We start from the raw sequence: 56,586 nt of genomic DNA, 5'->3' as shown, positions 1-56,586 counted from the left end.
AAAGCAAAAGTTCATTTAAAAGCAACTGCAGACAAGTTAAATCAAAAACTGGAGTCTATTCACGGACAAGCGATGGTTTCTGTTGATAAGGCAGTGGTTACTCAAGCCAGTGCCGCGATACCTGTTGTGCCGCTTTATATTTCAATCTTGTTTAAAATCATGAAAGAGCAGGGTACGCATGAAGGGTGCATTGAGCAAATGTATCGTTTATTTAATCAGCATTTATACTCGGCCAATCCACTTACGCGTGATGATGAAGGATATATACGCATCGATGATCTCGAGATGCAGGACGATACCCAGGAAAAAATTAGCAGGCTCTGGGAAAATATCACCACTGATAATTTAATGCAGGAGACTGACATCAGCGGTTATCGTGAAGATTTTTACCGATTATTTGGATTTAACATGCCTGGAATTAATTATGATGCAGATGTTGACCCGGTGAGAACGATAGAATCGATATAAACTCGCTGGGGACTGGACGATAAATTCAGTGGCAAATAAAGTGGGTTCATTTGCAACTAATGTGGGCCAAGAATGAATTTCATTCGCAATTAATTCGGGCCAACTTTATGCGCTGATTGCGAGCCGATGTGTTTATGAAAGCGAGCCGTTACAATTAACTATTGGTTTTGTAGGCTCATATTTGACACTACCAAGGATAATTGCTAACGGGTTTTACATAGGCGCGGTGTTAATTGGTGGATATTATTTCGCACGGGAAGCTATAGAAGAATTTTTCAAAGAACATGAAATCGGTATTGAGTTTTTGATGTCTACCGCTGCTATTGTTGCTGGTGTGATGGGACAATGGGCAGAATCGGCAACACTGGTTTTTTTATATTCTATTTCTGAAGCAGCAGAGGGTTATGCTGGTGAAAGGGCGCGACATGCTATCAGAGTATTGATGGAACTTGCCCCAAAATCCGCATTAGTCCGACGTAATAATAGCGAGTTCCTAATACCTTTAGAAGACATTCAAATTGGAGATGAGTTTATTGTTCGTCCTGGTGAAAGCATCGCTACAGATGGAGAGGTCATATCTGGACATTCTAGTGTAAACCAAGCGCCTATCACGGGTGAATCAATTCCTGTTGAGAAATTTGTGGGAAATAAAGTATTTTCTGCAACTATTAACGGCGAGGGGACTCTTACTATTCGCGCTACCAAAAAATTTGCTGAGAACACGTTATCTCGTATTATTTTTCTTGTTGAAAAAGCACAGGATAAAAAAGGTCGCAGTCAACGATTTATAGAGCGTTTTGGCAATCTCTACAGTCCATTCGTTCTTTTAGCAGGGGTACTAATAGCTACCCTACCTGTTAGGACTTGAAAACAGATGGCGCTGTGCTTGAATTATTTTGCAAATGAACCAACAATAAAATGCAAATGGATTTTGATGAAACCGAATTAAATTGCAAATGAAATTAGTTTTGAACCCGAATTATTTTGCAAACGGAACTCTCTTTGATCGTTCAAAAATTTAACATGCACAAGTAAATTCAATAAAAACCCATTTTAATACTTTCATTAGTAGAATAATGGAGTAATTTATACGTCCTCTTCCTGATCAGAAAGATCCTTCGATAATTCCATCTCCAACTCCTCTATAGTTGGTAATAATGTTTTAATTTCCTTGGGTAAGGCTTCTGTCAGTTTATATTCAGCAAGGCCAATAGGCTTTGTCATATCTCTTAATGTATATTCAGCGAGAACACCAACTTTTGATCGGCATAAAATCAAACCAATGGAGAGGTTGTCTCCAGGTTGGCGCAGGAGATCATCAACAGCGGATAAATAAAAATTCATTTTACCAGCATATTCTGGTTTAAATTTACCTGATTTGAGCTCGACCACTAAAAATGATCGAAGTTTTATGTGGTAAAAAAGCAGATCAATATAAAAATCTTGATCTTCTACTTGAAGATGATATTGACGACCCAGGAAGGCAAACCCTTCTCCGAGCTCAAGCAAAAACTTCTCAATATGAGCAATAAGGCCTTTTTCTACCTCTCGCTCATGGGCATCATTGCCAAGACTTAAAAAATCAAAAAGATAGGGGTTTCGAAGTGTAGCTTTTGCAAGCTCAGAGTGAGGCGCTGGTAACTTGGTATCAAAATTGGTGACAGCCTTTCCTTCCCTTTGATATAAGTTAGTTTCAATTTGCATTGATAACACATTGCGTGACCAGCCATGCTCCTTGGCTTTCTTTATATAAAATTCCCGTTCCCTTTTATCAGATACTTCATACATTAATGTTATATTATGTCCCCAAGGTAATTGGTCAATAGCCTGTTGACCAATTGCTTCAAAACTGTATTCCTGCGCAAAACGCTTCATGTATTTTAGATTTTGTGGACTAAACCCCTTCATCTCTGGGAATTCAGATTGCAGATCGCGACTGAGTTGCTCAATGATTTTTGAACCCCAACCATGAATTTTTTGCGACCTTAAAATTTCACTACCAATATGGTGATAAAGAAAAATCATTTCCCGATTGACAGTGAGAACAGCGTTATAGCGCGAGTTTGTGACGCGTGATTTTAAATCATCTAAAAATTTCTTGTAATTGTCACCTGTAATTTTTTTGTCCATAACTTTATTCTTTAATTGATTTAAACAATGACATTAGCATGTACCAATGCCTCTTGAATTTCAGCAACCCTTAATTCAGGAAGCTTGCCAAGAAACCATTGATTTATTTCTCTTTCAGAAGTGTGTAGAATTTTAGCCAATGTACCAATTCGATAACCGGAGCGGGCATATCGTGATTCAAGAATACTGCCAAGCGGTTTTAAAACCTGATCAATCACTTCTTTATTAATGGGTTTAACCCCTGCTGAAAAACCAATTTCCAATGCTCGATTAAAATGGGAAATAATCTGTAGCGGGGTGATAAGGTGCTCGGTCAGATGAGTTAATGCTTCCTGAGTAATCACATCCCCCCATTTTTTATCCTTGGCAAGACATTGGGTAATTGCCCATTGTAAGTACTTGTCTTTTTTACCAATGATTTGTTCATCCAGATCGATAACATAGGCTCGAGAACCAATCTCCTCCATTTTAGCTGAGCGAATGGTATTCTTCAGTTTTGGCTGTCCTGCCAGGATAATGGTTAATGTTTGTCTGCTTAATTTGGCCATCTCAGACAGTTTTTTTAATGCAGATAGAGTGTTTCCGTGTAAGTCTTGTGCCTCATCTATGAACAAAACAACGGGCTTGTTATTGTCTTCCATTAATTTTACAAGGTGCCGATCACGCGTTTCATAACCAGTAGGTGAAGGTTTATCCGATTTATTGACATCGATTAATAGTGCAGTCAACAAGGTTTTAACGTTAACTCCTTCTCGATCAGAGCTGTAGGAATAACTAACAATACACTTCCCCTCTTTTTTCAAATCATGCATCAATTCATTTATAAAAGTTGTTTTTCCTGATCCCACGGTTCCACTGACGGCAATAAGACTTCCATAACTCAAAGCAAGATTTTTTATTTTTTCATGCAATCGCTTGATTTTGTCAGTCGCATAAAAACCTGCTTCGGATAATGGTTTGATAAGACTATATTCTTCCAGTGCATCTAAAATCATAATTATTCCTCTTTGGCGACAAGTTTTAATGCCATGTATTCGTTTAATTGAGTAATTAACACATCGTGTTCCATAGATTGTTGCGTCAAAGTATCAATGAATTGTTTTTGTTGGGTAGTCAGTAAACTTAGTGGCTTGCCAAGATGTTGTGCCAAAGCCAATTTAGCTTCCAGTGATGAATTATATTTTTTGACATGGCCAGGCAATAAATTAATATTAATATTTAGTGGGGCTTGACCTGTCTGATTTTCAAAAGCAGGCAACCGAAGTGAAATATGTTTGGATAACTCCACAATATTGTCTGCTGCTTGTTCCTTTTCGGACTTTTTATGGTGATTATATTCTCCAAATGGAGTTGCTACCTCAACTGGCAAAAATGGGCCATATTCTTCATCGCGGTATTCAATATGAATACTCCCATGATCTCCCGATATTAATAAAAGCACCTCCTCCCCTGCAAATTGTGACGACAGCTGATAGTGAATATTATTAAACTGAACCGTTGCATCACTTTTTACTTGTCTTTCAACAGGTTCACGGAGTAACAAACTGTACTGCTCATAAGAACAAATACTTAAATCAGCATGTACTGGTAGATTTGTTTTCCAAACCTGGTATCGGGTTAAATTTTGTGAGCGATGTTTTTTGTTGGCAATCTCCGTCGCAAATTGCCTTAGATAACTGTTTCCATGTTCCAAATCTCTTGGTAGTTCAAATTGGTAACAGGGTTCGACCATTGATTTGATCGAACGATGCAACCGCTCTGCTTTACCTTTAGCACGAGCCGTTGTTTTTCTGCCACCTTTACCACGGGGCAAGTGTGTTAGTATCTGTATGCCAAGCTTAGTCATGACACGCATGAATAACCTGCTTTTTACAAAACTGGCATTATCGGTATAAATGAAATCAGGAATTCCGTAGAGTTCGGGTTGATCCCCTCTCATTTTTGAAAATGCATGGTAGAGAAAATCTAGCGCTGTAAGCGTATCTTCTCCTTCAGCAAGGTAATATCGTGAATAAACCAATCCACTTTTATCATCTATTACTGAGTACGCCATCACCCGTCTGGGATCATTCGGATTTTGAGAGGGTAATCGATGCAATTCTGATGGGGTAATATCTAATTGCCAGCATTGATTGCTGTAGGATGCCTCAAAGTGGTTTACTACAGGTTCTGAAAGGATATCCTCTGGAGAAATAAAATAATGATTAAGATAATTATTAATTGTTGATACTTTAAGTAAATTTTTAGGTGCTTTGATAATTCTGTTTTTTAGCAAAACCCCATCGTTTTCAATAAATTGAATACAACGTTGGGTGGAAATTACATGTTTATTACCATTTATGGAGCGAATTTTCATTGCAGCAATAAGTTGGCAATAATAATGCAGTTCATCATCTTTTATAATTCTTGGACACCCTTTGTCTTTGCGCGTTAGCCGATCTTTTGGATGTAACATCAATTTTTTCAGTTGCCTGTAAACTGTAGTTTCAGACAATTGATAACGCAGAGCTACTTCATTAACGAGTTCTCTACGAAGCTTCCCATTATGTGGTAAATTGGTTATTTTTTCATCAAGACGGTACAAAATTTCTAAAGGGATTTTACTCACTATGGGTTATCCTTCACTTCGATTCCATTTTTCTTTAACCAGTGATGTAGATTTCCTACAGAAGTTTTATATCGTTTGGCAATGAATACTCTGGATGAACCATTGTTAAGTAAAGCTACAATCTCATCTTTATATTCATCAAGCTTGCTTTTACCTGTTCCTTTAGGGCGCCCCATAGGCAGCCCTTTTAGTTTTCGTGCCCTTAAGGCTTCTGAAGTTCTTTTAGAAATAAGATCGCGCTCTATTTCACTGGCTATTGAAAAAATCATTCCAATAATTTTACTTTGTATGCTGTTGTCTAATCGCCATTGACCTTTGATGGCATATAAATTGATTTTCTTCTCAAGGCAATGACTCATGATTTCCATGCATTCAAGCATACTACGACCAAGTCTTGAGAATTCACTAACAATTAAATGATCCCCCTCCGACATCGAATCAATGATTGAGCCAAGCTCGCGTTTTTTCCAATGAATGGCACCAGAGATTTTTTCTTCAACAAAATGCACTTTGCCAAGATTATTTTCATTGGCAAAAAATAAAACATCCGATTTGTTTTTACCTAGATCCTGGTCGACAGTAGATACGCGAAGATAGGCAATGGTTTGTTTATTCAAAATTTGTCAGAAATAAGTGATTTCAATATAAACCCATATTATACTATTTATTTTGATATAAAAAGCACCTTTTTACCTTTGATATTTGAATAATTTTATAAGCTAATTTAAAGGATCGTTTATTTTGTATGGTATCTCCCGTTTGCAAAATAATTCGAGTTCAAAAGCAATTCTATTGGCAATTTAATTCGGTTTCATCAAAATCCATTTGCATTTTATTGTTGGTTCATTTGCAAAATAATTCAAGCACAGCGCCATCTGTTTTCAAGTCCTAACAAATAGGGCAGGGAATCGTATTAATACTCGGAATATATTTCGAATATGCCAGCGAGTTTTAAAACAAGTGCTTGCACTTTTACCAGAGAATGAGCGATTTGAATTTACACCTCATAAACTTCGGCATACTTTTTTGAAAAAAGTAACAGATAAGCATGGAGTGCATTTTGCTCAGGAACTTAGTGGCAATGTTTCTATTAAAGAAATTTTTCGTTATGCGAAACCCAGCCAGGATGAGATGCAAACTACTATTGAAGAATTATTTCAATAAAATATAAAAAGGAAAGCCATGACTCAAAGTAGATTAAATAAGAGCGATTTTTTTGGTTATACAAAATCATATTGGTCTTAATACTTATGTAAAAAAACGAGAGTTAAGCAAGCCAACAAGTTTAATCAGCACCACCGCATAACCTATATGCTGATTAGGACATATGATGATTTGCTTTATAAAACCAGTGTCGTCGTAACCACAATGCCACCCTCACGAGTGAAATTAGCACAGGAACCTCAACAAGGGGGCCTATAACTGTTGTGAATCCGATGGCTGAATTAAGTCCAAAGGCAGAAATGGCGACAGCAATAGCCAATTCAAAATTATTACTGGCCGCCGTAAATGAGGTTGCCGTTGTTTTTTCATAGCTTGCACCGATGATTTTTCCCATTGTAAAACTGACAAGAAACATCACAATAAAGTAGAGACTCAACGGAATGGCAATACGAATCACATCAAATGGAAGTTGTAACACCATCCCGCCTTTCAAAGAAAACATTGCTAGAATCGTAAACAACAGGGCAATCAGAGTAATGGGAGAAATTTTGGGTAAAAAAGTGGTTTCATACCAAACAGGCCCTTTTTGCTTTATCAATACAAAACGAGTCAGAAATCCCGCAAAAAAAGGGATACCAAGATAAATAAAAACACTTCCCGCAATTGTCATAAAATTGATGTGAACTATTTGCCCAGTCATCCCGACCAGGGGCGGTAAGACTGTTAGAAAAAACCAGGCATAGACACTAAAGAAAAGCAATTGAAAAATACTGTTAAATGCCACTAATGCCGCGGCATATTGATTATCTCCTTCGGCCAGTTGATTCCAGACAATCACCATGGCAATACACCGCGCCAAGCCAATGAGAATAAGTCCGGCCATGTATTCGGGATAACCATGTAAGAACAAGATGGCAAGGCCAAACATGAGAAATGGTCCAATAATCCAGTTTTGAATCAATGACAACAGAAGAATGCGCCAATCTTTAAACACCAACGGCAATTCTTCATATTTAACCCGGGCCAAAGGAGGGTACATCATTAAAATCAACCCGAGTGCAATGGGAATATTGGTGGAGCCAATAGATAAGGAATTGATAAATTGCGGTGTTCCAGTAAAGAGCGAGCCGATCCCCACACCTGCAGTCATGGTCAGGAAAATCCAAAAGGTTAAATACCTATCTAAAAAAGAAAGGCGCCCTGTCCTGCAAGTGGTCATAACAATTCCTGGTCTATTCGTGATTTAAGTTGATTAAATACCGCCTCAAATGCAGCTTTGATTTCAATCTCGGTTCCTTTTGATTTAGCAGGATCCGGGATGCTCCAATGAAATTTCTTGGGTTGACCTGGAAAAATAGGACAGTTCTCACTATTCGCCTGATCACACACTGTAACGACCAAATCAATAGCTTGTGATTTAAATTCATTCCAGGATTTACTGCGTGCTGCGTTACATTTGATTCCATGATGAGCAAGAGTTTCAATTGCTTTGGGATGCACGCTTCCAGTAGGAACGCTACCTGCGCTAAAAGCCAGATAGCGACCATTAGAGTATTGGTTAGTTATCGCCTCCGCCATAATGGAACGACACGAGTTACCGGTGCACAAAAACAGTAACTTAAGGGGTTTAGGGTTCATTATCCGCAACACCCAGATGTTTTTGATTTTGTATCGCAGCAAGCGGTTGGGGTATTTTTATCAGGCATTGAACAAGAACCCTCTGCTACTTTTTCTCCAGAAAAAAACTGAGCATCCTCCATAGTATGATAGGCTTCCCATGCGATTCCTGAAGGGTCACTTACCCATGATTTCTCCGATTTAGCATAACAACAAGTCGTCTCGCCATCACTATGGGTAGAAATATTGGCTTGAGAAAACTGGTTTCTCAGTGCCTCTAATTCGGTGGCATCATCCACCTGAATACCTAAGTGTTCTACACCCTGTTTTCCACGAGTTGAAATTGCAAAATTAATGCGTGGGTCATCCAGCATCCATTTGGCATAATCGGATTTTACTTTTACTGGATCGGCTCCAAATAGGGCATTATAGAAACGAATGCTTTCAGCAAGATTGTCAACGCCAATATGAATATGAAAACGTTTCATGACTTACTCCTTTTTAGAATTACAGCAATCATTTATTTCAATAACCAGACAATTGTTTGTCCCGGGTTGTTGAATTAGAACTTGTTGTTTACTGCAACAGTCTTGAACCATGAATGAGATAAAATCGCGCATTAATTCAAAATTTGCAGAATAAAATACAAATCGTCCCTTACGATAAGAGGACACAATTCCGGCGTTAGATAAATGGCTTAAGTGAAACGATAAAGTATTGTGTAAAATACCCAACTCATCGCCAATGGCGCCTGCTGATAACCCTTCTGGCCCTGCTTGAACAAGCAATCGAAACACTTGTAAACGGGTTTCTTGTGAAAGGGTATCAAATATTTTTAGTGAGTTTTTTATGTCCATACTTCTAGAATAGTAGAATAATTGGAATGAGTCAAATGATAATGCCAAGCTGTTTAAAATTAATTTTGCTTTCTGATAAGTACGCCACTTAATTCTGTTCCAGCCGAAACAGTATTAAAAACAGTTCCATATTTCTTAACGTTATCATGTAGTAAATCGAGTCGCTGATCAGACTCCGTGGTATCAACGATGATTTCATACGTTATAGATTCCATCTTTGGTGGTATGTCCTGCCTGACTCCGTGAATTTTAACTTCAACTCCATGCAGTTCAAATTTTAAAAGAGGAGTGACTCGCTCAATCCCTTTAATCATACAAGCAGAAACTGCAGCTAATAGGAGTTCTGCTGGATTAAATGCATCTGGGTTTCCGTTTAAGTTGGTATCGAGACTAATCGATGCATTTTTGCAGTACGCAATACTGCCTTCAGAATTTACGCGCTTGGATACTACATCAAAGGTCATTTTTTTGGTTGTTTCTGACATGATTTTTCCTATATGTAAGTCACTTTCAGATGAATTTTAATGCATGGTTCGCAACAATATAAGGATTAATAACTCTAAAATAAATTAATGGCGTGGTAATCAAAACCAATAGGACAACATCTACAATAGCTTCAATGGCTGTTGGCAATACAGGTAGGATATAAGCGAACAACAACATAATAAAATACTCTGCCACGGCAATGATTACCGCAATACGTAAAATAATATGTTTTTTAGTCATTGTATCAATTGTCTTCTCATGAAATGTATTATCAGTATATGAGTTCATTATTCTTAATGAATTTGTAATTTTTCACCCGGATTTTAATATTGTGGTGAATAGATACATGTATTTTTACATATACTGCCAGCCATTAACATCAAAATTAGCGCCTGTAATAAATCCTGCATCAGGTGATGCCAAAAAGGAAACCACGTTGGCTACTTCTTCAGGTTTGCCTAAGCGACCTATGGGGATCTGGGCAATGATTTTTTTAGGATTATTGAGCTAGGATGTATTCTTTTTTTGATTGTGATCAAGAACTACTTGAAAAAGTTACAACATCAAACTTTGTTGATGCTCGAGCCTACCTTGATGAAGAGGGGGTTTACATTATTTCTGAGCTTTGGAATAGCCATTACGGATGGTGAGTTTATCTGAAATATTCAGCATTTCCTTTATTTCTATAGGGTTAATATTCTGGATTTTCATCTATCAGGATTTAATTATTTAGAATTTATCTGTTAAGAATTGGGTCAGCATACCTTGAAATATAGAACTTAGTGCTATATAATTACACCATATAATAAAAAGAAATATGGAATGTTATTTTGCGGATTTTTAAAAACAAATGGTTTATTAAATTTGCAAAGAAAGAGCGTATTTCAGATTCTCAATTATGTAAGTTAATAAAAGAAATTGAGAAAGGGCTAATCGATGTTGATTATGGTGGTGGAGTTATAAAGCAAAGGCTTGGCAGAGCTAACCAAGGAAAGTCGGGTGGGTATCGGTGTATTATTTTATATCGATATAAAGATCTGGCCTTTTTAGTGTATGGATTTCCAAAAAATGAACGTGACAACATAAGCCAGGAAGAAGAGCAAATATTTAAAGATTTATCTTCGCAGATGCTTAATTTTTCTGGTGATGACATTGAGCGATTGCTCCAATCAGGTGCACTTGTGGAGGTACAATATAATGAGCACAAATAAAACATATAAAAGTGAGGTTTTTGAGGCTGTACATGAAACTGTTGTTGATATGTTTGATGCGGGTGTTATTGATAAAAAAACAATGCGACAATTTGATCGCGCCTGTTTAACTCCGATACATGAATTTTTACCTGTGGAAATAAAAGCATTGCGTGAACGAGAAAATGTGAGCCAACCCATATTTGCGTATTGTCTTAATGTATCTAAAGATCTTATTAGTCAGTGGGAGAGGGGGCTTAAAAAACCCGCGGGTACTTCTTTGAAATTACTTTCTTTAATAGAAAAAAAAGGACTAAACGCTATATTATAAGTAATTGATTAAACCAAAGGCGTTTTGGGTCAGCGGATTTTCATAGGTGAGTTTGGTTTGTGGTAGTCTCATTTGTTATAAGTTAGATTTCCCTAGCTGTTTTAACAGATATTCCAATCCTAACTCAAAATCCCCTTTACCAAGTATGCTGTCAATAGTCTTACCTTTAAATGAATTAGCTAAAGTTAAAATTTTAATATTCACCTCTTCAAGCTGATTAGTATTTTTTTCAACCTGAGCAATGAGTTTTAATTCTTCATTTGTGGGATTTTCATTGCGCCATTTTTTACATTGTTCGAAGAATACCCAATTATCAGCATTTTGAGCGCTGTGTAGTTTAATGATTCGCTCAATGGTCTCGCTATCAAGCACATGGGGTTTTGATTGGACTTGGTTTAGATTATTGAGTTGTTCAAGTGATGCTTCAAGTTGGCCTTCACTCATCTCAACATACAAGGGCAGCATATTCAGACCATACCAATTTGCGTCTTTATTCATGGTTCTTTTCTTTGGAACAAGGAAGTGGTGATTAGACCCTAATTAAACAGCAAAAACAACATGAGGCCTTATGTTCATTAACGTGATTTAGCATCAGGTGTTGTTTGCGCCAGATCATCCAGTCGTAAATTGGTTATTCCAATTGCAGCGGCGCATTGCAAAAAGAAGGCAAATTGAAAAGCACCACGGCTCATTTTATTTAATATACTGGCGTGAGTTTCGTGTACATCAATTGTGTTGAGTAGGGTAACAAGTTGCTCATAACTGATGTTGCGTCGCTTTAATTCGGCTTTAAGCATTCCAGAAGCTAATTTATTCCAGTCTATAGTACCCAATAGAAATCCTCTGAAAATATCTTTAATAAAATTATTATCTCAAATACGATATAAAAATGTCAAATATGGCTTGCATTGAATACCGTAAGTGATATAATTATACTGTATTCGATATATCATATTTTACAAAGGACATTAAAAATGATTAGAGAGATTGTGCGAAAAACTTCTTTACCAATTTATTTTGTTTTGGACACCATCCGGCACAAGCGTGGCCAACGCAAGATGATGGCATACTCCTTGAAGAATAGCCGATGCACTTAATTTTAATTAATACTTTTGGTAGGTATGTTGCGCCAAAATATAGGTTTTTTGAGAAACTCTTTATCGTCTAGCACACCACAATATAAAGATGGAGAACACAATGAAAATAAGATTCATGTTAATGAACGCAGTTGCAGTATCAGCCATTGTTTTAACAGGATGCAATACGAGTGATATCAAAGCGACTATGGGGAATGGAGATGCAGTATCAACAACTAATAACCGTCATATAAAGCCAATCAGCTCTGAGCAAGTAAAGATATATCATTCAAAATCTTCAATGCCAAAACACCATACTGTTGTTGGTAGAGTCTCTGCTTCAAATTATAATATGATTGGAATGACCATTTCTCAAGAATCGATAATGGCCGAATTAAAAAAACAAGCGGCCTCAATGGGTGCGAATGGAATTACTCATATTACAACAGGACTTGCTCAAACTACTGCCGAAGCAATTCTTTCAAAATAATTTAAAAACCATTTTCATTTTGAGGCCTTCTTTGAGGCCTTCTTTGAGGCCTCGACCCATTTCATCGTAAGAGGCCAAGTATAATCATACCAGCGGCCACGAGTGTAAGCGCTGATGCGGCAAGGTTAATCATGGCGATCCGTTCTGTGCGTCGCAATGCCCCACCTGCATGAGACAGCAATTTTTCTATATCATTTTGTATGGTTAAAGCGGTGGATCTTGCACTTTCCTCTAGTACGTTTGCCATAGTTTCTTTAGCAGCAGCAAGAGACGCATTCAAAATTCGTTCAGATTTTTCTTTTGCCTCATTTCCCCAGCGTAAAGCGATCCCCTCTAAATCCTCTTTGTACTGATGGAGCATGAGTTGTTGTGTTTTAGCGTTGTCTTCCATCAGTTTGGCATTCATGGTCTGCAATATAAGAATTGGATCGTTTCGTCCAAGGACAACCCCATGTTTTATGGCAACCTCGTTAATGAGTGATTCGAATTGATCGGCCATTACATTACTACCGCATTGGTTAGTTGATTAAAAAGTTCGTCTCGCACTATTTTGAGGCGTTGCCTTGTCATGATAGTTCGAGCGGGTGAAGCGATGGCTTCGCTAAAAGTAAGACGTTCTTGAAGCATTTCGGTTACATCACGGCCAAAAGTCTCTTCTTTAAGTGCCGGTATATGAATTATTGCGGAAATCTTTTCTTTGTTTTCTTTGTAGGTTTTCATTTGTTCGAAGTCTTTACCTTCGTGTTGCACTGGTCCCCAGTAAGAGTTTAGCCAAACTACAAATAAAGCATTTTCTGGGAACTGGCTGGCAAGTTGTGAAAAACCATTCACAGTGTCTTGCATGGCTTGCCCACCCGTAATGACGGTATGAACTACCAGCTCATGCCCCATTTCAGCCAACAGTGAAGGGATGTTGCTGCTGATTAAGTAATGTGACAGTGGTACGAAGGAGCTTGCTCCATTGTCAATAATGACGTCATGGGTTGTTGGCGCAATCAGTTCAATGAGGTCATCAAAGTGACGAGAGTTAATTTCATCGCCATCCATTATGTGCAGTCGGGTAACATTCAGTGCTTTATAGCCCGAAAAAGTGGTGTTAACCGGATCGGTATCGATACAAAGAGGCTCTTCCCCCTCGTTTTTCATATACTGCGCCAGTGTTGATGCTACGAAGGATTTTCCTACCCCTCCTTTTCCTTGCAAGACCATATTAATTTTAGCCATTAAAATAATTCCTCTGCATTGGGTACTGGATTAAAGGTAAAGCCTGACAGTGTTCCTGGTTTCGTTGTTTTTTTTGTGTGGTCGTCTGGTAATTTGGATTTATTGTCCTTTGATGTTTGGGCTGCATCGGGTTCAACTTGAGGGGTTGGTTGATTTGCTTGTGGCCGGCGAATTTGGCGATTCACATAATTCAAAAAGGTGTCATAACCAAATTCAATTCGCTTTAACTCATGCATGTTTTCCCACACGGTTTTAACTGGATATCCCACATCAAGCGCTTCTTTTATATCAGCTCGAACAGCTAAGAAGGCCACCAAATTCTTATTGCGAGGTGTTGATTTTTTTTCCTTGACCCACTTGGCCAGCTGGTCTGTATAGGATGTTCCCATATCAATTAGTTACCTGTTATAAAATCAATTAAATGTCAATTTCATGTCAACTAACATCGGTTCAAATTCGATTATAAACCTATAAACCTCTTTTTTAATATGACTTACGCTAAAATAATTTTTTCCTATAAAAAACAAGGATAAATCGAATGCACCGTGGTATTATTTCTTGGCGTAATGGATTTAAAAAACAGGGCAAGATAGGTGAAGATGGCCACCCAGCGAGCTGGGTATCCATTTCACATTCTTCCTTATTCGCACCTTCGGTGCTCAACGTAATTCTTGCTCTAGCGAGGCTAACGGCTGCCGCCGTTTTAAGGTCAGGACAAAGTTTAAAAAAGGTATTGCGATGAACAACAGCGACACAAAACCCAGCAGAAAACACGCCCGACGGCTTCGAATTCCCGTACTTCCAGAGGAAGAGCAAATAATCAAAGAAAACGCGGCACATGCGGGATTGGCCACCGCTGTATATCTTCGTCGTTTGGCTCTAGGTTATGAACTAAAGAGCGCCATCGACCAACAGCACATCATCGAACTTTCTAAAATAAATGCTGATTTAGGTCGCTTGGGTGGTCTGCTCAAGTTGTGGCTTACCAATGATGAGCGGCTAGCTCATATTGAGCCCAAAACAATAACCGTCGTATTAGAGCGTATCAAAGCAACCCAGGCAGCCATGCTTGAAGTAGTGAACAAGCTATGAACTTCTTTATAGCCCAAAGTGCGGTAGGGAGTTAAGACATGATTGTCAGACACATTCCAATGAAAGTTATTAGGAAAAGTAACTTTGCAGGACTCATCCATTATATGACTAATGAGCATGGCAAACAGGAACGTGTTGGCGAAATTCGCATTACAAATTGCCAGAGCAATGAGATTGAATGGGCAATCCATGAAGTACAGGCAACGCAAGAACTTAATCAGCGTGCAAAAGGTGATAAAACCTATCATCTTTTAATTTCCTTTCCTGCAGGAGAAATTCCATCAGCTGACGTATTAAAGGATATTGAGCAGAGGGTTTGTTCTTCCGTGGGTTTAGGGGAGCATCAACGAATTAGTGTGGTGCATTATGATACCGATAATTTTCATATTCATGTGGGCATCAATAAAATCCATCCCACGGGTTATACCCTGCATGAGCCATATCTTGCCTATAAAAAATTGGGTGAGATTGCCACACTGCTTGAAATCGAACATGGTCTGCAACGGGTGAATCATATTCCTCATAAGGTGGGTTCTGAGAATCGAGCGGATGATATGGAGCATCATGCGGGTATCGGGAGTCTTTTAAACTGGATTAAATCTGAGTGCATGGAGCAACTTAAGGCTGCTAATAATTGGTCCCAGTTTCATCATGTATTGGCGCAACACGGTCTTGAACTACGAGTGCGTGGTAGTGGTTTAGTGATCGTGGATGGTTTAGGAATTGGTGTTAAGGCAAGCTCAGTATCACGTGATTTTTCTAAAGCGAAGCTCGAAAAAGTATTTGGGTCTTTTGAAAACAATACATCGACTCATCCAGACTTCATACCTCCCGTAGCAAAAAAAGCAAGGGTTGTAAAAGTGGGGCATAATCCACCACCGCGTAGTCAAAATCGTTTGTATAAGCTTGAACAGCTTGAAACACTTTCTATTGAGCAAGGCATTCATTATTCACTCAAACCGGTTCACATGAAAATAAATACCTCGATTCTTTACGCCAGGTATCAAGAGGAACAGAACCACGCCAAATTTAATTGTGCCTCTGAGCTTTCTCATGCCCGCGCACGGAAAAACCAACTAATCGAATCAGCGAAACGAGGCGGTCGGTTAAAGCGTGCAGCAATTAAGTTGTTGCGTGGAACTCCTGTTACCAAGAAAGCTCTTTATGCTCTGACCAGCCAAGCAGTTCAATCCAATATTGAGGAAGCAAGAACGAAGTATGCGAAAGAACGCGAATCCATTTACCTTAAATATCAGCGCAGCACCTGGGCTGATTGGTTGAAATTAAAAGCCCTAGAAGGCGATGCCGATGCGCTTAATGCACTGCGTTCTCGTGAAGTGCGCCAAAACCTTAAAGGGAATGTTGTTACGGGGCAAGGAATGCAAAGTGGTGAGCCTAACCTTAAGATAAAAAACGATAATATTACTAAAACAGGAACCGTCATTTATCGCGTGGGAACTTCTGCGATTAGGGATGACGGAGAGCTGATTAATATGTCACGTGGTTCTTCCGAAGAAGGAATTGCGACCGCCTTGCACATGGCCATGAATCGTTATGGTGAATGCATTACTGTCAAAGGAAGTGATGTGTTTAAAGAGCAGGTCGTTACTGTTGCAGCACATTTAAAATTAAACCTTAGGTTTGATAACGAACAACTTGAGTTACAACGTCAACAGTTAATAAAAAACCCAAAACCAAAGGAAAAAAACCATGAATCAAGAAGACAATCTGACCTTAACGGCAGAGGAGCAAATCGAGGCAGTAATGAGAACTTTGGATCAATCAGAGTCATCAACCCTGACAGCAGAAGAACCAGAAGAAAATCAAGTTCTGGCGGGACACCCAAGCCCTACCTTGGGCGCATTGGACAGCAACCGCCGCCCGAAAGTAAAAACCGTTTGCGAGACTTGTCCCAACTCGGTATGGTTCAGTTCTCCAACCGAAGTGAAGTGTTATTGCCGAGTCATGTACCTGGTCACCTGGAGCACCAAAGAACCCAATCAGATGACGGGCTGCGACGGAATGTATCTAGGCCAGGAGCAGTAAATTTTATTTCGGATGCTGCAGACAAATACATTGCTGAGCGTGAATTAAAGCGTCAAAAAATAGCCGACATTCCTAAGCATAGACGGTACAATAAAAATGATGAGGGGCTTATGCAGTTTGCAGGGATTCGTCAAATCGATGGTGAACTGCTGGCTCTTTTAAAGCGAGATAATGTTATTGTGGTATTGCCCATTGATTCGGACAAGGCTCATCGAATGAAGAGGTTGTCTGTTGGTGAGGTGGTCAAATTAACTGCAAAAGGTACTATTGTATCAAGAGGACGGAGTAGGTAATGCTAAATTTCGCTCAAAGGAGAATTGCTGCTTTAATACGGCATTTAACATTTTAAATTTTATTGATTTCGATTAAACCCAGGATTATTATCTGTCTGATTTTTATGAGTATTAGTAAATAATAAGGGATTTCATAGTGATTAAAAAAATATGTTTTATTTTGTTACTTATTTTTGTTCGTTCAGCTTTTTCTATTCCTGATGGTACACTTTATCATTGCCCATCCTTATCCGATATACATTATAACAAAGGATATTTTAAATCAGAAACAAATTACAATGGTTTGCATATCACTTGGCAGTCTTTTCAATCTTTTCCTCAAAAATATCTAGAAGTGAGTGAGTTTCGTTTAGTACGGCGAGATTATTGCATTGGTGGTGTTTGTGAGATTACATGTGTTTACCGAACGAACAAAGATTCCGAACTTAGTTTTAATATTGGAGATGGTTATAAATCAGAAGATGTAGGTTTAGGCGATTGGCTTTATGACGATGCTTTATGTAGAGCTGAAAATTCAGAACACTGCAGTTTCTTCTTAACTAACTAGATAATTCAGCAGTTGTCTGTTGAATCCCCCGTTGCATTAACCTCTAATGGAATTGTTCTATCAAAAGGGCTAAGCAGATGACTTTGAATTTATGTTAACGGTGTGGTTACTGCTTTAACCCTCTAAATACGAGTTCTTTATAAGCCAATTTATTTCTATAACAATATATATCAATGTATACCTAATTTTTGTTATACTTTGGTATACATTGTTATATCATTAGTAATGAGGTCTTCTGTGGATCCGATTAAAAACCCATTCTCTCCCGGTGCCGGCTCTCCTCCGCCAGAACTTGTTGGTCGAGAAGAGATCATTGATCAAGGTAAAATTTTGTTTGCCCGTGTCCGCCAACGGCGATCTGAAAAGAGTTTTTTGCTCACTGGATTGCGTGGTGTTGGTAAGACTGTATTACTAAATGAGATGGAACGACTCGCAGAAGAATCAGGCTATAAGACCATTTTAATTGAAGCTCATGAGGATAAATCTTTAGGTGCACTGCTGGTTCCTCCCTTGAGACGTTTGCTATTTAATCTCGATAGATTAGCAGGTGTAGGAGATAAGGCAAAAAAGGGATTGGGTGTATTAAAAAGTTTTATTAGTACCATAAAAATGAAAGTAGGGGAAATTGAATTTGGTCTTGATATTGACGCAGAGCGGGGGGCTGCAGATAGTGGTGATATTGAAGTTGATTTGCCAAATTTATTTGTCGCAGTTGCAGAGGCAGCAGAAGAAAGACAGGTCGCTGTGGCAATACTAATAGACGAATTGCAATATTTTAAAATAAGTGAAATTAGTGCGCTGATTATGGCCATGCATAAGATGCAACAACGACAACTTCCTTTGGTTCTCATTGGTGCCGGATTGCCAATTTTGCCCGCGCTTGCTGGAGAATCAAAGTCCTATGCTGAACGTCTTTTTCAATTCCCACACATTGGACCTTTGTCTAAATCTGACGCGCTTAAAGCATTACAGGATCCAGTAAAACAGGAGGGTGTTGAGTTTTCTGAAGATGCTTTAGATGAAATTTTTCGGTTTACAAAAGGATATCCTTATTTTGTTCAAGAGTGGGGTTATCAAGCCTGGAATTATGCGGAAACCTCACCAATTACGTTACAGGTAATTAGAGCCGCTACCCCAATTGTTATTCGCCGACTTGATGAAAATTTTTTCCGTGTTCGATTCGATAGATTAACTCCAAGTGAACAAAATTACTTACGGGCAATGGCTGAATTGGGTCCTGATGCTCATCGAACGGGTGACATTGCTGGTATTCTTGGCACTAAAATTTCTAGTTTAGGCCCTGTGCGAGCCAAGTTAATAAAAAAAGGAATGATTTATAGCCCTAGCCATGGCGATATGGCTTTTACAGTACCTTTGTTTGATGAATTTATGAAACGCGCGATACCTGGTTTTCAAATAAATCATTAACTGGGGAGTGCTGATCAAGGGATGAATGATAGTCTACTGGCATCCTCATTTTATTAATTTCGAATAGTGAGATAGAACAGCCAGTAAAGATGATTTTACGTTAAACAGTCGGGTATATATTTGATGTATTAAATGTTATATTTTATATCAACAGCATGGAATGTGCTTGTGTTTTCTATTATGGATATTTTGGTTGATATGAGGGTTATTATATGAGCTGTTCTTGGTATAAATTAATTGTTTTAGGACTTTTATACAGTTTTACTATAGATGCTTATGCTGTGGATGTACTTGCTGGACTTCAGTCAAGTATTTTTGAAGTTATCTGGGAGAAAAAATTGTATATCCCTTTGGGTCTAATTGCAGTGATTGCCTATTTAAGATCTCGGGCATAAGGGAGTTTTAGATAGGTTCCCCCTTATATGCTATGTTTTCTGTGTCATCTTTGAAACCCTTGTTTAGGCAGCACCTTGGATATCAACCAATAAATCTAAGCCTTCTCGATTAAGCATGTCTTGCAAGCACAAACGCACAAACTGTTTGCTTGAATATCCTAGTTTATCAGCAAATTCAGCAGCAGCCTTAGGACTTACATAGCGGCGATTATGCTCGATGTCACATAAATAATGACGAGAAACCCCTAGTTGTTTGGCAAAAGCGGCTTGCGTCATTTCTTCACCCTGACGAATTGCCAATAAATGATCTCCAAGAGTCGGTTTTTTGCCTATTAGGGACTCCAGATAAGCAAGTGCTTCTTTGCTTTCGTTAGTAATCATGTTTATTTACCTCCATCACTTCAACAAGCTCCATTTGCCCATTAGTCTTTAATTCATAAATAGCCCGATAAGCCTTATTTAATCGAATAGAACGCTGTCCCTTTCTTTTACCCTGTAATGGCTCATCGTGGTAGCCAGAAATTTTTCTAACTTCTAATAACCCATCATGAGATACTGATTCAACCCATTGATACAACTTAATGGCAATATACTGAGGTACTTTTTTTAAGTCCTTTTTTGCCTGTTCACTAATGGTGACTTTACAAGTATTCATTGCAATCATCTTATTTTTCTATAATTGTACCCTAATTTAGGTAACAAATCAAATTTGAGTTAACTGATTTGTCCACAAGGACTGTCTTTACCCACAAATACCCTAAAAATGAACTAATCCTAAGCTTAGGTGCACACCAAGTAGTGATTCGACAACTACATAAAAAGAGTCGTGATTAGCAAAAATAGACAAAAGTATGGCATTGTCCAAAAACTCAATAGTGGAAGACGCACGAGGATGAAGATTGAATTTTCATGTGACTCGATAATCCTCCAAAGGATTCTTTGCAAGGAACCCTTTGGATAATATGATTTTATAAGGTCAACGTGCCGTGTTGATTCCTGGTCATTTTGATTTCTTTCTGCTCTATAATAGACGGTTCATTTTTTTGAATTATTTTATCGACAATAGGTTTAATCTGGCGTTTTACTCCCTCAGAGCCCAATACACTTTTGGATGCCAAATCGTTAAAGTCGCTAAATGACTTTGGATCTCCTGCCTGTTCACCAGGAGCAAAAATTGGAAACAAGGCAATGCCATTAACGGCCTTTGCAGCGTCAAGCGCTTTGCTTCTCCCTGGATTAATTCCTTGATTTATTTCAAGATGCTTATCATCATCCCCCATAATAATAATGGGTTTATCAGGAAATTGTTCTTGCAAAGCCCGCGCTACTGCTTCTAAGTTTCCTGCATCAAAGGCCGAAATTGTAGCAAACCCAAGTTCTTGAGAGATGCTTGCAGCAGTAGCGAACCCTTCTGCGATTACAAGGGCAGGAGCTTCGGCTAATGCGTTAAGCCCGCCCAAAGCATGAAAGCATCCTTCCTTGCGAGAGTTTTTAGCAAATCGTTTGGTCCCATCTTCTTTAATGTATTGTATAGTCCATAGTTTGCCACTTGCATCGGTTGCAGGAATATAAGTCGTTTGTCCGTTAACATCTGTGAATATTTCAGAATGGGGTTCGATTTTTTTGGTCTGTAAATAAGGCGTTGGGGTTGTTATGAGTACTAAATCGGATAATTGTTTGCTTACTCGTTTAGCCGCTTCTTCCTGGTCTTGCCTTTGTTCCTCAGCCCGTTTTTTAATTTTTGTGGCTGCAAGTGCATGCAATGTGGCCCGCTCTTCATCAGTTAAGGAGTAGCCCTTACTTTTCCATTTTGTCTCAATACCCGTGCGGTTATTTTTAACATAACCCGCAGGATGACCATCAAGATGCCCCACATAAAACCCTGACTTTTCACCTTTTTTATCCCCTTCAACGCTGATTCGATGTTTTTTTCCATCCATAATAGGATGTTCGCCTGTAACAATACTGCCGATACTTTTCAATATATCGGAAAATTCCTGCTCAGGTGTTAAGGCAGGCTGTTGCCGTTCTAGGTTCGTGTTTAAAATCCAGGGTTTTAAAGGTTCTAAATTGGTGCCAATGTGTGCAAACCAGCATTTTGCGGCCTTATCCCACTCTACTGCCTTTTTACCGTCCTCAAGCCTTCCTGCAATATGTTTGACCGCTTCTCTTTGCTCGTATGGTACAGCAAGCCATGTTTTTTCAGTGGCGATTTGTGATGGCTTGATATCTTGAGCTTTAGAGCTAGTATCAAGCTGTGGGCTAATAATCCAAGGTTTTAAGAGTTCTAAATTAGCACCAGGGTGAGCAAACCAGCGAGAGTGTTCTTTATCCCATGCAATGGCTTTTTTGCCATCGGGAAGAACACCCGCTAGTTCTTTAGCTACTTCTTTTTGTTTAAAGGGAATATCGAGCCATAGTTTTTCAATCTCTGCAGACTTATTGGTGACTGGAGTTTGGTTGGTTGGGGCTTGGGTTTGGAGTTGACTTTGAGCTTTATTGAGCGTGGCAATCTCATCGTCTAAGGTGGGTGGATTTTCATTTAAATGATTATCATGATTTACAGGTTCTACTTCATTTGCCAATGTCATTTTGTTTTCCAGCTCGTTTGGCAAAGGGTGATTGGTATTTTGTACTTGTTCTTGTTTTAGTTCGAAAGATAGAATGAATTGTTGCATTTTTTCAGCCTCTGCAGCAGCACGAAACAGCTCCAATGGATCGTCATGTAATACTTTAATCCAGGAACCAACATAGCTTGCATGCTGTCCTGGATCGTGTCCGATGCCCAATTCATCTCCTAAAATCATACTGGTTATTTCAGCCCTCAGTTCTTCTTTGGCATAGCCATCACTTCCAAAGGGATGAATCAAATCTCGGTCCATCCGTGACGAATGGCCTGTCCAATGACTGAGCTCATGTAACGCTGTGGCATAGTAATTATCTGCACTTAAAAATTGGCTTTTGTCAGGCAGATGAATGCTATCAGTAGAAGGCCTATAAAAGGCTCGATTATTCTCTCCATGTAAAATACTAGCTCCTGATGCACTGAGGATGTTTTCAGCTCGCTCAATAGAATTCCAGATGCGTTCTTTTTGAGTGAGAGGAGGCAAGCCATCAATTTGTTCCGCATTAAACACAGTTGCATAGAATACTCGTGGACGTTCAAGACGAATTTCAATTTTAACGGTCTTACCATGAGCATCCAGTATTGGTTTACCTTGCTCATCCTTTTTGATCTGTTCTTCGGTAAATTTCCAATATTGAATAGCAGAACCTTTTTCGCCTTTTCGCACTTGCGCTTGAGCCTCTTCTGCTTGTTTGTAGGTCATCCAACGCGGATCGCGATAATCTTGGGCCATTAGTGCAATGGCATTTATTCCTTTATAACGTGTTCCGGTGATTGGGTTCATCGGTATAAACGCATTGGGAGCACCTGGTTCCCATGGTCTTTGCCATGGAGCTGTTCCTTGCTTTAACTGCTGAATTAATCGTTCAGCGATCACTTCATGAAACGGTTTTTTATTCATTATTGATCCTTCCCAATCATGTTTATGTCTTTAGTACCTGCATTGATGATATCCATTTCATCAAAACAGCTGTCTTTGGCATCCGCTTCAGTTAATGCGTCCTCAATGAAGGCGCCAGCTTTCATCGCTTCATCAGGATCAAATTCCACTTGCAGCCCTGGGGTGAGTGCATCAAGCAGTTTTTCAGACAACACTTGAGTTTCATTGGCTTTCACGTTTAAATGACGGTCATTTGGTGTTTGGGTTTTCGGGTTCATGAGTTAACTCCTTTGATTAGTGATTTGCCGTTAGTTTTGAAACGCTCTAATTCATTTTTACGGATTAAATAAGGATTGAAAGTCCAAGTAATACTGTTTGCTGAGTAGGAATATTAGTGATACGCGCCGTTTCGGTTAAAGAATCCACCTGATAGTCGGGATTGCCTCCAAATACCTGTTGATACTCTATATGTATGGCTAAATTGTCGTTTAATTTATAGCCTATTCCTGCTTGAATCTCTGGACTGATTTGAGGTAAATCATTGACTTCATTTCTATCGACTTGAGCTTGTCGATAGGCCACTCCTCCTTTGAGAAAACCAAATATTCGTTCGTCTTCAAAAGGAGTAATTTGTGCTGTTACCAGAATATCTATCATCGGTTTAACAAGGATGCTGACTGGTTCGCCTCCTAATTCATCCAGGGTTGATTTAGGAATATCCAAACGCATGGTATTGCCATTTTGTATTCCTGCGTCTATCCCAAGAGCAAAAAAACTAGATAGATTGTATTGGGTATTCAAGCTCAATCTTCCCATGACGCTTTGCCCATCATTGTTATATACAGAATCATAATGAGTGAGGCCCAAGCTACCAGAAAACCCCCAACTTAAGGGCATGTCACAATCTGAACACGCATAGGATGGATGCAGATAAACACACAGCAAGGCAAACAACAGATGTATTTTTTTCATTTTTTTTTATCCTTTTTAGTTTCATTTATTAAAAATGGGATATAGCGCGAACCCGAGCATTCGTGTTGGATTTGTCACTTGCAACCAATTCTCCGGTCGAAAAATTAATGAGCCAGGCTTTGGATGCGTTTGCTTCTGTTGAACTCCAATATAGGTCTGGCGCAAAGGAGGACCGATTGGCTTCTTGTAAATGGGTGTGCATGAGTTGTAATTCAAAAGCACCTGGCAAATACCATCCGCCATAGCACATGCTGTCATTAGCAATTGGGGTCTGGCAGGGCGTTATTCCATCACTTAGAACTTGAAAGGATACGGCTTTTAGGGCTGCAAACGTTCCTTTTTGATTATCAATCGTTTGCTCTGCAATAATGACTCGTGTATTGGTTTCTCCAGCGCCTATTCCATCTGCTCGTGCATTAGTTACTTTGTTTCCTGAGGGCCCATTTCGCCATTGCACTCCATCGCTTAGAACATCTCTTTTGCTGGCAATCAATCCGTGTTGGCCTGTTTCATCGACATAAAAAACTATACCGCCGCGATATTCTTCGCCAATATGGTGCTGATTGGATAATTTGGCAGTGATTACAGCTCCTTGAATTTCAATTCCTGGACCTGCCTGATAATGAATGGGTTGTGGTAGCTGGTTGACTTGAGCTTGAAGGGCCGATATTTGTCCGCCTAATGCACCTATTGCTCGCCAAAGGCCGGTGTGACTGGCATGGGCATTTAGACTGGTTAATAACATTATGGTAAGAATTGATTTGTTCATGATTTCCTCATTAAAATTAAAAAGAATGAATGGGGCGAACCTTAGGCTCAGTACTTGATTTATCAAGAGAACTGGATTCACCAGTGATCCAATCTAAAGCGAACGATTGGTTGACGCTTGCTTCCGTTGAGGACCAATAAAGATTGGGTGAAAAATTTCCAAGCCCTTTGTCATAAAGATTGGCTCTTAGAAGATGTAATTCGTTTAACGAGGGCAAATACCAGTTGCCATAACATAATTCATTCTCAGTGCACGCAGAAACCCCATCGGATAGGACAGAAAAACTTTGAGCGCTCAATGCTGCAAAACGTCCTTCCTGATCGTCAATGGTTTGTTGACTCACGATTAAGTGGGTGTTGGATAGACCTGCATATACTCCGTTGCCAAGAGCATTCGTTGTTTTGTCGCCACTTTCTCCATTTTGCCATGACATACCGACACCTTGATTTGCATCGATTTTGGCAACGATTAGCCCGTGTTGTCGGGTTTCATCAACCCAAAAAACAATCCCCCCTTGATAGGACTCCCCTACCTCGTGGAGCGTGACCACTGGAATCGCATTGATTTTAGACTCCGTTTTTTGGCTTTCCTTAGCCACTTGGATGAGAATCGTATCAACAGCTTCTTTAATTTTGCTGTTCACATATTCAATGGATGCAGGACTTGATGTGGCAACAGTGCTGTAAGCCAATAAACTAAACCAAATATTTAAAAGAAATAAGTGTTTTTTCATGGAGTGTTCCTCTTGTTTATCTTGATTTTTTTGGGGTATAAGCGGGTTTTCCTTTTGCATCGGGATAGCTCTCTTTGCATTGCGGATAAGCGCTACAGGACCACCAAAATCCTTTTTTCCCAGGGCGTCGCACCAGTCCTTTGCCACACACTAAGCAGCTGTATTGATTGGAAATGGTCAGCGCGTTTTTAGTTCCTGAGATGCGAATGGCTGTACCATTCGCTTTTTTTACCCATTCCGTAACAAACTGGGTTTGCCTTTCAATGAATCCCATCGATAGGGTTTCATCCTCTTCCATATCTTTTAAAATACGCTCATTAATGGCGGTTAGAATTGGGCTTTTGACCACTTCGGGAAGTGCATCAATGATGCTTTTTCCTAATGAAGTACTGATAATAGTTCGCCCTTTTGTTTCCAAAAAATCACGACGTTTTAATTCTGAAATAATGGATGCACGAGTTGCTGATGTGCCAATTCCATCACCCTCTTTGAGCATTTTTTTATGTTCTTCTCCTACGATATATCTATGGATGTTTTCCATCGCTCGTTGCAGGGTCCCTTCAGTGAATCGACCTGGTGGCTTGGTTTTGGCATCGATTCGGGTGGCTTTTAAGCATGTCACTGCTTCATTTACCCTCATTGCAGGCAGGTTTTGCTGTTCATTAGTCCCTGCGGTTTCTTCTTCATCTACAACCGCATACACATCTCGCCAGCCGTTATGAATAATGGTTGTTCCTGAGGTTTTAAAGGTCATACCATTCACTTCAATGTGAACTGTGGTGCTCAGATATTCATGTAAGGGGTAGAATTGGGCAATATAGGCACGGACAATTAAATCATAAACAGCTCGTTCTTTTTCATTTAATTGGGAGCTGTTGCCCAGATGCTGAGTTGGGATAATTCCATAATGTGCCCCTACTTTGCTGTCATCCCAGGTGTTTGATTTAGTGGACGTATCACACCGTTCAATAAGCGCAGTCAACTCAGGATTAACCTGTTTTAGAGCCTCTAAAACCTTTGGTGCATCATTGAATTGGGATTCGGGTAAAAACCCACAATCGGTTCTAGGGTAGCTTGTGAGTTTGTGCGTCTCATATAAGGATTGGCAGGCATCAAGTACCTCAGAAGCTGTATAGCCCCATTTTTGGGAGGCGATTAAGGTAATATCTGATAGAGAGTAAGCACGGGGATGGTTTTTCATCGAAGGTTCTTTGGTGTATTGGGTAATTAATCCCGAGTAGCCTGTCACTTGACTAAGGATTTGATTGGCAATATCAGGATCAATCAAACGACCTTCAGAATCTAAACCTTGCTGATGTTCATCTGCATGAAAGGTCGCTAAAAAGGCATGGTTTTCAACCTGGAACGCAGCCTTGATGGTATGATAATCCTTTGATTTAAAGGCCTCAATTTCTCGGTCCCTGGCAACAACCAAGGCTAGGGTTGGTGTTTGTACGCGTCCCACCGTCAGTAAAGTATTACACCCGCCACGCTGAGCACTTAAGGTATAAGCACGACTTAAATTCATGCCAATTAACCAATCCGCACGGCTTCGACTGAGTGCGGCCAGACTTAATCCTTTATAGTGTGCATTGTCTTTCATGGACGCGAATCCGCGTTGCAACGAGATGGAATCATGAGCAGACACCCAAAAACGCATTACAGGCTTTTGGTTATTGAAGTATTCTAAGATTTCATCAATCAAGAGCTGCCCTTCCCTGTCGGAGTCTCCAGCATTAACAATGAGCTGTGCCTCTTTGAGCAATTGCCCAATGATTTTAAGTTGTTTTTTGGCCTCATCTTTTGGTTTTATAATCCAGGTTGCTGGGATGATGGGCAGTTCATCAACTCGCCATATTTTTTTATCGGTTTTAGGATGCCTTGGAACGTCATTGGCGGTGTACTCATCAGGCTCAGCACATTCCAGCATGTGGCCAAAACACCAGGTGATTTTATCAGTGCCACATTCAATATAGCCCTCCCCTTTACCCGTTACTCCAAGCTCTTGGGCTAGCGCACTAGCCACGGATGGTTTTTCTGCAATAAATAAACGCATGGTTTGTTCCTTTTTAAGAAGTAGATCCCCAAGTGAGGATGGGTTTAATAACCGCCTTAACCTGAGAACGCTTTATGAGGCCAAAATACCGCGCATCAAAGGACAGATCGCTTTGGTCGGTCATCAGCAGTAATTCAGAATTTTTTAATGGGACTTGGCGCAGAGTCAGTTCGGGCAATGGTCGCCCCTGTTCATCTGTTGGATACGGAACACTATGTTCTACGAACCGATTGTTTACCCAGACACCCCATGGATTGATGGATACGACATCATTGTGCGAAGCTAGAACACGTTTCATCATGTAACCAAAGCCACCAGGACAAAAACCAGAATGGATATATCCCCGTTTTAATGCCTTTTGGAAGATGGTTTTTTGTGGTGGACAAAATAGAACGCACTCTCCTTTTTGAATGGGGTGTTTGGTTATCCAATAAAGGCCTAGTGGAATACTTCTGGAGGTATTAAACCGAGCGCCACTGATAGTGAGAAGTCCAGTTAAAAAAATGAAGATTAAGCTTGCGATGGCCACCATCATGCTTGCTTTTTTTGCCAGTCGTTTCATAAATGAATTTCCTCATTTGTACTAAGACTCTGACGCAAGGTATCGCTTATTGCGGGAGGGGCAAGGGCTGCGCGAGCAGTAAAAACAGGATCTTTAAAGTACAAAGGCTGTTTGCCATAAATCATAGGAAATCCGGCCATATAAACCACCATGTCCCCCGCCTGCTCAATCAGACCCATTGAATTTTTTTTAGGTCCAGGAAGGCGTAAACATTCATCAGCAGTTAATAAAGGACGTTGCACTTCGGCAATAGTGCGTGATACCTGACTTAACATAAGCCCCGCACGTCGGCCACTGGTGGTGATTTGCTCTTTAATCACGGTTGTAAGTCCCGTGAGTTTTGAAAGATGCTCCGCAGTCTCGAGGCGGTTAGGAGGAAATGCATTTTGAATGTGGCAGTTAGAGGTAATGGTTTCATCAGGACCATAACCCCTCTCACGGCTTTTGAGTTGATTAATGTCCTGGCAAATCAGATAAAATTTAATGCCGTAGCCTGCAACAAAGGCAAGAGACTCTTGCAGAATATCGAGTTTTCCAAGGCTTGGAAATTCATCAATCATGCCTAAGAGTCGATGTTTGTAGGTTTTTTTGGTACGCACCGTGTGTGATGATTCAGGACGCAGAGTACAGCGCACTAAAAATCGTTGCCAAAATGAGGTTTCAGGAAGGAAGCGCTCAAACTCCATTTTATCTGCCAGTAAACGTACGCTCATATTGATGAGTACGCGAACTAGCGGCTGCAAACGTGCCTTATCGTTTGGTTGGGTGACAATATAAAGGCTTACAGGTTGGTCATGGTTCATTAAGTCTTTGATGCTAAAATCAGATGCGCTCACATTTCGTGCAACAACCGGATCGCGATAAAGCGAGAGATAGGATTTTAAGGTGGATAATACTGAGCCTGCTTCTTCTTCAGGTCGGTCAATCATGTCTCTAGCGGCTGCATGAATGACGGGGTGAGGGAGCCCATTTTGATGAGGGTATTGTGTCATTTCGTTTAATAAATCTGAAACGGTGAGATGGGTATCCGCCAACATGCGGTCGATGTTTGGGAAATGTGCAGGAATTGCCTCATTTTTTAGTTTGTATAAGGCATGAAGAATGAGACCAACTAATAAGGCTTGAGAGGTTTTTTGCCAATGAGACTCAAGGCCTTTGCCATCAGGATCAACAATCAACGTTGCTAAATTTTGGACATCACCCACTTCATATTCTGTCCCAATTCGAATTTCATCCAGAGGATTCCAGCGGGCAGAACCCTTTAAAGAAGCTGGCTCAAAGCGAATCACTTTATTATTCGCGTGATTTTTTCGCCATCCTGCGGTCATCGCCCAAAGCTCCCCTTTTAAATCGGTAATGAGTGCGCTGTGAGGCCAGGACAGTAAAGTAGGCAAAACTAACCCCAGTCCTTTTCCTGAGCGAGTCGGGGCATAAGTCAAAATGTGCTCAGGTCCATTATGGCGTAAATAGTGGAGCTGGCCGTTTTTATCTTCCCAGGCTCCTACATAAACCCCTTCCTCGGTACCTAAAAGACCTGATTCAATAATGTCTTTTCGATTGGCCCACCGGGCTGAGCCATGCAAATGTGCATTGGTTGTTGATGAGTTTTGCGCCACCCGCTTCAACATGGCACACCCTATTAAGCCAACCGCTGTGAGCATGGCACCCAGACTTCCTGCGGTGGTAAACTGCTGGGGATAAAGTACATATCCTTGTTGCCACCAGGTAACAATTGACCAGGGTAGATAGACATGGTTCCATGAAGCACCTAAAGCGTCTTGATAATCAAAAAGATAAGCAAGGTATTGAGTGGCAGCTTGAAGGCCAGTCGCAAGGGAGGCGATTGCTAATAAGGGTATTGATTTGCTGTGTCGTGCTTGGTGATTCCTACCTTCTGGACCACTTTTATACTGGCTGTGTTGTCTCATGAAAAACCTCGCATCGGGTTTGATGTATAAAAGGCATCTAATGCCTTTAGTGCGTTACGATTGACGTAAACCGTCTCACTTTTAGTTGGTTTATTCAGCGGTTGCGGTACCGCTATGCTGGTATGAATGGCTCGTAGTGGTGCACTACCCGGTTGGGTCACGCCATAGGTTGGAAAACGCACCTCTAACCATTGCCCCCATTTGGCTGCTTTTTTAATTAAATCTTCCCTATAAATCTGGTTGTATTTAGGGGTTCTGGAATGATAGTTGGCAGCCCGGGTCCATAAGTCTTGAGAGTCATGACGCAAATGCCCACGCAAGCGCCAAGCGGCTAAATCAAAGGAATAACAGCCTGGTTGTGCTACGTCGTCCGCGGTAATGCCGTACTTTTTTAAATCTTTAAGGTAGGTGGTATTAAATTGCATGGAGCCGACATCAAAGGTCCCATTGCTGTTTTTAACCCACTGTTTCGGTGTTCCCCCTTCTTTTTCAGCAACAGCCAGAACGATGTTCGCAGGCACTTCATATTTCACGGCAGCCATAATGGAGCACACCACGCGCTCTTCAATCTGTGGAGGTAAATCAATCGCTATCATTCATCCCCCGCATCAATACGTGGAGATTGATTGACAAAATGAGCTACTTCTTCATTCTGACTGGCTATGCTCACCACGTTACCTGCACCTAGACTGTCGCCACTAAAATCAGGAGCGCTGTCATTACTGGCATCTTTTGGCATTTGAACCGTGTTCTCTCCACCTGAGCCGCTATCGTTCATGTCATTGATGGATTGTGCGACCTGTCCACCAAAGGTTTCAGAAATCCGGGCGCAAGCGGACTCTTTCATGGAATCGAATTTATCTTTGACGGTTTGAGCTGCCCCTGATGCTAATTGAGATCCCATAAGCGCTGCCATTCGACTGGCACCTCCCATGGCGCTTGCCAGGCTCCCACCTGAAAGTCCTGAGGAACTACCTCCTCCTGATGAACTGTCTGCCATAGTGCTTTGAGCGGCTTGAAACGCTGCTTTTAGGGCAGATCCTCCTCCTGCAGCGCTTGTAGCCGCACCCATTGCCGAAGCTGCAGCACCGGACGCCATGGCTCCGGCCATACCAGCAGCACCAAGTGCAGCTCCAAGCCCAAACCCACCCATACCGCCGCCACCGCCTCCTCCACCGCTTACAATGGCGGCTAATTTAGACGGGATTTTATCCATAAGAAGTAAGAGAATGATGGCCACGACTAACATCACCAGCAGTTCTTTAAAGGCCATGTCATTACCCATGGCGGCGTAATATTGATCGATAAAGGACTTGCCAATTCCGACTAAAAGAACCATGGCAAACATCTCTACACCTACGCCTAAAACCATCTTGTAATAACTAATCGCAATGTCCTGAGTCCAACGACCACCACCAAAACCTAATAAAAACACCCCGCCATAGGCCAGAATCCATCCGGTAATCAGGATGATTAATAAATTGATACTGACTAAGGCCAGCACGATAAGAATCACGGTGGCAATTAATAAGCCCACAGTGGATGTGGCGGGAGACCAAATGGATGATTTATCAACTACCTTGGATGCAATATCAAAACCTATGTCAATAATTCCTGAAGGGGAGACCACTTTATTAAGTCCAGAGGCTTGTGATGCCATCATTCGACACGAATCCATAATGGCCGTTGCAATCGCAGGACCATTTCTTAGAATCCACAAGAAAAAACCCGTGGTTGCAAAAAAGCGTACGGTTTCAGCAAGAAATTCGCCAATATCCGCTTTTTTTAAAGCCATTAACCCGTAAGTCCATACCATACTGATTAAGGTTAATCCCCAAAATAACCAGGTGCCCAATTCAACCAGTCGCTTTCCCCACCCTGATGCAGTATTTGCAAAACGTACAAGAATGCTGTCTAGGAGATCGGCATTGTTTATTCCAAGAGATCCTGCATCTGCTGAGTGACACATCAGCGTCAAAAAACAGATGAATGCACTTGAGGCAAAAAATTTCTTCATGCTCTTACCACTCCATCCCAGAACTTTTTTTAAAACTCCCCTGGCGAAAACACGCATCTGCTATTAGGGTTTGCTCGGCTTTAGAACGCCCTGTTGGAGAGTCCTTGCACGTTAGTTCGGTTGCAGGTTTTGGTGGTTGGTCGCAGCTTGTGAGTAGTCCTACCAGTAACAACGCCATTAAGTGTGATTGATTCATGTTTGTGCTCCTTTTGAATGTCAGTGAATTACCAGGTTTTTCCTGAACTTTTTTTAAAACTCCCTTGGCGGAAGCGCTCATCTCCTGCAGCCTGCATCGCTTCTTTATCTGCGATGGCCGCAAGGCGTGTCGCTTCTGCATTTTGTGCTGCCACCATTAATCCTCTAATTTGCAGTAGTTGGTTGGTTTCAGCGCTCGCCAATTGGTTTGCCGCTTGAAGGGCTGCCATTTGCCCTGGGGCACCTTGTGCTTGTTCTTGTAAACGAGTCAATTGACGTGCATCAGATTTCATGGCTACTTCTTGTTGTTCAATGCCCCGTAACATGGCGTCATTGGCTCGTTTTTGAGCTTCTGAGGCATTTGCTTCTTGTTGCAGTAACGCATTAAGCTCTGCTTCACTGCATTGTTCTCCATTAAAACAAGGCATGTTTCGGTAATGGTTCTCGTCCTGGTATCGGGATAAATATTCATTCATGCCGCCTGCTTGCTGTTTGTAATAGTTCAGCGTATCTATGGAGTTGACTAGGTTATCCATGGTGTTGGTGGCTTCATCCCAGGTGAATTTATCCAGATTTTTAGTATTTTCTAACATGTTTTCATATTGGCTTAATTGCGTTTTATATTGTTGAAGTTGTTGTGATGTCTGAGTCACGCTTTCAAGTAAATTAGTAAAATCAATGACTGGTAAATTCGCATAGACCGCTTGAACCAGGATGATCGCGGTAACTGATGTCCTAACCGTTAAAGAGAGTATTTTTTGAATCAACATGGTGCTATCTCCTTAATGCTAATAATCAAATGATTGATAAGGTTTGGTGAAGGTCATGTCTTTGACCACGATGACATTAAATTCATAGCCTGGACGAATCTTAAGGCTTGGCGCTATATTTAAGTTTTTCGCGATCATTTGGGATGTAACCTGCCCTAATTCCTGGCCTAATGCGGCACTCATCACAGAGCCTGCAGTGGGTTGAGCGGGTTGGCCAAATGCCCCCGTCTGTGTTGGGTTTTGGCTGTAGGTGATGCCAGCAACAACACCTGACATGAGTAAAGCCGAGCCAAACAAACGCACGTAATGGTTATTTACCTGGTCATGAAATCCTGCATAACCTGCGCTATCGCCACCCGGCATGGAACCTATATCTAATGCTTTGCCATCAGGAAAAATCAAGCGCTGCCAGGCAATCAACACGGAGCTTTGCCCATAGGACACTTCATTTGAATACATCCCTATGAGGCGTGTTCCTTGCGGGAACAATAAGTATTTACCAGTGGCAGTGTCATAGACATTTTGCGAGACTTGACCAATGATTTGCCCCGGTAAATCAGGTTTGACACCACTAATCATTATTCCGGGAATCACAGCCCCTGCTCTCAAAACAAAAGGTGTACTCGGTGCCTCCACTGTAGAGTGAAGCTCCCATCGGTCGGAAAGATCGCCTGAATTTTGCGATGGGTTTTGAATCAGATGCATCCCCGCATCCCCCTCATGGCCTCCCATAGCAGCGCGTATTTGCTGTAATCGTGCTTGATATGAAGCAGTAGGATCTCCTGAATTAAGAAGTTCCATTTGACGTTTAAGGGCTGCCAGTTTTGACTGGGCATCATCCCCTGCATGTTGCGTTTTGAACGTTGATGCAGTGCTCAGTTGATCGGGAAGTGGGATGCTCATTTTTGCTTTTACCGCATCCTCAAATTGTTCCATCTTTGCCATCTTGATGCGATCGAGATCGGGTGAGGTCAGCTCACCAGAACGTATCGTTTTTGGACGTAAAATAGGAGGTTTATTACGGATAACGGGTGGGTTATCTGGATTATCGACTAAGGCCACAGGCAGTGCCAGGCTGGTATTCACCTTCTCAATCGGTTTGGCGGGCATAATAATGCCTCCTGCACGCCCTGCTACAATCTCAGCTGCCATTAATGAAGAATCCATATGGCGCTCTACAGGAATGGGATCTTGCTTTGTTGGGTGTTGTTGATTGGCGCGCTTCATGGCGACGAAGGCAATGATGAGTACAAACAGCGCAAAAGCTGCGATAACAAGGATTAGAGGAAGATTATTGACTCGACGTACCCCGTTTTGGTTTAAAGTTCCAGGGGATGCATTAGGTAACATCAGATCATCATTTTTTTTCATGGTGTTTACTCCTTTCGAACCCAAAACCCTAAAGGGGTCAATGTGCCGTTTTTAATTTTATAAGCGCGGCTAAGAGACTGTTGCCCCACTATGAGGGTGACTCGATATAAGGTTCCTTTGATGGGCTCATCGACTACGTAGTACAAAGCCACATTTTGTGATCCTTGAGAGCTTGCTCCATGACTTGATGATTCATTGATGCTGTAGCCTTTTTGTCGTAAGCCTTCAATAAGCGACACACCAAAAGAGTCTTTAACGGACTGTTTGAACTGAAACCGGGTTCGAGCCGGAGGATAAAGAGCTACCAGACGATTGATGCAATCTTTGGTTATTGCTTTATTTAGGGTCACTGGAGTTGGTGTAAAGCTCCCTTGTTGGACTGTGGCACATCCTAAAAGATTAAAAGTAAGCAGCAGGATAAAGGGTAGTTTGAGTCTCATTATTTTCTCCTGGTGATAGTGATTTTTTCTTGGTTTCGGCCAACACCGGCAATCAAAATGGCTTTATCAAAAACGGTGTCTACAATAAACCGATTGTTTTGTACCCGATAATTAACCATCACCGTTTCAGCTTTTTTAAATAATCCCCCATGGCGCAAAACCAGCAAGGTGGGCGCTTGTGTTTGTTGCATCGCTTGAGGCATTTCAATGATGGTTTTGACCCCATCATTAAATACCCGAGTGGGTTTCCAGCGGGTGTTACCTGTGATGCAATAGTTAAAATTCAAATTACCTAGGTATTCGCCGGTAAGGGGTATCGTGTTGTTATGACGCTCAATGGTTTCTTTCACCCGAATGGCATCCCATTTGGCTTGGGCATCTTCCGGGTAAATAAAGGACACATAAGGCATAAATTGTTTGCGAGAAGAGCGAAGACGTAAGTGATAGGTTCTTCTGTCGGTGGTGACTACTAAAGACGTATCAAGACCCACATCAAGCGCTTTAATCAGCAAATGCAATCGTTGGGCAGGACCAATTCCGGTGATTGCAGGCTCCACAAGAAAGCGTGGATCGCCCACATTGAGGTTATTCACCTGCTCACCAGGCTGTAGAGCTACGTCACAGACTTGCAGTACGGCACATAAGATTTGGGTCTGGCCTGAGCCATAAACAAAAGCAATGGACCCATCTCGAGCCGTAACTGGTTTGCTAGTCGCCATTCCAGTTTGCCATTTTTTACCAATGGAAAGGGCTGATTGTTCCTGTGGGGTGAGCTGAACCACTTTTTTAGAAAAATAGCGATCGGCTATATCCTCGGAAGCGCCAGCAAGTGCCACAACAGGGACACACATTAATGCAAAAAGCAGTTGTTTCTTCATGAGATCACCTTAAGTTAAATTTGTTTAGACCAGTTAAAATCACGAATATAGAGAAAATGCGGGTTACGCAGCGCCTCAATGTCCGTGGTTTGGCTGGTGGGTTCGTTTTGATAAATAGAGACGATTGCCCGCATTAAAGTAGGTTTTGTCTTTTGTGAGCCATCACGGCTTCTTACTGTTTCTAACCAATCCACTTGCCATGATTCTTTTGATTGCTGTAATACAGAGCGGATCTCAATACTGACGGTTTCATTGGCTGCACGATTAAAAGGATTCACCTCTTTGTTGGCGTTTAAGTATTCATTGGCTTTTAACGTTGCAGGGTCTTGTGCATTTAAAAAAGCATACGTTTGCAACACCGCTTTTCGTTGTAAATCCGCATCTGCAGTGACCAGGCGAATGTGTTCAATAAACTGAGCTACGGTGGTGCGGTAATCATCGGTTTTTGCATCAGGTATGCGGTCAGCACGGGTGATTGAAACGGTATTGCCCGAAGAATCTTGTTGAAACACTAAAGGAATGAATTTTGATTGGTTGCCGATGTAAATCATGCCACCCACGGATGCAAGGCTAATCATGAGTGAAGTAATGCCTACCACCTGCCATACTTGAAGGGCAGACATCACTCCTGCTACATGCCCATTCCAGGTTCGCCTGGCATTTAAGTAGGGATTATCATTCGATTGCATTAAGTTTTTAGACTGTTTGTTGAATCCATTAAAGCTTATTTTTTTGAGCATATTCATGCAGTCACCCCATAATCGTTAAGAGCCAATCCTTTGGTGCGTAGCCATTCATGCACCCAATTGGCCTTGTGTGTTTTTTCTAATTGTTGAATCATGGCTATGGACTCCTTATCGGTGGCCCCAACAAAAGAAAGTGCCAGTGGTCCCAGTGCCAGACTGTATAAACGACGGCCTTTTTCACTGACGTAGTAGTAATCTCGTTTAGGAACAGCACTGGCAATAATGTCAATTTGAGTTGGGTTAAGTCCCATCTGGGCATAGGTTGCAGCGGATTCTTGAGCACGTGCATTAGGATTAGGTAGAAATATTTTGGATGCGGTGGATTCCACAATCACTTCAAGAATTCCTGAGTTGACCGCATGGGACAGATGTTGGGTGGCCATCAGGACACAACAGTTTTTCTTGGCCATGCTGTCGAGCCATTCGGCGATTTTATTGCGAAATACCGGGTGAGCTAACATGAGCCACGCCTCATCAAGAATAATGAGCGTCGGACGACCATCCAGAGACTGTTCAATACGACGAAACAAATAAAGTAATACAGGAAGCGCAAATTTTTCGCCTAAATTCATCAACTCCTCAATCTCAAAGGTCATAAAATCAGAAAGACCAAGACCATCGGTTTCCGCATCCAACAAATGCCCCATTAATCCATCAATGGTGTATTGCTTTAGTGCTTCTCGAATGATTTCATCTTGAATCGTAAGACAAAACTCCGATAGGGTTTTGGAGTGGCTTTGATGCATGTTCATGATGGCATAGCCGATTTCATTGCGTTGAGCAGGCGTTGTCGTTACTCCGTTTAATGCCAAAATGGTATTAATCCACTCCATAGCCCAGGCTCTATCTGCTTTAGTTTCTAAAAACTGTAACGGTGCAAAAGCCAGGCGCTCATTTTTTGCAGCAATCGTATAGTGATTTCCGCCAGCACCAAGGCATGCAGGAAACATTGACATTCCCTTATCAAATGCATAGATGCGAGAACCTAAATAACGGCGCCATTGCAAAGCAATGAGACCTAAATGTGTTGATTTACCTGAACGGGTTGGTCCAAACATGATGGAATGACCCAAATCACGGACATGCAAATTGAGGCGAAATGGAGAGTTACCACTGGTTACTCCATGCATAAGAGCGGGTGAGCTTGGAGGAAATAAAGGGCTTGGTGCTTCATTTTGACCGGTCCAAATGGTACTGGTCGGAAGTAAATCAGCCAAATTCATAGTGTTTAACAAAGGTCTTCGGACGTTTTCAACGCCATGCCCTGGCAACGTCCCCATGAAGGCATCCATGGTATTAATCGTTTCAGTGCGGGCGCTAAATCCTAATGCGTTGATCGCTTTTTCAATGTGACGTGCGGCGCGCTCAAGGCTTGCTCTGTCCTCACTCATCAACACGACTACACTGGTATAATAACCCTGAGCCACCATGCCGCTGTTGGTTTCAGCTATGGCATCTGAAGCATCCTGTACCATGTCCATAGCGTCTGTATCAATGACCCCCCTATTCGTATTAAATACCTGATCGAAAAAGCCCCGTATTTTTTGCATCCATTTCTTTCGATACTTCTCAAGGTGTGCAACGGCTTCATGGTTATCCATAAAAATAAAGCGTGATGACCAACGGTACTCAATCGATAACTCCGCAAGAGTGGTTAAAATTCCAGGATGAGACTCCAAAGGAAAACCTTCAATGGCAACGCATTGAATAAATTGTCGCCCTATCTTTGGAATGACACCGGTCCATAGCTCTTGCCCACCAATCACCGCATCAAGATACATTGGGTTACCAGGCAGAAGAACTGGGTGATTAAGGCCTGTGACACAAAATTGAATCCAACGCAGGAAATTGTCGTGCATCACTTCACTGCCGTCTTCTTGCAGAACTTTTTCGCTACCCAATCGGGTTAAAGACACTGCACCAAACAAACGTGATTCTATGTTATGGCACTCTCGTTTAAACGACTCGATGAGTTGGGTGGTTTGAGCATGGCGGTTGGGTTTCTCAGCATCGTCATCAAACATCAACTCCACAAATTGACGTTGCGCAAGCTTTGGCGGAAACCAGGTCACGGTAAGGATAAAAAACCCTTCATAAAGCGTCCCTAAACGCTCAAAATGGCGACGTCGCTCTTCATCAACAGCTGCGGATAGTGCATCAGGGAAATGAGATTGGGTTCCTTCATTGTAGCCAGGTGCTGCCCGGCGTACTGCATCCACATGAACCATCCAACCACTGCCAAGAGCGCTGAGAGCCTGATTGATGCGAAAAGAAACCAGTTCTCTTTGATGATGGGTGGCACTCGCATTGTCCTCACCACGGTAGAGCCAAGCGGCCATGAATGCCCCGTTTTTTCCGACAATGACCCCATCATCAACTAAGGCTGCGTAATTGAGTAAATCAGAAAGCCCCGCCTCTTTTTGCTGATGTTTTTTAAGACGAAGTTCAGTAGAGGATTTGCGAACTGTTGCAAATAAAATCCAAATAAGCGCAATACTCAATACCGAAATAAACACTAGGATAAATTCAATCATTTATATTGCCTCTCCTGGGACCCAGTATTCACCCGAAATGGAGTGGAACGTGCTGGGTAATAAGGTTGATAGCGACGCTGGCGTAAATAAACAAATCGCAGTTGTGGGTCGGCTTTGGCCATAAGTCTTAACATCCAGAGGGATAAAAACCACAGCCCAATACCCACAAACAACGCAATCCAGTCTTGGGTAGCAAATACGAGGATTGCGGCCAGTAGGCCCGAGAACATCACCAGTTCTCGGTCGCCACCCATAAACAGATTGTGACGATTTCCAGCACGTCGAATGGGAATGGAACGCAGGCTCATGATGCAACCCTTATACTGTGAACCGAATGTGAACCAATTTGCGCCCCTTTTCCTGTAATGGCTGAGAGGGTGTTTTTTGCAGCAATGATGAAAGCAAGGACCAACACGATAAAAATCAACGACCGCATGAAGCCATTCATATCGCCACCAAAAATTAACGCAGCACCTGCGGCAACAAGACCTATAATAGAAACGGAGAAGGCAAAAGGTCCTGTAATGGAATTACTGATTTTTGTAAGCCAACTATCAAAAGGCAACCCTCCTCCACTGGTGCTTGATGCAAAAGAAGGCTCGGTTCCTAGTAAGAGCAACATCATTAAGCCTAAGGCAATGAATACTTGGGGTTTTAAAAACAGAGCGTGTTTATTCATTAAATAATTCTCCTTATAAAGTTCGGGTAATGTAGTGGCCGTCGCTAAAGCCTGAAACTTCTAAGAGTTCTTGCACGCGACGACCATCCTGAGTTCGGGCGATATGGACTACCAAATGAACTGCCTCGCCTATGAGCGGTTCAATGTCTGCAGGTGCGGAAGGATTACGCGTAATGAGTGATTTTAAGCGCGTCAAACCTGCGGCAGGGTTATTGGCGTGAAGAGTGGCCGCCCCTCCTTCATGCCCGGTATTCCAGGCATCCAGTAAATCCAGGGCTTCAGCGCCTCGAACTTCTCCTACTAAAATTCGGTCCGGGCGCATTCTTAAGGTTGTTTTAAGCAGCATGGTCATGGTGACTTCAAGGGTTGTGTGGTATTGCACGCAGTTTTCAGCGGCACATTGAATTTCACCGGTGTCTTCGATAATAAAAACCCGCTCAGTTGGATCGAATAAAACCATTTCATTGATGATGGCGTTGACCAGAGTTGTTTTACCGGAGCCTGTGCCACCAATAACAAGGATGTTTCGATGGGTTGCAATGGCTTTTTTAATAGCCTCACAGTGCTCTTTTGACATCACGCCAGACAAAACGTATTCATCCAGCGAAAAGATGGATAGAGCTTTTTTACGAATGGCAAAGGTTGGCGCATGAACAACAGGAGGAAGCTGGCCTGCAAAGCGTGAACCATCGAGAGGCAACTCCCCTTCTAAGGTTGGTTTGAATCGCGTAATTTCCTTCCCGTGAAAACCTGCAATGGTTTTAATAACCGATTCAGCGCGACTTGCTGACATGGTACCAATGCACCGCATTTTTTCGCCTAACCGTTCCTGCCAAAGACGCCCATCCGCATTGAGCATGACCTCCACTGTTTTGGGATCGGCTAATGCTTTCTCAATGACAGGACCAAGATCGCGGCGCAATTTTTCTTTAGCACGGGTCTTTACCGTTGACTGTTCTTCATCATTGTTCATCTTTGAACCCCTTTATTCATGGCCTAATTCCTTTTTTAAAGTCAAAAAATTCCCATCAGATGATAAACATCCGATTTTTGATTTAATTTTGCTTAATAAGTGCAAAGGGTTATTTGCACTTCATTTAGAGCTACATCACTTAATGAGCAGTGTATTGATGAGACTCTGTTCGTTTTAATGGTGTTATTGGCACGCCATTGCCATTTACAGTATCCTCTGAATCAAGGCGCATTGTTTTTTCTTCCTGAACCTTTAGATAGATTTCTTGGCGATGAATTGAAATATGGTCAGGGGCATCAAAGCCTAAGCGAATTTGATTGCCTTTAATTCCGAGTATCGTAATAAATACGTCATCACCTACTACTACTGTTTCACCTATTCTGCGCGTTAAAATGAGCATGGTTTTTCCTTAAGTTTTTTAATGGATTTGGTGTGTTTTCTTCTGTGAATTAATTTCAAAGCCCAAGGCTTCACAGGCAAGCCTTGCCTGGATTGCAATGTGCCAAAAATCAGTGTCATTACTTTCTTGATACGCCAAGGTTAACGATTCAGAGCAGGCGCTTAGAAGGCAATAGAGTTCTTCTTTTGAAAAGAGCTTTAATTTTGGTATCTGTCTCATGATGCAATTCCTAGTCGTTGGCGCATTAAGTTTAAGTGTTTTGTTGCAACGTCTTTTGATTGAGGTTTAGGAAGCATTACCCCTTCTTTAATTTCAGGAACACTATGCCCTTGGCGCACTAAGTGGCAAACTTGCTCATAGGCTTCCTTAAACACGGCAAAGGACTCCCCTTCATTTATTATTTCTAAAAATTTATAACCCAATTTTTTGGCAGTATATTTAACAACTATATGACTCCATTGTGGGTTGGTAGTGTAGGCACGATTTAAAACTTCTCTATGAGCCTCAGCGGGCTTCGGCATACGCAACTCACTATAAAAACCAAGGCATAGCGCGCGAAATTGCAGGCAATTTGGTGGAAACTCACAAAACTTATCGCCTTTACTCAATGTCATTAATCGCTCCACGCCACTGTCTAATGCACGAGGTGTTAAATCTTTAAGTGCAGCAAACCAAACGCCCGTATCCTTAACCCCATGCTTACTAATAAAAAGCTGTCCGTAGATTGCTGTCAGTTTCATCCATAGGCTGGACAAGTGTTCCTTCGATAAATGCACAGGAGTTGAGTTCACTGCCTGAGGTGCCCCAGAGTGATTCGATTGAAATGCCATGCTGCTGGCTGACTCGTTCAAGTGCTGTTGGGTTAAGACTGCTTTGATTGGTACCACGCTCATTGTGATTACTCCTTAATTGTCCTTGTGCCTTTTGTTGTTGTTTTTGCATGTATTGGGCATCTCGTTCCAGCCAGGTAATGAATACTGGATTAAAATCAGCCCATTGGGTGTTTAGTTTTTTGTTGTGTTTGATGAACGCCTGAATTTCCGTGAAATCCGTCACCTTGGTGAGTCCCATGGACAAAGCCAGTTCGATGGTTTTTGTGTTGGGGTAAAAGTCGTCGCTAATTTGTTTTTTGCTGCAAGAAAAATCATTGCCCGCAGTTTGAGTTTGTTTGTTTGAGTTAGTTATATTAAATATATTAATATTCTTTACCGAGGGGCTATGGGTGTTAGCTTCTGTGTTAAGATCTGTGTTAATTCCTATATCAAAAACCCTATTTTCATCAATGTTTTCTTGGGTATTGACTGAGTTTGTTAGTGTGTCAGCTTCCGTGTTTAGGAAGATTTCATTAAAAATTTTAGGTAGTTGAGGGAAAAGAAATTTGAGGGATTGACCTTCGGAAACTACTTTAAAATATTCCCCGCGTTCCTTCTCTATTGATTTGATGTAATTACGAATAGTTTGTTTGGATGGCGTACCACTTTCTTTTCTTCCTGGTGCCGGGTTAATTTCAATTAGCTTAGCAAGCTCATGATAGGAAACATTGTCAACGATCCCCGTTGCTGGATCTGCTAAATTAAGAAGGGACTTAATTAGTAATGCGGGACCATAAGGGAATCCAATAAACGGGCGCTCTACATCTAATCTAGCTTTATTGAAGCGTAAGACGGCTTGAAGTTTATTTATAATTGTAATTTTATTACACATCTTTAAAATATCCATTATTAATTGTTAACTGGCTGTTGCCATAAAATTAAACAAATTGTTCTATTGGATTATTTTTAACAAAGATTGTGTAAAGAATATTGTATTGAGCTATCATCCATAATTTCCTTGTCTGATGAATGCAATGGCTCAATCTATATGTTATGATTTTCACCATGGCATTCTGTCTTATGCCCGAATACACCGAGAGTGACTGTTTGGCGACCGTTCTCTCGGTGTTTTTTTTAAAACCTATAAAGATATTAACGCATAGCAATTTATGATTCAACATTTTACTCGATTTTTTTTCGACAAAAGTGTATTTTAATGAGATTAACCTAAATTTACACTAAAGATTACTATGACAGCACGCGGATCAATTACAGTTTCCTGGGAAGATGTGAAACAGGATGTGGCTAGACTAAACCCATCTTTACATCAAATTATTGAAAATGATATTAACTTAGTTCCATCGGAATTAACTATCCTAAGCTATAATTATGGCAGCCAGATAGGTGATGAATCGTATTTTTATTTCCCCGATTTAAAAAAATCTCCAACAATGCCATTCTGCATGGTCTATGAAAACAATTTTGAAATGTATATGGAGTTTAATGAACGAACATCACCATGGAAAATATATAAACCAGGGCAAATTTTCCCATATACTAAGTTTTTAAAAAATAATTACCTATATGAGCCATCTGACATACTTAAAATGACAGCAGGAATAAGGAATTCCTTTTTATTAATGAATAAATTCAGCGATAAAAAGAGACATTCATGGTTACAAAAAAAATATAATCTAACATGCTCCGTTCCCAATAATTTCGATGAACAATTTTTTGTTTTAAAACAAATCAGTGATCATATTAATCCTTCATGGAAAGCTAAATTACTTTCATTTCCTAAAACATGGGAAGAAAAAGCGTATAAATCACCTATGTTTGTAGATTATTTAAATTCTGTTGCCAATAATGATCATATTTTTAAGAGAAATATTTTATTGTATGACTATCTTCTAAATACTATTAATTTGGATAATAAAATAACTAATAATGGATTTATTAAAGAAGTAATTCGATATTTATTTTTCGTAGCCTGTGGAGATCAACCCGCTTATTTACCAACATCTAATGAATCAAACGCACCAATAAGCCTCTTTAGAGAAGCATATATTGACATTTTTAAATCTGAAACGATTCCCATTTTTATGACGCCACATAAATTGTCACCTTTTGAGTCAAATGAAACAGTGTATTATTCTCTTAATAAAGAAGATTTTTTATTCAAACCAAATCAAATCTCTAACTTAAATAAATTGTCTTCTGAAATTAAATCAGCTTTTGAAAATACTTGTGAAAAGATCCACTCTTCCAAAGTTGCAGTAAATACAATACTCCATAAATGCGCTGATAATTTAAATATTAATTTAATTCATCGTTGGAATATCAACTCTTCATCAGAAAACAATCAAAAAGAACTATTCTTTAATAAAGACAATTATCTCATGGACGAAATATCAAAATATAAAAACCTGGAATTTCCATTGAATTCATTATTTTTATCAGGGTGTTTTTCCATATCATATAAAAAAAATTATAAAGTATTAAATAAATGACCATTGGAAAGGAAATATGATTCTAATTTTAAAATGCCGTCAAAAATTGCCGTCAAATTACTCTTGGATATCTTTTTTTTATCTAAAAATTTAATAAAGTCGGATGATAAAAATAGTTTTTGTTCACGTCTAATTTTATCCGAAACAATTTTAAGTCTTGTTTGTTTGTAACTAAAAGAATCTAATTCATTTAATATATAGGTAATTTTATGAGTATGATTTTTCTTATACTCTAAATAAATAACAATATCGTGTGCTATCTTTTCTAAGAATGGGGTCGCTGATTGTATCGGGATTGATACCATGCTCTGTAGATTTTTTTCTAAATAATCTATAAGAGTAGGATACATTTTATTTGCTAGATCCCTGATAATATAGATATTTTTTGAACTATGCATGATAGGGATTTCACTTTTGATTGATTGATGATTTTTTTGAAAATATAAAAGCACATCTTTCTTTTTTTGATCTATGTAATGCGCTTTTAATTGAACAAAAATTGCTTCTGGAACAGCAGCTTTTAGTGTCAACCAATTTCGTTTTTTAAAGTGAATTTTCCTTAATTTACAGATTAAATTATTGTCACATAAGTGTAACTTTTCTAATGTGGCTCTAATGTTCACCATAGCAATGGTTTTATCAAAACCATGGGTAGAGGGAAAATATGAAATTGCAACTTCATCATCCCCATCTAATACACCTGATAGATAATCTTCAAAAACCTTCCCAGATCCTAACATCCCATAATTGCGAAGCTCATATGCCCGAAGAGCCCCCAGAGAAGATAATCCGATTACTTTTATTCCTTGCTCTAATGCCCACAAAATCTCTTTATGAGTAACACTAGCTTGTTGTTCAAACACACCATCTACAATAACTATTATTTCTATGTTTGGGTGTTTGAGTAAAACTCCAATTAGATCCCCTCTTCTAATCGCTGGTAACAATAAATCGCTATCCTGAATATATTCTGATAATTCATCATGAGAAATTGTTGAGTCAACAAATATAGCTCTTTTTTTATTATTCATTATTTATTAAGAAAGTTTTTAAAATACATATATCTTCGTTACAGTAAGAGTATACAGCTAAGTCGTTATTGTTGTGATTTAGAAGTTTAACAATTTGATCGAATTGTTGTACCAGAGAAAGGTTCGAGGAATTAAGATTTTCGAAATAGATTTTTTCTGGAATTTGAGTCAATGTCTTTAATTTTAAAAAATTATAACAAGATTGATCCAAATCATCTCTTGCGCCAGATATAATACCAACTTTTGATTGAATTGCCTCAATATAGGCTTTCATAAGCGCCTCATGCTTTGAAAAATGACAGCTATAACCAGCTACTACTGACTGATTATTTAGAGGATTACTATTTAAAATATTACTTTCAATCACAGGCAAATTAAAAATATTCTCATAAAAATAAAACGAGGCACTTATTTTATTCATATCTGTAAATCGGAATATGTCGCATTCAACGTGCTCTAGCTGTTTTTTTTTGGATAACTTGGTTGAATTCCTTTCTATTAATTCTAAAAAACTATAAATTAATGCTTCTTTATAATTTGACCCCGACGCAATACCATCGGAATTTTGTCCAAATACCTTAGAAAGAAGTAAATTACTATCAAGAGATAACGCTATATGTGGGATGTATATTTCTTTATTTGATATTAGGGTTCTTCCAAGGCACCAATCAAGACTTTGCTTACTTAATACTGTGGCGCCATAGTCTTGTTTATTTAAATTAACAAATAAATCATGATTATTAGCCAAATCTTCCTGTGAAACATTAATTATTTCTGGTTTAACTTCTTCTGCAAAATAAGTCTCTATAGATTCCATCAATGCTGCACACTGTGCCTCATCTTTATGTATTGATTTGCCCATGCTGACGGTTATTGATTTTGCATTCGGACGAATAGCAGAAAATATTTTTAGATCGGATGTATCATCTAAATAACTTAAATCAGCAAGCCTTGAAATTCCAGCTTGCTTTATATATTTTGAAAGCAGGGATAAAGTATCACCAGCAGATCTAAACCTCAAACTCATGGTAAAATCATCCACCAGAAATTGCAGATAAAATATTCAAGGAGTCCTTATCTGTTAATTTAACGTAATTCAGTGTGTCTATTTTTATGCCATTTAAATAAAGTAATATATAATCTTTTGGCAAATCATCTTCGAATAAATACTTATATTTAGTTTTTAAAACATCACTTAGAAGTTCTTTCCAATATATTTTATCATTTACGATAAAACTATTGCTCAGATGATTTAACGCTCCAGGAAAGCTAACAGAAACTTCCATTTTAAATTAGGCTGATGGAATTCAAGGAAATAGGATTTTCAAATATATCATAAACTTCCTGAATATCTGTTTCAAAAAGATTAATATCCTGTTCAGATAAAGATACATAAAATTCTTGTTTATCATCCATTTTGCACCATATAGAACGAATTAATCATATTTTATTATATCATTGTTTTCTAAAGAGAAAAAATCATCTATTAAATCATTGTAAACGGAACTATATCCAACGAATGAAGCTGCAGTATTACTTGCTGATTTTGGAGTGTCATAATAACCACCAATATGAACTCGAAAATCAAAATTGTATTGTCCTTTAAGTTTTGGTAGGCATATTTGTGATACTTTGCCTTTTTTAAGAGGTATGTATCCACAAAAATCATATACCTCATTATTATTAAGCTTAATCGTCATATCTTTATCTAGCTCAAGGAGTACCATAGCGGTCTCCAGAGAAATCCCTGCCCTTCTTCTATGAATCAGATTTATAGCACCACCTGCTTGACGAATATTAGTTTCTAGGAAAATGGGCTCTTGGTAATCATCTAAAAAAAATTCTGTATGCATAACACCATTTTTATACTCTAGTAATTGCTGAACTTTAATGGATTCTTGCTCTATTTTTTTTTCAAGAGACAAATCAACTATAGGGAAACTGGCAATTATTTTCCCGTTTAGAAACATATGATTAGGATAAGAATATCTCCGTGCCTGAATATACTTAACTACGCCATTTTTTACTATCAATTCACAATGAAACAAGGGTTCAGGATAGAATTTTTGCAAAATAAACTTTATTTTAGAGTCAAAGCAAGTACTCTTCCAAACTATAAAGTCATTTTTACTTTTAATATGATAACCGCCCTCTGCACCAGCAAGATTGTCTGGTTTGATGAAATACTCACTGTAACCTATAGAATCAATAATATCTTCATACGCAAGATCTTCATGATAATCCAATGTTTTTGGAACCATCATATAAGGACTTAATAGTCTGTACATCTCTGATTTGACTTTATATTTCTCTATTGTTGGATAATTAATCCCAGGAATATTATATTTTGTTCTGAGCTTAGCTGCTTCAATTAGAAAATTATCATTAAAACAAACAATAGCATCAACCCTATTATTTTCTATGATTTTCGCTATTTCATCTATACACAAAGAATTATAATAAACACTGTTCTCTTTTCCTACTGTCTCTGTGCCCTCAAAATAAGCCAATGTTGGTTCAATATCGTTGGTTTTTAACAATTCAAAATCAACTAACTTATATGTAAAGGGCATACCAATTAATAAAGGGAATAATTTTTGCATTTAAGTAACCCTGTATTTAAATATAGAATTATATGCTAATGAGACTACTATCAAACCCATCATCGTGTTGATAAGCATTGCATCTAAAGATAAGTTAGTTAACTGAGAGCAAATGTAAACCGAAAGATAGATTAATGAAGGACACAAACCATTAAGCACAATTACATTAAAGCTAGCTAAGCGCGTGCCTTGAAAATTATTGTAACCCGAAAGTTGTGCTACCTGACGCATAAAAAACATACTCATGTATTCTATATATGCAAAAACTCCAAACATAGTTATTAGTAAAATACTCACATGCTGCTCACTAATTAAAGAATAATAAAAAATCAAAAAAACCAATGGTACTAAGTAATTTATATAAGAAATTTGTTGATATAATTTAATCCGGGAATATTCAGTACGGCTCTTTACTAGTGACCAGGCCATTATGGCGCCTAAAATTAAAGAAACAAAAGGTTCAGAGGAATATGCAAAATTAAATAAATCAATACTGCTATGCAGATTGTGTAAGAAATAAGTTAATACCGAACCGGTAAACACTGCTAAAATAAGCCCATAACCCAATGAAATATTAATTATCAGTTTAAGGTCATTCGTGTGTAATGATTTTTTAAAATTATTATATATTATGCCTATGAATACAATTGTCAGCATTGGAGCTAGAACCCCAATAGACATAACAAATAAAGATAAACAACCAGAAAATATTAATGCTATAGTGATCAATATAATATAAGAAAATGCCCCTAATCTCCCAAATTTTAAGACTATCTTTAAACAGTCCCTCCAATAGCCACGAATAATCAGTAAGTAAATAACAAATATGACTTCTAAATAAATACAATATTTACTATAAACTGTTAACTCGTTATTTTCATAAAACCATCCAAAAATAAATATTGAAATGATTCCAACTAGGTTCAAACTAAAACCGAAGTAATTATTAGCCTGGGTCACACTGATTCTTTGATTTTTTGTATATGTATTTAACTCAGATCTGATTAAAAGCTGAAAAAATGAGATAATGAAATAATGAACCCCACTCCAAAAATAAAGCTGGAGCTTATTAGCCGGATTTAAGACGAAGTAACTACTAATAACAAAAATAATACTAAGGATTGATGCAATAAAACGATACCAGTGAATAAACAAATGTTCTCTGTTTTTAAAATAATTCTTATTTAAGAAGTCCATGAAAAATGATAAAAAAATACTGGTAAATGCAATTAGAATTGTAATTTGTGAAAAAAATAAAATGAGCCTACTACTTTCATGCAACACTTGAGCATAGGCATTAAGCTCTACACCAAGTGCTCGGATAGGAAAATATACTGGTAAAATAAAAAAATAAATTAAACCAATATTCTCCGAAATTCCCCTGATAAATCTTCCTAACATTTTGTTAATCACATCCGTTCCCTTTTAACAACTTTACAAATACAAATGCTGAGGTTGATGACATAAAATGATTTTGAGACTACAATGAGCAGATATTGGTCTTAAAGTACCTAAAGTTTCAGTTCATGCTCTAGATTCAATAAATTTTTTCGTTATTTTTATAGTCATATATGCCATCAGAACGCTATTGTAGACAAATTAATCTTCTTGGGGAAGAAAACCAGCTTAAATTAGCTGAGGCTTCTGTTTTAGTAATTGGAGCCGGAGGAATCGGCTCCCCAGCTCTTATGTACTTGGTGGCTGGTGGCATTGGGAAAGTAGGTTTTATTGACTATGATTTTGTGACTCTGTCTAATTTACATAGACAAATTCTTTATACCGAACATGATATTGGGAGCACCAAATCATCTATTGCTTACCAAAAACTAAGCTCCATAAACTCAGAAACAAATTTAATTGAATACAATTCAAAATTAAATATTGAAATTGCAAATAGTATTATTCCTCAATACGATTTAATTATTGATGGTTCCGATAATTTTAAAACTCGTTATTTAGTTAATGATATTTGCTGTCAATTGAATAAACCATTCATTAGCTCAAGTATTTTTCAAAATAAAATACAAATCATTTTTTTTGATATTAAACAAGGATGTTATAGATGTATATTTCCTGAACCACCACCACCTTTTTTAATGAACAACTGCTCTGATGCTGGCGTTCTAGGTCCAACAACAGGTATAGCTGGATCGATGACCGCATCATTAGCCATTAAATATTTTGTAAATCCAAACGCCACCCCAGTTCAAAAAATAATTACTTTTGATAGTGATACCTTAAAGACAGAACAGTTACCATTTTCACAAATAGATCGCTGTTCAGGCTGCCATCATAAATCGATTTCTTGGCCAACTCAAAATTTTAGTGTGGAACTTCAAAAAATTGATTTATCAAATTATAAAGTAATTGATATTAGAGAAGTTAATGAAGATCGTAAGGTCAAGTTAACTAGTGATGAACTTCATATTCCTTTCAGCCAGATGATTGAGCTATCTAATAAAATTCCACAGGATAAATTGCTTGTTTATTGTCAAAGTGGCGTTAGAAGTGATTATGCAGTGCATTTTCTGCGCAAAAACGGGTTTCATGCGTTTTCACTTGACCAGGGAGTATCTACTTTGAAAATCAATACTGATTGATTTGCTTATTTATAAATATTTTTAATTTTCAATATCAAGATAATCATAAATCCTTTCAATACTTTCAAATTCCATCAAAACTCTTATTCGACCTGTCTTTAATGCATTAATTCTTACATTTTTGTTGTATAGGTTTAAAAATTTTTCGGATAAGATCTTCATGTCATCACTTGAAACCAGAGGCCTGTTATTTATTTTTGTAACCTGAGGCTCAAGTAAATCCAGATACTTCTTCTCCTTAATAAACTTTTCTGTTTCTCGAACAGAGAGTTTTTTGTCTATAACATATTGAATTACAATATTTTGAAATTTATGATCTAAAATAATTGCTGCTCTAATATGGCCATAATCCACATCCCCATTTTCCCAAAACAATTTACATTCGGGGCTTAATAATGATGCAACACGAATTAAATTGGCAACAGTAGATCTCGGCTTACCGATTATTTTGGATACTTGATCAACACTTAAAAAATGCTCATCCTTAAGCTTTAATAAGGATTCAGATTCTTCAAGTAAAGTTAGCTGTTCTCGTTGAATGTTTTCAATTAATGCAATGGCAAAAGCTTCTCTCTCATTAACATTTTTTATTAGACAGGGAATTACAGTTAAACCAATTTCTAAAGCTGAAAGATATCTTCTCTCACCAGCTATCAGCTCATACTTTTCATCATCCATTTCTCTAACAATAATAGGTTGTAAGACGCCTTGTTCTTTAATAGACTCTATTAAGTCTTGAAGAGACTCTTTTGAAATTTTCCCATGTTTGCGAGGTTGATATTTACCAAGAACAATTTTTGCAAGCGAAATATTTTTCATTATATTTCCACTTTGCTTTTCATGGTTTAAGTTTAATAAATCAACTTCAATTGCATTAATACCCTTGCCTAAGATATTCATAAAATTGCCTTTTATTTGCTTGCAAAAAAGAACTTAAAAACCCCTATAATCCTCTGCCATTATGGGCTATAGAAGACTTGTCCCGTACGGGACTATTATTCTTCGCTTGCTATATCCTTAAGAAACTTTCGGTCCGCATACATCCATTGGCTTAAAGCCATCCGAATAATTGCGGGTTTAATATGTACTTCCAACATTTTTCTAGAATTTTTTATGTTAAGCTCTAAATCTATTAATTTCTCTATGTTATGCATATCAATATTTGCTTGAACAGGATTAGAACCAATGTTTTTCATCATGGCTCCTAATTTAATTTGAGTCAGTAAATTAATAAGAACATAATCATCGGATGAATTATTCCAATTAATATCATCTACTGATGAACTTTTAAAAAAGTGTTCTAAAGCCTCATTTACTAATTGAGATTGCTTCCCTCTTCCCGAATATTCTTTCTTGGCTTTTTCTTGAATAGATGTCCATAATTTTTCTGGGACGCGAAGAGTAATTTTTTTTTGTTTTTTTAAACAACTCTTTTGTTCTTTAGGTCTTTCTAGAAACATTATTTTTCCTCAGTACTTTTTCCCAATAAAAATTCTTCCAATGATTTTAAAAGAGATACCATATCATCAACTGTCTTAACTTCTGAAATAGTCGAATAATCCTTCAATTCGGGTATGCAGCTTAGAAGCTTATTACCTGCTTTAACACAATTGTCGATTGTTTTAATTTGCATTGAAGCAACGGATCTTTTGCGGCCATCAGTTCCTCTTGGAATGGGTTTTTTCATTTGAACAGGTAATTCAATATTTTTTTCTAACAACTTATAAATAAATAATTCCTGGCGATCTTGTCGATTATATGACGCCACTTTAATGAGATTATTAGCTGATAAATGCCCCGACTCCAACGCTGAGTATATTGATGAATGATACTTATCTGGATATAAAATTAATTTAATTAAGGTGGAAGCTAAATCTTTCTGAATTTTTAATCTAGTTGAAAGGTCTCTAACTGTTATCTTTGGATTTTCTTTAATTTCTTCAGAGGCAAGTTTAAAGTTACCTAGAACACTAATATTAGTCCTCAAGCTATTTTCAGTAATTTGACGACCAATCTTATCTCTTCTGCTCAAATTATGAAGGCCTTCATTGCGAATTGCCTTAATATAGGGAATGCGACCAAGAATACAAGCCAAACGTCTTAAGTGACCCTCAAGCACAACTAATGTATTATTTTCAGAGTCTGATTCAATTTCGATCGGCTGTATTTGTCCAGTCTCCCTAATGCTTTTTGCAAGATTAACCAAAAAGTCAAATTCTTTTTTTTGAGTGATATTGGGAGAGTTAAGAAGCTCTTCAAATTGAGGAAATATAATAGATTCAATCAATTTGCCATCAACTTCTTCTTCATTAATTTTTACTAAACAATTCAAGTTCATATTAGATTCAAAAATATCCTCCATATCGATACCAACATGTTTTACCAACCAGGCATCATCAATCACCCAGTCTGGACGAGGATTATGAGCGCTAGGTTTTAAAGCTTTTGGCCTAACTTTATAATAGCCTTCGTCATTTCCATCATTAAAACTTACTTGTTTAGAAACATTTCCAAAATTTAATGACCTAGTAACATCACCATTTGATGAACTTGGTTTTTTTATTATTGTTTCTGTGCGTTCTATTGTACTGTTCTCAAAAATCATACTCATGCCATTTCCTCCAGCTCTTCTGTTACTAATCCTTTGGTTGCAATAAGATCTTCGAATCCTATTTTTTCAAAAATATAATTACATGCTTTAATCGCATCAATTCTTAATGTTGAACTCTTCTTTAGTCCATTAAAAGGCATAGCTAAATCAGCTCCTTTCGTATCTACTTTTGACATATCTCCAGAATCTCTTAATTCACATGGAATTAAATAAGGCTTGATATAAACACTCTCTTCTAATTTACTACGCTGGTCGTCTTGCCCTGTCCTTTTATTCCAGGCCTTTTGATTGGCTAGAAACCCAATAAGTTTACTAGCTTGAGATCTAGGTTTTGCATCATTTTGTTCATGAAAACAATGCAGCATTGCATTCAAACCCTCACAACTTTTCTCTTGTAGTTGAAACGGCATAACAGTATGAGTTGCAGCACGCATTAGACCAACAGACGTTATGGATATGGCTGGAGCGCAATCTGCAATAATCAAATCAAATCCAGCTTGATACATACGTTCAGGATCAAAAAATTTTCTTGGGATATCATATAAATCATCATATGATAAATTGCTATCAAATTGTTTTTCTTCAATTTTTTTCAAGATTTCATTATGGGCTGGTATAATTTTTAAGTTTTCATATTCATAGGCAGGATAAGCAGCAATAGGCTGATCTTTCATATATAAAGATGCTAGGCTAGAAATACCATCCCAATTAGGATGCAATTCAGGATCATATTCAGGATGAATTGGTGGAAAATATTTTGCAGGTAATTCTAGTCTATTATCTTTAACAATTCGTTTACTTAGGTTTGCTTGCCCATCACCATCTACAGCTAATACTCGCAACCCTAATATGGTAACTGCATAACTAATTAATAGTTGCGCTAACACAGTTTTTCCAACCCCACCTTTATTATTTGCAATAACAACAATTTTTGCTTTGTTATTCTCTATTGCCATATTAACTCCCCTAAATATTAAGATTTGTACTAACTACATTACATCAAAAAAAATAAATAATAAAGCATAATTGCACTACCGTAGTGCTTATTAGTGTATTTCTTTTTTAGTGCCTGGAAAATAGAGATTATATTTTTTTGTAAATAAATTTATTCTTAAATATCAATATGTTATGTGAGGTTTTGGTGTGAAAAAATCATCTGAACTTTTTTTAGATATTGATCATTTAAAATTTGTAGTGCATATTAAATCTCAATTGGAAGAGAAATATTATTCATAATAAATAAATATAAAATTTATAGAAGACGAAGAATGGTAAATAAATAGATAAAAGAAAAGAGGGCTTTATGGCATGGCTGCAACCAAGCCATAAAGAAAAAACATAGGATACTAATATGCATAATACTTCTGAGGGTATTCAGCTATCATATTAGTATTCCTTAAACTTTTTGTCAACGAATTGGCTAGACGCTAAGGATACTTTACGCATGCAAGAAAGTGCGTTAGTGATGGATTGCATTGATTTCATAAAGGAATCAACAGGCACAAACTACAGCTCTAGAAGGGCAGGGGTGGTGCGTCAGGGTAACTGGTGCGGCCATGATCCTGAGTCCCCGCGTTTTTTTCAAAAGCCACAGGAACATAAGGATCGCCCCAAAATAATTACCTGGGCGATTGATGCCTGGCGGCGTTACTATGGGCTACCCACATCCTATTTTAAAGAAATCCGTATGCGCCGCAACTCAACGCGCCAGCAGCGCTCTGAGGCGCGTGAAGCTTTGGCAAGTATAGCTCAGGTCTTATTACATTACACAGAACTGGCAAGCCTTAGGGTGGGTGTACCTCATGCAAGTGAAGGATTTCGCTCCCTTACCATCGAATTTCTTGCTGATAAGGCAGGAATTGGTTTAAAGCGAGCACAACGCGCTATTAAATTACTGGTGCGTGCAGGCTATTTAAAAATGATCGAGCGTTTTGATGTCAAACTAGAGGAAGGCAAAGAGCGTTTTATTGGTCTTGCTGCGGTAAAATGCCTAACGCCCGCCTTTTTTAAAGCATGCAACATCAATCTGCAGGCACTGTCTGCACAGCGCGCTCTTGCGCGTAAACGGCTTAATAAGAAGCGAAGCACCTTTATTGCCAATGCTCAGGAGTCTCAGGCTGCCGCACGTAATATTCTTGATTTTATAGTTCCCAAAGGGAATGCTAAAACCCACATTGATGTGATGAAAGACATGCTTAAGTCTGAGCAGAAAACTGAAGAGCAGGTGCGCGAAAAAGAACGCAGACGAAGAGAATCCCTTGAGCGCCGCCACAAATTGCGGGAGTAGGGCGCTGCAACTTACTTCAACACCCTTACCCTTGTTATTTTAGAGATACCCCTCTATACCCCCAACACCACTAAAATACCTCACAAACTCTGATTTTTATCATTATCTATAATTAGAGTAGGAAAAGAGCATTCATTACCTGAAAAACATGTGAATTACATGGAATAAACCACCATGTTTAATAAAATCCACTGTATATATTTTGTCATAATGACATTTAAGTGTCTTATAGAATAGCTTTTAAGTGTCCGCTCTTACTTATAGTCCCGTTTAAACCTTCTTGAATATTATCCACAAGGATGATCTGTGGATAATTAAAAATAAGGAATTCGCTACGCTCATCAATCATTTCATCTTATTAAAAGGAATTGGCCTATGGCCAATAATCAAATAAAAAAACAAACAAAGCAATAATTAAAGATCGATTGCCTCATCACTCATCACTCAATCGCAATAAAAGATAACTCCGCATTTTATTAAGAACAATGACTACTCACTCGCAAGCTCGCTCCGTTCCTCATTGTTCTTAATAAAATACTCCGTTATTTTTATTTTTGCGACTGAGTGATGAATGACGAGGCACAAATCTAAATCTTTCTTTTAAACTGCTTTAAATGAATTCGCTTCGCTCATAACTATTAAATGCTCCTAAGCTCCAAAATCAAAGGCAGGTGGGCAAAATTCGAACATGCCTTTATCCACATTTTTAGGGGATAACCATGTGAATAGATTGAATTAAGGCAATACCGATAAGGACTTAAGAACAAGGAGAAAGTGTACTCAATGAGAGTAATAGTTAAATGAAATAGTAATTAACTATTTCATTCGAACGCTATTTTTAAGATTAAAAGTTAAACATGACCCTTTTTTACCAAGATCCCGGCCGGGGGGCTAATTGATAAAAGAAATATATCAACAGATGGTAAATAGGTGTAAAGCCCAAAATAAACATATCTAATATATCAACTATTGATAAATTCAATAGTTATCAATAAACTGCCTTCAATAATTACTATAGAGCGGGTTTGGGGAGCAATGGAACAGCCAACCGACTTAAGGACTATATTGGTCTTTTAATATCTATAATTCGGTATGTTTCATTTTATAGGGGTTAATTCCATATAGCGCTGGTTTATCAGCATTACCCGTTACATCTCTTAT

The 56,586-nt window shown here is 39.0% G+C and carries 65 protein-coding genes and 1 pseudogene (1 of these 66 only partly in view); 14 read left to right on the top strand and 52 right to left on the bottom strand.

From position 1 onward, the window contains the following. Both fabV and Q0495_RS00620 read left to right on the top strand, forming a co-directional pair. Positions 1-468: the 3' end of an enoyl-ACP reductase FabV gene (gene fabV / locus Q0495_RS00625; RefSeq protein ID WP_298622012.1), read on the top strand. It extends 720 nt beyond the left edge of the window; only the last 468 of its 1,188 coding nucleotides appear in the window; its start codon lies beyond the left edge, outside the window; it ends in the stop codon at positions 466-468. A 181-nt stretch (positions 469-649) separates the two neighbouring features. After that, positions 650-1,336, top strand: coding sequence for a hypothetical protein (locus tag Q0495_RS00620; RefSeq protein ID WP_298622010.1), 687 nt, complete (start codon positions 650-652; stop codon positions 1,334-1,336). A gap of 218 nt (positions 1,337-1,554) precedes the next feature. Here Q0495_RS00620 and Q0495_RS00615 read toward each other — a convergent pair whose 3' ends face one another. Genes Q0495_RS00615 through Q0495_RS00600 form a run of 4 tightly spaced genes read right to left on the bottom strand, consistent with a single transcriptional unit; the run spans position 1,555 to position 5,823 of the window. Continuing rightward, positions 1,555-2,598: a PDDEXK nuclease domain-containing protein gene (locus tag Q0495_RS00615; protein ID WP_298622008.1), complete on the bottom strand. Its 1,044-nt coding sequence runs from the start codon at positions 2,596-2,598 to the stop codon at positions 1,555-1,557. A gap of 20 nt (positions 2,599-2,618) precedes the next feature. Further along, entirely contained in the window at positions 2,619-3,593 is a 975-nt protein-coding gene (locus Q0495_RS00610) for an AAA family ATPase (RefSeq protein ID WP_298622006.1), read from the bottom strand. A gap of 2 nt (positions 3,594-3,595) precedes the next feature. Further along, positions 3,596-5,206, bottom strand: a complete 1,611-nt coding sequence (locus tag Q0495_RS00605) for a DDE-type integrase/transposase/recombinase (RefSeq protein WP_298622004.1) — start codon at positions 5,204-5,206, stop codon at positions 3,596-3,598. Further along, on the bottom strand, positions 5,206-5,823 hold the full coding sequence (locus Q0495_RS00600) for a recombinase family protein (RefSeq protein ID WP_298622003.1): 618 nt from the start codon (positions 5,821-5,823) through the stop codon (positions 5,206-5,208). The genes Q0495_RS00605 and Q0495_RS00600 overlap by 1 nt, the downstream gene beginning before the upstream one ends. A gap of 343 nt (positions 5,824-6,166) precedes the next feature. Here Q0495_RS00600 and Q0495_RS00595 point away from each other — a divergent pair, with 343 nt between their 5' ends. Beyond that, positions 6,167-6,370, top strand: coding sequence for a hypothetical protein (locus Q0495_RS00595; RefSeq protein WP_298622002.1), 204 nt, complete (start codon positions 6,167-6,169; stop codon positions 6,368-6,370). Between the two features lie 154 nt (positions 6,371-6,524). Here the strand turns inward: Q0495_RS00595 and arsB are convergent, their stop codons facing one another. The 7 genes and pseudogenes from arsB to Q0495_RS00560 all read right to left on the bottom strand — a co-directional run. Beyond that, on the bottom strand, positions 6,525-7,589 hold the full coding sequence (gene arsB, locus Q0495_RS00590) for an ACR3 family arsenite efflux transporter (protein ID WP_298622000.1): 1,065 nt from the start codon (positions 7,587-7,589) through the stop codon (positions 6,525-6,527). Then, on the bottom strand, positions 7,586-8,008 hold the full coding sequence (locus Q0495_RS00585; RefSeq protein ID WP_298621998.1) for an arsenate reductase ArsC: 423 nt from the start codon (positions 8,006-8,008) through the stop codon (positions 7,586-7,588). Before Q0495_RS00585 ends, arsB begins: the two co-directional genes overlap by 4 nt. Further along, entirely contained in the window at positions 8,008-8,475 is a 468-nt protein-coding gene (locus Q0495_RS00580) for an ArsI/CadI family heavy metal resistance metalloenzyme (protein WP_298621997.1), read from the bottom strand. The genes Q0495_RS00585 and Q0495_RS00580 overlap by 1 nt, the downstream gene beginning before the upstream one ends. A gap of 3 nt (positions 8,476-8,478) precedes the next feature. Then, complete coding sequence (locus Q0495_RS00575; RefSeq protein WP_298621995.1) at positions 8,479-8,844, bottom strand: helix-turn-helix transcriptional regulator; 366 nt, start codon at positions 8,842-8,844, stop codon at positions 8,479-8,481. Positions 8,845-8,903: 59 nt separating this feature from the next. Then, positions 8,904-9,329 carry an OsmC family protein gene (locus Q0495_RS00570; protein ID WP_298621993.1) on the bottom strand — a complete coding sequence of 142 codons (426 nt, stop codon included), beginning with the start codon at positions 9,327-9,329 and terminating at the stop codon, positions 8,904-8,906. A gap of 25 nt (positions 9,330-9,354) precedes the next feature. Beyond that, a complete protein-coding gene (locus Q0495_RS00565; protein ID WP_298621991.1) occupies positions 9,355-9,570 on the bottom strand; it encodes a hypothetical protein in 216 nt (71 codons plus the stop codon). Between the two features lie 114 nt (positions 9,571-9,684). Further along, positions 9,685-9,819 (bottom strand): annotated as a pseudogene (locus tag Q0495_RS00560) (SDR family oxidoreductase); the annotation flags it as partial. A 341-nt stretch (positions 9,820-10,160) separates the two neighbouring features. On the opposite strand from Q0495_RS00560, the gene Q0495_RS00555 reads away from it, so the two are divergent. Then, positions 10,161-10,541, top strand: a complete 381-nt coding sequence (locus Q0495_RS00555) for a type II toxin-antitoxin system RelE/ParE family toxin (protein WP_298621990.1) — start codon at positions 10,161-10,163, stop codon at positions 10,539-10,541. Next, complete coding sequence (locus Q0495_RS00550) at positions 10,528-10,851, top strand: DNA-binding transcriptional regulator (RefSeq protein ID WP_015444995.1); 324 nt, start codon at positions 10,528-10,530, stop codon at positions 10,849-10,851. The genes Q0495_RS00555 and Q0495_RS00550 overlap by 14 nt, the downstream gene beginning before the upstream one ends. Positions 10,852-10,926: 75 nt before the next feature. Here the strand turns inward: Q0495_RS00550 and Q0495_RS00545 are convergent, their stop codons facing one another. Further along, positions 10,927-11,349: a hypothetical protein gene (locus Q0495_RS00545; RefSeq protein ID WP_298621983.1), complete on the bottom strand. Its 423-nt coding sequence runs from the start codon at positions 11,347-11,349 to the stop codon at positions 10,927-10,929. Positions 11,350-11,426: 77 nt separating this feature from the next. After that, on the bottom strand, positions 11,427-11,684 hold the full coding sequence (locus tag Q0495_RS00540) for a DUF6471 domain-containing protein (protein ID WP_298621981.1): 258 nt from the start codon (positions 11,682-11,684) through the stop codon (positions 11,427-11,429). Positions 11,685-12,048: 364 nt separating this feature from the next. Between Q0495_RS00540 and Q0495_RS00535 the strand changes: the two genes are divergently transcribed. Continuing rightward, positions 12,049-12,417, top strand: coding sequence for a hypothetical protein (locus tag Q0495_RS00535; protein ID WP_298621979.1), 369 nt, complete (start codon positions 12,049-12,051; stop codon positions 12,415-12,417). A gap of 61 nt (positions 12,418-12,478) precedes the next feature. On the opposite strand, the gene Q0495_RS00530 is transcribed toward Q0495_RS00535, so the two are convergent. Genes Q0495_RS00530 through Q0495_RS00520 form a run of 3 tightly spaced genes read right to left on the bottom strand, consistent with a single transcriptional unit; the run spans position 12,479 to position 14,030 of the window. Continuing rightward, entirely contained in the window at positions 12,479-12,916 is a 438-nt protein-coding gene (locus tag Q0495_RS00530) for a conjugal transfer protein TraM (RefSeq protein ID WP_298621977.1), read from the bottom strand. Beyond that, positions 12,916-13,641 carry an ArsA-related P-loop ATPase gene (locus Q0495_RS00525; RefSeq protein ID WP_298621975.1) on the bottom strand — a complete coding sequence of 242 codons (726 nt, stop codon included), beginning with the start codon at positions 13,639-13,641 and terminating at the stop codon, positions 12,916-12,918. The genes Q0495_RS00530 and Q0495_RS00525 overlap by 1 nt, the downstream gene beginning before the upstream one ends. Next, positions 13,641-14,030: a TraK family protein gene (locus Q0495_RS00520; RefSeq protein ID WP_298621973.1), complete on the bottom strand. Its 390-nt coding sequence runs from the start codon at positions 14,028-14,030 to the stop codon at positions 13,641-13,643. Before Q0495_RS00520 ends, Q0495_RS00525 begins: the two co-directional genes overlap by 1 nt. Positions 14,031-14,379: 349 nt before the next feature. On the opposite strand from Q0495_RS00520, the gene traJ reads away from it, so the two are divergent. The 5 genes from traJ (at position 14,380) to Q0495_RS00495 (ending at position 19,442) form a co-directional block, all read left to right on the top strand. Then, a complete protein-coding gene (gene traJ, locus Q0495_RS00515) occupies positions 14,380-14,733 on the top strand; it encodes a conjugal transfer transcriptional regulator TraJ (protein WP_298621972.1) in 354 nt (117 codons plus the stop codon). 38 nt (positions 14,734-14,771) lie between these two features. Continuing rightward, on the top strand, positions 14,772-17,072 hold the full coding sequence (gene traI, locus Q0495_RS00510; RefSeq protein ID WP_298621970.1) for a TraI/MobA(P) family conjugative relaxase: 2,301 nt from the start codon (positions 14,772-14,774) through the stop codon (positions 17,070-17,072). Between the two features lie 136 nt (positions 17,073-17,208). After that, a complete protein-coding gene (locus Q0495_RS00505; RefSeq protein ID WP_298621969.1) occupies positions 17,209-17,619 on the top strand; it encodes a hypothetical protein in 411 nt (136 codons plus the stop codon). A 237-nt stretch (positions 17,620-17,856) separates the two neighbouring features. Next, complete coding sequence (locus tag Q0495_RS00500; RefSeq protein WP_298621968.1) at positions 17,857-19,047, top strand: AAA family ATPase; 1,191 nt, start codon at positions 17,857-17,859, stop codon at positions 19,045-19,047. 212 nt (positions 19,048-19,259) lie between these two features. Further along, a complete protein-coding gene (locus Q0495_RS00495) occupies positions 19,260-19,442 on the top strand; it encodes a hypothetical protein (RefSeq protein ID WP_298621967.1) in 183 nt (60 codons plus the stop codon). A gap of 63 nt (positions 19,443-19,505) precedes the next feature. On the opposite strand, the gene Q0495_RS00490 is transcribed toward Q0495_RS00495, so the two are convergent. The 26 genes from Q0495_RS00490 to Q0495_RS00365 all read right to left on the bottom strand — a co-directional run bounded on the left by Q0495_RS00490 (position 19,506) and on the right by Q0495_RS00365 (position 42,675). Further along, a complete protein-coding gene (locus Q0495_RS00490) occupies positions 19,506-19,823 on the bottom strand; it encodes a helix-turn-helix transcriptional regulator (RefSeq protein ID WP_298621965.1) in 318 nt (105 codons plus the stop codon). Then, a complete protein-coding gene (locus tag Q0495_RS00485; RefSeq protein WP_120047457.1) occupies positions 19,813-20,097 on the bottom strand; it encodes a type II toxin-antitoxin system RelE/ParE family toxin in 285 nt (94 codons plus the stop codon). The genes Q0495_RS00490 and Q0495_RS00485 overlap by 11 nt, the downstream gene beginning before the upstream one ends. A 313-nt stretch (positions 20,098-20,410) precedes the next feature. Then, complete coding sequence (locus Q0495_RS00480; RefSeq protein ID WP_298621961.1) at positions 20,411-22,969, bottom strand: zincin-like metallopeptidase domain-containing protein; 2,559 nt, start codon at positions 22,967-22,969, stop codon at positions 20,411-20,413. After that, the gene (locus tag Q0495_RS00475; RefSeq protein ID WP_298621959.1) at positions 22,969-23,226 is read right to left on the bottom strand and encodes a protein TraD; all 258 of its coding nucleotides are present in this window, start codon (positions 23,224-23,226) and stop codon (positions 22,969-22,971) included. Before Q0495_RS00475 ends, Q0495_RS00480 begins: the two co-directional genes overlap by 1 nt. Positions 23,227-23,290: 64 nt before the next feature. Then, positions 23,291-23,920 carry a hypothetical protein gene (locus tag Q0495_RS00470; protein WP_298621957.1) on the bottom strand — a complete coding sequence of 210 codons (630 nt, stop codon included), beginning with the start codon at positions 23,918-23,920 and terminating at the stop codon, positions 23,291-23,293. A 28-nt stretch (positions 23,921-23,948) separates the two neighbouring features. Then, positions 23,949-24,689 carry a DUF1566 domain-containing protein gene (locus Q0495_RS00465; RefSeq protein WP_298621954.1) on the bottom strand — a complete coding sequence of 247 codons (741 nt, stop codon included), beginning with the start codon at positions 24,687-24,689 and terminating at the stop codon, positions 23,949-23,951. 16 nt (positions 24,690-24,705) lie between these two features. Continuing rightward, positions 24,706-25,422 carry a lvrE gene (locus Q0495_RS00460; protein WP_298621952.1) on the bottom strand — a complete coding sequence of 239 codons (717 nt, stop codon included), beginning with the start codon at positions 25,420-25,422 and terminating at the stop codon, positions 24,706-24,708. 16 nt (positions 25,423-25,438) lie between these two features. Beyond that, on the bottom strand, positions 25,439-27,478 hold the full coding sequence (locus tag Q0495_RS00455; protein ID WP_298621950.1) for a DNA topoisomerase 3: 2,040 nt from the start codon (positions 27,476-27,478) through the stop codon (positions 25,439-25,441). Between the two features lie 13 nt (positions 27,479-27,491). After that, positions 27,492-28,040, bottom strand: coding sequence for a conjugative transfer signal peptidase TraF (traF, locus tag Q0495_RS00450; RefSeq protein ID WP_298621949.1), 549 nt, complete (start codon positions 28,038-28,040; stop codon positions 27,492-27,494). After that, entirely contained in the window at positions 28,037-29,968 is a 1,932-nt protein-coding gene (locus Q0495_RS00445) for a type IV secretory system conjugative DNA transfer family protein (RefSeq protein WP_298621947.1), read from the bottom strand. The genes traF and Q0495_RS00445 overlap by 4 nt, the downstream gene beginning before the upstream one ends. After that, the gene (locus Q0495_RS00440; RefSeq protein ID WP_058475065.1) at positions 29,965-30,564 is read right to left on the bottom strand and encodes a transglycosylase SLT domain-containing protein; all 600 of its coding nucleotides are present in this window, start codon (positions 30,562-30,564) and stop codon (positions 29,965-29,967) included. Before Q0495_RS00440 ends, Q0495_RS00445 begins: the two co-directional genes overlap by 4 nt. Further along, complete coding sequence (gene trbL / locus Q0495_RS00435) at positions 30,561-31,985, bottom strand: P-type conjugative transfer protein TrbL (RefSeq protein ID WP_298621944.1); 1,425 nt, start codon at positions 31,983-31,985, stop codon at positions 30,561-30,563. Before trbL ends, Q0495_RS00440 begins: the two co-directional genes overlap by 4 nt. 4 nt (positions 31,986-31,989) lie before the next feature. Then, entirely contained in the window at positions 31,990-32,181 is a 192-nt protein-coding gene (gene trbK / locus Q0495_RS00430; RefSeq protein WP_015445017.1) for an entry exclusion lipoprotein TrbK, read from the bottom strand. A gap of 28 nt (positions 32,182-32,209) precedes the next feature. Further along, on the bottom strand, positions 32,210-32,950 hold the full coding sequence (gene trbJ, locus Q0495_RS00425) for a P-type conjugative transfer protein TrbJ (RefSeq protein WP_298621940.1): 741 nt from the start codon (positions 32,948-32,950) through the stop codon (positions 32,210-32,212). 18 nt (positions 32,951-32,968) lie between these two features. After that, positions 32,969-34,321, bottom strand: a complete 1,353-nt coding sequence (locus Q0495_RS00420; protein WP_058475062.1) for a TrbI/VirB10 family protein — start codon at positions 34,319-34,321, stop codon at positions 32,969-32,971. 5 nt (positions 34,322-34,326) lie between these two features. After that, complete coding sequence (locus Q0495_RS00415) at positions 34,327-34,761, bottom strand: hypothetical protein (RefSeq protein ID WP_058475061.1); 435 nt, start codon at positions 34,759-34,761, stop codon at positions 34,327-34,329. Further along, a complete protein-coding gene (gene trbG / locus Q0495_RS00410) occupies positions 34,761-35,639 on the bottom strand; it encodes a P-type conjugative transfer protein TrbG (RefSeq protein ID WP_058475060.1) in 879 nt (292 codons plus the stop codon). Before trbG ends, Q0495_RS00415 begins: the two co-directional genes overlap by 1 nt. A 14-nt stretch (positions 35,640-35,653) precedes the next feature. Continuing rightward, positions 35,654-36,385, bottom strand: coding sequence for a VirB8/TrbF family protein (locus Q0495_RS00405; RefSeq protein WP_083501358.1), 732 nt, complete (start codon positions 36,383-36,385; stop codon positions 35,654-35,656). Continuing rightward, positions 36,382-38,919 carry a VirB4 family type IV secretion/conjugal transfer ATPase gene (locus Q0495_RS00400; RefSeq protein ID WP_058475059.1) on the bottom strand — a complete coding sequence of 846 codons (2,538 nt, stop codon included), beginning with the start codon at positions 38,917-38,919 and terminating at the stop codon, positions 36,382-36,384. The genes Q0495_RS00405 and Q0495_RS00400 overlap by 4 nt, the downstream gene beginning before the upstream one ends. Then, the gene (locus Q0495_RS00395) at positions 38,916-39,227 is read right to left on the bottom strand and encodes a conjugal transfer protein TrbD (RefSeq protein WP_058475058.1); all 312 of its coding nucleotides are present in this window, start codon (positions 39,225-39,227) and stop codon (positions 38,916-38,918) included. Before Q0495_RS00395 ends, Q0495_RS00400 begins: the two co-directional genes overlap by 4 nt. After that, positions 39,224-39,598, bottom strand: a complete 375-nt coding sequence (locus tag Q0495_RS00390) for a TrbC/VirB2 family protein (RefSeq protein ID WP_058475057.1) — start codon at positions 39,596-39,598, stop codon at positions 39,224-39,226. The genes Q0495_RS00395 and Q0495_RS00390 overlap by 4 nt, the downstream gene beginning before the upstream one ends. A gap of 13 nt (positions 39,599-39,611) precedes the next feature. Continuing rightward, on the bottom strand, positions 39,612-40,571 hold the full coding sequence (trbB, locus tag Q0495_RS00385) for a P-type conjugative transfer ATPase TrbB (RefSeq protein ID WP_298621931.1): 960 nt from the start codon (positions 40,569-40,571) through the stop codon (positions 39,612-39,614). A gap of 139 nt (positions 40,572-40,710) precedes the next feature. Next, positions 40,711-40,971: a carbon storage regulator CsrA gene (gene csrA, locus Q0495_RS00380; protein WP_298621929.1), complete on the bottom strand. Its 261-nt coding sequence runs from the start codon at positions 40,969-40,971 to the stop codon at positions 40,711-40,713. An 18-nt stretch (positions 40,972-40,989) separates the two neighbouring features. Beyond that, a complete protein-coding gene (locus Q0495_RS00375; RefSeq protein WP_058475054.1) occupies positions 40,990-41,190 on the bottom strand; it encodes a hypothetical protein in 201 nt (66 codons plus the stop codon). Continuing rightward, a complete protein-coding gene (locus tag Q0495_RS00370) occupies positions 41,187-41,711 on the bottom strand; it encodes a hypothetical protein (protein WP_120047508.1) in 525 nt (174 codons plus the stop codon). Before Q0495_RS00370 ends, Q0495_RS00375 begins: the two co-directional genes overlap by 4 nt. Next, entirely contained in the window at positions 41,674-42,675 is a 1,002-nt protein-coding gene (locus tag Q0495_RS00365) for a Vir protein (protein WP_298621925.1), read from the bottom strand. Before Q0495_RS00365 ends, Q0495_RS00370 begins: the two co-directional genes overlap by 38 nt. A gap of 358 nt (positions 42,676-43,033) precedes the next feature. Here Q0495_RS00365 and Q0495_RS00360 point away from each other — a divergent pair, with 358 nt between their 5' ends. After that, the gene (locus Q0495_RS00360) at positions 43,034-44,293 is read left to right on the top strand and encodes a hypothetical protein (RefSeq protein WP_298621924.1); all 1,260 of its coding nucleotides are present in this window, start codon (positions 43,034-43,036) and stop codon (positions 44,291-44,293) included. Here the strand turns inward: Q0495_RS00360 and Q0495_RS00355 are convergent. From Q0495_RS00355 to Q0495_RS00330, 6 genes are read right to left on the bottom strand one after another with little or no spacing between them, the layout of a single operon-like run. After that, the gene (locus Q0495_RS00355; protein ID WP_298621922.1) at positions 44,272-45,324 is read right to left on the bottom strand and encodes a TfuA-like protein; all 1,053 of its coding nucleotides are present in this window, start codon (positions 45,322-45,324) and stop codon (positions 44,272-44,274) included. The genes Q0495_RS00360 and Q0495_RS00355 overlap by 22 nt on opposite strands. Then, complete coding sequence (locus Q0495_RS00350) at positions 45,317-46,366, bottom strand: YcaO-like family protein (protein ID WP_298621920.1); 1,050 nt, start codon at positions 46,364-46,366, stop codon at positions 45,317-45,319. Before Q0495_RS00350 ends, Q0495_RS00355 begins: the two co-directional genes overlap by 8 nt. After that, entirely contained in the window at positions 46,359-46,610 is a 252-nt protein-coding gene (locus tag Q0495_RS00345; protein WP_298621918.1) for a hypothetical protein, read from the bottom strand. The genes Q0495_RS00350 and Q0495_RS00345 overlap by 8 nt, the downstream gene beginning before the upstream one ends. A gap of 1 nt (position 46,611) precedes the next feature. Then, complete coding sequence (locus Q0495_RS00340) at positions 46,612-46,740, bottom strand: hypothetical protein (RefSeq protein WP_298621916.1); 129 nt, start codon at positions 46,738-46,740, stop codon at positions 46,612-46,614. Positions 46,741-46,760: 20 nt separating this feature from the next. Then, the gene (locus tag Q0495_RS00335; RefSeq protein ID WP_298621914.1) at positions 46,761-47,927 is read right to left on the bottom strand and encodes a hypothetical protein; all 1,167 of its coding nucleotides are present in this window, start codon (positions 47,925-47,927) and stop codon (positions 46,761-46,763) included. Then, complete coding sequence (locus Q0495_RS00330; protein WP_298621912.1) at positions 47,928-49,340, bottom strand: hypothetical protein; 1,413 nt, start codon at positions 49,338-49,340, stop codon at positions 47,928-47,930. A 158-nt stretch (positions 49,341-49,498) separates the two neighbouring features. Between Q0495_RS00330 and Q0495_RS00325 the strand changes: the two genes are divergently transcribed. Further along, positions 49,499-50,527 carry a HesA/MoeB/ThiF family protein gene (locus Q0495_RS00325; protein ID WP_298621910.1) on the top strand — a complete coding sequence of 343 codons (1,029 nt, stop codon included), beginning with the start codon at positions 49,499-49,501 and terminating at the stop codon, positions 50,525-50,527. 21 nt (positions 50,528-50,548) lie between these two features. Here Q0495_RS00325 and Q0495_RS00320 read toward each other — a convergent pair whose 3' ends face one another. The 4 genes from Q0495_RS00320 to Q0495_RS00305 form a co-directional block, all read right to left on the bottom strand. Beyond that, entirely contained in the window at positions 50,549-51,427 is an 879-nt protein-coding gene (locus Q0495_RS00320; protein ID WP_298621909.1) for a ParB/RepB/Spo0J family partition protein, read from the bottom strand. A 95-nt stretch (positions 51,428-51,522) separates the two neighbouring features. Continuing rightward, positions 51,523-51,987, bottom strand: a complete 465-nt coding sequence (locus tag Q0495_RS00315; RefSeq protein WP_028383841.1) for a hypothetical protein — start codon at positions 51,985-51,987, stop codon at positions 51,523-51,525. Further along, complete coding sequence (locus Q0495_RS00310; RefSeq protein ID WP_028383842.1) at positions 51,987-53,138, bottom strand: ParB N-terminal domain-containing protein; 1,152 nt, start codon at positions 53,136-53,138, stop codon at positions 51,987-51,989. Before Q0495_RS00310 ends, Q0495_RS00315 begins: the two co-directional genes overlap by 1 nt. Next, a complete protein-coding gene (locus Q0495_RS00305; protein WP_028383843.1) occupies positions 53,135-54,094 on the bottom strand; it encodes a ParA family protein in 960 nt (319 codons plus the stop codon). The genes Q0495_RS00310 and Q0495_RS00305 overlap by 4 nt, the downstream gene beginning before the upstream one ends. A gap of 488 nt (positions 54,095-54,582) precedes the next feature. On the opposite strand from Q0495_RS00305, the gene Q0495_RS00300 reads away from it, so the two are divergent. Beyond that, positions 54,583-55,425 carry a hypothetical protein gene (locus Q0495_RS00300; RefSeq protein WP_298621903.1) on the top strand — a complete coding sequence of 281 codons (843 nt, stop codon included), beginning with the start codon at positions 54,583-54,585 and terminating at the stop codon, positions 55,423-55,425. Positions 55,426-56,586: the final 1,161 nt, after the last annotated feature.

This window comes from uncultured Legionella sp., assembly GCF_937871865.1.
GTDB lineage: Bacteria > Pseudomonadota > Gammaproteobacteria > Legionellales > Legionellaceae > Legionella.
This window is presented reverse-complemented; position numbering and strand designations above follow the sequence as displayed.

What these genes read in the sequence shown, in the direction of transcription:
- Q0495_RS00615 (WP_298622008.1), bottom strand. Translation starts at nt 2,598, where the DNA reads ATGGACAAAAAAATTACAGGTGACAATTACAAGAAATTTTTAGATGAT.
- Q0495_RS00610 (WP_298622006.1), bottom strand. Translation starts at nt 3,593, where the DNA reads ATGATTTTAGATGCACTGGAAGAATATAGTCTTATCAAACCATTATCC.
- arsB (WP_298622000.1), bottom strand. Translation starts at nt 7,589, where the DNA reads ATGACCACTTGCAGGACAGGGCGCCTTTCTTTTTTAGATAGGTATTTA.
- Q0495_RS00585 (WP_298621998.1), bottom strand. Translation starts at nt 8,008, where the DNA reads ATGAACCCTAAACCCCTTAAGTTACTGTTTTTGTGCACCGGTAACTCG.
- Q0495_RS00580 (WP_298621997.1), bottom strand. Translation starts at nt 8,475, where the DNA reads ATGAAACGTTTTCATATTCATATTGGCGTTGACAATCTTGCTGAAAGC.
- Q0495_RS00575 (WP_298621995.1), bottom strand. Translation starts at nt 8,844, where the DNA reads ATGGACATAAAAAACTCACTAAAAATATTTGATACCCTTTCACAAGAA.
- Q0495_RS00570 (WP_298621993.1), bottom strand. Translation starts at nt 9,329, where the DNA reads ATGTCAGAAACAACCAAAAAAATGACCTTTGATGTAGTATCCAAGCGC.
- Q0495_RS00565 (WP_298621991.1), bottom strand. Translation starts at nt 9,570, where the DNA reads ATGACTAAAAAACATATTATTTTACGTATTGCGGTAATCATTGCCGTG.
- Q0495_RS00550 (WP_015444995.1), top strand. Translation starts at nt 10,528, where the DNA reads ATGAGCACAAATAAAACATATAAAAGTGAGGTTTTTGAGGCTGTACAT.
- Q0495_RS00545 (WP_298621983.1), bottom strand. Translation starts at nt 11,349, where the DNA reads ATGAATAAAGACGCAAATTGGTATGGTCTGAATATGCTGCCCTTGTAT.
- Q0495_RS00535 (WP_298621979.1), top strand. Translation starts at nt 12,049, where the DNA reads ATGAAAATAAGATTCATGTTAATGAACGCAGTTGCAGTATCAGCCATT.
- Q0495_RS00530 (WP_298621977.1), bottom strand. Translation starts at nt 12,916, where the DNA reads ATGGCCGATCAATTCGAATCACTCATTAACGAGGTTGCCATAAAACAT.
- Q0495_RS00525 (WP_298621975.1), bottom strand. Translation starts at nt 13,641, where the DNA reads ATGGCTAAAATTAATATGGTCTTGCAAGGAAAAGGAGGGGTAGGAAAA.
- Q0495_RS00520 (WP_298621973.1), bottom strand. Translation starts at nt 14,030, where the DNA reads ATGGGAACATCCTATACAGACCAGCTGGCCAAGTGGGTCAAGGAAAAA.
- traJ (WP_298621972.1), top strand. Translation starts at nt 14,380, where the DNA reads ATGAACAACAGCGACACAAAACCCAGCAGAAAACACGCCCGACGGCTT.
- traI (WP_298621970.1), top strand. Translation starts at nt 14,772, where the DNA reads ATGATTGTCAGACACATTCCAATGAAAGTTATTAGGAAAAGTAACTTT.
- Q0495_RS00495 (WP_298621967.1), top strand. Translation starts at nt 19,260, where the DNA reads ATGAGCTGTTCTTGGTATAAATTAATTGTTTTAGGACTTTTATACAGT.
- Q0495_RS00490 (WP_298621965.1), bottom strand. Translation starts at nt 19,823, where the DNA reads ATGATTACTAACGAAAGCAAAGAAGCACTTGCTTATCTGGAGTCCCTA.
- Q0495_RS00485 (WP_120047457.1), bottom strand. Translation starts at nt 20,097, where the DNA reads ATGAATACTTGTAAAGTCACCATTAGTGAACAGGCAAAAAAGGACTTA.
- Q0495_RS00480 (WP_298621961.1), bottom strand. Translation starts at nt 22,969, where the DNA reads ATGAATAAAAAACCGTTTCATGAAGTGATCGCTGAACGATTAATTCAG.
- Q0495_RS00475 (WP_298621959.1), bottom strand. Translation starts at nt 23,226, where the DNA reads ATGAACCCGAAAACCCAAACACCAAATGACCGTCATTTAAACGTGAAA.
- Q0495_RS00470 (WP_298621957.1), bottom strand. Translation starts at nt 23,920, where the DNA reads ATGAAAAAAATACATCTGTTGTTTGCCTTGCTGTGTGTTTATCTGCAT.
- Q0495_RS00465 (WP_298621954.1), bottom strand. Translation starts at nt 24,689, where the DNA reads ATGAACAAATCAATTCTTACCATAATGTTATTAACCAGTCTAAATGCC.
- Q0495_RS00460 (WP_298621952.1), bottom strand. Translation starts at nt 25,422, where the DNA reads ATGAAAAAACACTTATTTCTTTTAAATATTTGGTTTAGTTTATTGGCT.
- Q0495_RS00455 (WP_298621950.1), bottom strand. Translation starts at nt 27,478, where the DNA reads ATGCGTTTATTTATTGCAGAAAAACCATCCGTGGCTAGTGCGCTAGCC.
- traF (WP_298621949.1), bottom strand. Translation starts at nt 28,040, where the DNA reads ATGAAACGACTGGCAAAAAAAGCAAGCATGATGGTGGCCATCGCAAGC.
- Q0495_RS00445 (WP_298621947.1), bottom strand. Translation starts at nt 29,968, where the DNA reads ATGAGACAACACAGCCAGTATAAAAGTGGTCCAGAAGGTAGGAATCAC.
- Q0495_RS00440 (WP_058475065.1), bottom strand. Translation starts at nt 30,564, where the DNA reads ATGATAGCGATTGATTTACCTCCACAGATTGAAGAGCGCGTGGTGTGC.
- trbL (WP_298621944.1), bottom strand. Translation starts at nt 31,985, where the DNA reads ATGAAGAAATTTTTTGCCTCAAGTGCATTCATCTGTTTTTTGACGCTG.
- trbK (WP_015445017.1), bottom strand. Translation starts at nt 32,181, where the DNA reads ATGAATCAATCACACTTAATGGCGTTGTTACTGGTAGGACTACTCACA.
- trbJ (WP_298621940.1), bottom strand. Translation starts at nt 32,950, where the DNA reads ATGTTGATTCAAAAAATACTCTCTTTAACGGTTAGGACATCAGTTACC.
- Q0495_RS00420 (WP_058475062.1), bottom strand. Translation starts at nt 34,321, where the DNA reads ATGAAAAAAAATGATGATCTGATGTTACCTAATGCATCCCCTGGAACT.
- Q0495_RS00415 (WP_058475061.1), bottom strand. Translation starts at nt 34,761, where the DNA reads ATGAGACTCAAACTACCCTTTATCCTGCTGCTTACTTTTAATCTTTTA.
- trbG (WP_058475060.1), bottom strand. Translation starts at nt 35,639, where the DNA reads ATGAAGAAACAACTGCTTTTTGCATTAATGTGTGTCCCTGTTGTGGCA.
- Q0495_RS00405 (WP_083501358.1), bottom strand. Translation starts at nt 36,385, where the DNA reads ATGAATATGCTCAAAAAAATAAGCTTTAATGGATTCAACAAACAGTCT.
- Q0495_RS00400 (WP_058475059.1), bottom strand. Translation starts at nt 38,919, where the DNA reads ATGATTGAATTTATCCTAGTGTTTATTTCGGTATTGAGTATTGCGCTT.
- Q0495_RS00395 (WP_058475058.1), bottom strand. Translation starts at nt 39,227, where the DNA reads ATGAGCCTGCGTTCCATTCCCATTCGACGTGCTGGAAATCGTCACAAT.
- Q0495_RS00390 (WP_058475057.1), bottom strand. Translation starts at nt 39,598, where the DNA reads ATGAATAAACACGCTCTGTTTTTAAAACCCCAAGTATTCATTGCCTTA.
- trbB (WP_298621931.1), bottom strand. Translation starts at nt 40,571, where the DNA reads ATGAACAATGATGAAGAACAGTCAACGGTAAAGACCCGTGCTAAAGAA.
- csrA (WP_298621929.1), bottom strand. Translation starts at nt 40,971, where the DNA reads ATGCTCATTTTAACGCGCAGAATAGGTGAAACAGTAGTAGTAGGTGAT.
- Q0495_RS00375 (WP_058475054.1), bottom strand. Translation starts at nt 41,190, where the DNA reads ATGAGACAGATACCAAAATTAAAGCTCTTTTCAAAAGAAGAACTCTAT.
- Q0495_RS00370 (WP_120047508.1), bottom strand. Translation starts at nt 41,711, where the DNA reads ATGAAACTGACAGCAATCTACGGACAGCTTTTTATTAGTAAGCATGGG.
- Q0495_RS00365 (WP_298621925.1), bottom strand. Translation starts at nt 42,675, where the DNA reads ATGTGTAATAAAATTACAATTATAAATAAACTTCAAGCCGTCTTACGC.
- Q0495_RS00360 (WP_298621924.1), top strand. Translation starts at nt 43,034, where the DNA reads ATGACAGCACGCGGATCAATTACAGTTTCCTGGGAAGATGTGAAACAG.
- Q0495_RS00355 (WP_298621922.1), bottom strand. Translation starts at nt 45,324, where the DNA reads ATGAATAATAAAAAAAGAGCTATATTTGTTGACTCAACAATTTCTCAT.
- Q0495_RS00345 (WP_298621918.1), bottom strand. Translation starts at nt 46,610, where the DNA reads ATGGAAGTTTCTGTTAGCTTTCCTGGAGCGTTAAATCATCTGAGCAAT.
- Q0495_RS00340 (WP_298621916.1), bottom strand. Translation starts at nt 46,740, where the DNA reads ATGGATGATAAACAAGAATTTTATGTATCTTTATCTGAACAGGATATT.
- Q0495_RS00335 (WP_298621914.1), bottom strand. Translation starts at nt 47,927, where the DNA reads ATGCAAAAATTATTCCCTTTATTAATTGGTATGCCCTTTACATATAAG.
- Q0495_RS00325 (WP_298621910.1), top strand. Translation starts at nt 49,499, where the DNA reads ATGCCATCAGAACGCTATTGTAGACAAATTAATCTTCTTGGGGAAGAA.
- Q0495_RS00320 (WP_298621909.1), bottom strand. Translation starts at nt 51,427, where the DNA reads ATGAATATCTTAGGCAAGGGTATTAATGCAATTGAAGTTGATTTATTA.
- Q0495_RS00315 (WP_028383841.1), bottom strand. Translation starts at nt 51,987, where the DNA reads ATGTTTCTAGAAAGACCTAAAGAACAAAAGAGTTGTTTAAAAAAACAA.
- Q0495_RS00310 (WP_028383842.1), bottom strand. Translation starts at nt 53,138, where the DNA reads ATGAGTATGATTTTTGAGAACAGTACAATAGAACGCACAGAAACAATA.
- Q0495_RS00305 (WP_028383843.1), bottom strand. Translation starts at nt 54,094, where the DNA reads ATGGCAATAGAGAATAACAAAGCAAAAATTGTTGTTATTGCAAATAAT.
- Q0495_RS00300 (WP_298621903.1), top strand. Translation starts at nt 54,583, where the DNA reads ATGCAAGAAAGTGCGTTAGTGATGGATTGCATTGATTTCATAAAGGAA.